Annotated in this window: 48 protein-coding genes, 1 pseudogene and 2 CRISPR repeat arrays (1 of these 51 only partly in view); of the genes and pseudogenes, 24 read left to right on the top strand and 25 right to left on the bottom strand. The window is 72.7% G+C overall.

The genetic code is table 11. The features are described 5' to 3' along the window. The 4 genes from DVR05_RS19175 to DVR05_RS19190 all read left to right on the top strand — a co-directional run. Window positions 1–675, top strand: the 3' portion of a protein-coding gene (locus tag DVR05_RS19175; RefSeq protein WP_232832219.1) for a ribonuclease HII. The gene continues 78 nt to the left of window position 1, outside the view; the window shows 675 of its 753 coding nt (coding positions 79–753); the start codon falls outside the window, past its left edge; it ends in the stop codon at window positions 673–675. Between the two features lie 243 nt (window positions 676–918). Then, window positions 919–3,372: an AAA family ATPase gene (locus tag DVR05_RS19180; RefSeq protein WP_116247290.1), complete on the top strand. Its 2,454-nt coding sequence runs from the start codon at window positions 919–921 to the stop codon at window positions 3,370–3,372. A gap of 59 nt (window positions 3,373–3,431) precedes the next feature. Next, window positions 3,432–4,172 carry a nucleotidyltransferase family protein gene (locus DVR05_RS19185; protein WP_116247336.1) on the top strand — a complete coding sequence of 247 codons (741 nt, stop codon included), beginning with the start codon at window positions 3,432–3,434 and terminating at the stop codon, window positions 4,170–4,172. A gap of 50 nt (window positions 4,173–4,222) precedes the next feature. Then, window positions 4,223–5,020 (top strand): tyrosine-protein phosphatase, encoded by a 798-nt coding sequence (locus DVR05_RS19190; RefSeq protein ID WP_116247337.1) that lies wholly within the window; start codon window positions 4,223–4,225, stop codon window positions 5,018–5,020. Window positions 5,021–5,189: 169 nt separating this feature from the next. Here DVR05_RS19190 and DVR05_RS19195 read toward each other — a convergent pair whose 3' ends face one another. Both DVR05_RS19195 and DVR05_RS19200 read right to left on the bottom strand, forming a co-directional pair. Then, complete coding sequence (locus DVR05_RS19195) at window positions 5,190–6,791, bottom strand: hypothetical protein (protein WP_116247338.1); 1,602 nt, start codon at window positions 6,789–6,791, stop codon at window positions 5,190–5,192. Between the two features lie 134 nt (window positions 6,792–6,925). Further along, on the bottom strand, window positions 6,926–7,198 hold the full coding sequence (locus tag DVR05_RS19200) for a hypothetical protein (protein WP_116247291.1): 273 nt from the start codon (window positions 7,196–7,198) through the stop codon (window positions 6,926–6,928). Between the two features lie 454 nt (window positions 7,199–7,652). Between DVR05_RS19200 and DVR05_RS19205 the strand changes: the two genes are divergently transcribed. Then, window positions 7,653–9,710, top strand: a complete 2,058-nt coding sequence (locus tag DVR05_RS19205) for a SpoIIE family protein phosphatase (protein ID WP_198659245.1) — start codon at window positions 7,653–7,655, stop codon at window positions 9,708–9,710. A 237-nt stretch (window positions 9,711–9,947) separates the two neighbouring features. Beyond that, on the top strand, window positions 9,948–11,624 hold the full coding sequence (locus tag DVR05_RS19210; protein ID WP_116247293.1) for an RNA polymerase sigma factor: 1,677 nt from the start codon (window positions 9,948–9,950) through the stop codon (window positions 11,622–11,624). A 285-nt stretch (window positions 11,625–11,909) separates the two neighbouring features. Here the strand turns inward: DVR05_RS19210 and yaaA are convergent, their stop codons facing one another. Continuing rightward, window positions 11,910–12,707, bottom strand: coding sequence for a peroxide stress protein YaaA (gene yaaA, locus DVR05_RS19215; protein WP_116247294.1), 798 nt, complete (start codon window positions 12,705–12,707; stop codon window positions 11,910–11,912). Window positions 12,708–12,811: 104 nt separating this feature from the next. Here yaaA and DVR05_RS19220 point away from each other — a divergent pair, with 104 nt between their 5' ends. Then, window positions 12,812–13,510, top strand: a complete 699-nt coding sequence (locus DVR05_RS19220) for a GNAT family N-acetyltransferase (protein ID WP_116247295.1) — start codon at window positions 12,812–12,814, stop codon at window positions 13,508–13,510. Between the two features lie 73 nt (window positions 13,511–13,583). Here the strand turns inward: DVR05_RS19220 and DVR05_RS19225 are convergent, their stop codons facing one another. Then, window positions 13,584–13,808, bottom strand: coding sequence for a hypothetical protein (locus DVR05_RS19225; RefSeq protein WP_017597872.1), 225 nt, complete (start codon window positions 13,806–13,808; stop codon window positions 13,584–13,586). A 462-nt stretch (window positions 13,809–14,270) separates the two neighbouring features. Between DVR05_RS19225 and DVR05_RS19230 the strand changes: the two genes are divergently transcribed. Beyond that, window positions 14,271–16,376, top strand: a complete 2,106-nt coding sequence (locus tag DVR05_RS19230; RefSeq protein WP_116247296.1) for a type IIA DNA topoisomerase subunit B — start codon at window positions 14,271–14,273, stop codon at window positions 16,374–16,376. Window positions 16,377–16,512: 136 nt separating this feature from the next. Here the strand turns inward: DVR05_RS19230 and DVR05_RS19235 are convergent, their stop codons facing one another. From DVR05_RS19235 to DVR05_RS27780, 5 genes are all read right to left on the bottom strand, one after another. Continuing rightward, the gene (locus DVR05_RS19235) at window positions 16,513–17,658 is read right to left on the bottom strand and encodes a PLP-dependent cysteine synthase family protein (RefSeq protein ID WP_116247297.1); all 1,146 of its coding nucleotides are present in this window, start codon (window positions 17,656–17,658) and stop codon (window positions 16,513–16,515) included. A gap of 107 nt (window positions 17,659–17,765) precedes the next feature. Further along, the gene (locus DVR05_RS19240; RefSeq protein ID WP_116247339.1) at window positions 17,766–18,092 is read right to left on the bottom strand and encodes a tetratricopeptide repeat protein; all 327 of its coding nucleotides are present in this window, start codon (window positions 18,090–18,092) and stop codon (window positions 17,766–17,768) included. A 221-nt stretch (window positions 18,093–18,313) separates the two neighbouring features. After that, on the bottom strand, window positions 18,314–18,844 hold the full coding sequence (locus DVR05_RS19245; protein WP_232832220.1) for a carbonic anhydrase: 531 nt from the start codon (window positions 18,842–18,844) through the stop codon (window positions 18,314–18,316). A 77-nt stretch (window positions 18,845–18,921) separates the two neighbouring features. Beyond that, window positions 18,922–21,408 (bottom strand): DNA topoisomerase (ATP-hydrolyzing) subunit A, encoded by a 2,487-nt coding sequence (locus DVR05_RS19250; protein WP_116247298.1) that lies wholly within the window; start codon window positions 21,406–21,408, stop codon window positions 18,922–18,924. 180 nt (window positions 21,409–21,588) lie between these two features. Further along, window positions 21,589–21,933, bottom strand: a complete 345-nt coding sequence (locus DVR05_RS27780; RefSeq protein ID WP_255423096.1) for a hypothetical protein — start codon at window positions 21,931–21,933, stop codon at window positions 21,589–21,591. A gap of 609 nt (window positions 21,934–22,542) precedes the next feature. Here DVR05_RS27780 and DVR05_RS19260 point away from each other — a divergent pair. Continuing rightward, window positions 22,543–24,765, top strand: a complete 2,223-nt coding sequence (locus DVR05_RS19260; protein WP_198659246.1) for an ATP-dependent DNA helicase RecQ — start codon at window positions 22,543–22,545, stop codon at window positions 24,763–24,765. Window positions 24,766–24,912: 147 nt separating this feature from the next. Here the strand turns inward: DVR05_RS19260 and DVR05_RS19265 are convergent, their stop codons facing one another. Beyond that, complete coding sequence (locus DVR05_RS19265) at window positions 24,913–25,848, bottom strand: carbohydrate kinase family protein (protein ID WP_116247299.1); 936 nt, start codon at window positions 25,846–25,848, stop codon at window positions 24,913–24,915. 249 nt (window positions 25,849–26,097) lie between these two features. On the opposite strand from DVR05_RS19265, the gene DVR05_RS19270 reads away from it, so the two are divergent. The 4 genes from DVR05_RS19270 (at window position 26,098) to DVR05_RS19285 (ending at window position 31,370) form a co-directional block, all read left to right on the top strand. Next, on the top strand, window positions 26,098–28,815 hold the full coding sequence (locus DVR05_RS19270; protein ID WP_116247300.1) for a GNAT family N-acetyltransferase: 2,718 nt from the start codon (window positions 26,098–26,100) through the stop codon (window positions 28,813–28,815). Between the two features lie 68 nt (window positions 28,816–28,883). Continuing rightward, entirely contained in the window at window positions 28,884–29,477 is a 594-nt protein-coding gene (locus DVR05_RS19275) for a DUF5998 family protein (protein WP_369974556.1), read from the top strand. A gap of 288 nt (window positions 29,478–29,765) precedes the next feature. Next, window positions 29,766–30,587, top strand: a complete 822-nt coding sequence (locus DVR05_RS19280) for an enoyl-CoA hydratase-related protein (RefSeq protein WP_116247302.1) — start codon at window positions 29,766–29,768, stop codon at window positions 30,585–30,587. A gap of 129 nt (window positions 30,588–30,716) precedes the next feature. Further along, on the top strand, window positions 30,717–31,370 hold the full coding sequence (locus DVR05_RS19285; protein WP_116247303.1) for an MBL fold metallo-hydrolase: 654 nt from the start codon (window positions 30,717–30,719) through the stop codon (window positions 31,368–31,370). Between the two features lie 16 nt (window positions 31,371–31,386). On the opposite strand, the gene DVR05_RS19290 is transcribed toward DVR05_RS19285, so the two are convergent. The 3 genes from DVR05_RS19290 to DVR05_RS19300 form a co-directional block, all read right to left on the bottom strand. After that, on the bottom strand, window positions 31,387–33,477 hold the full coding sequence (locus DVR05_RS19290) for a CHAT domain-containing protein (protein WP_232832221.1): 2,091 nt from the start codon (window positions 33,475–33,477) through the stop codon (window positions 31,387–31,389). Between the two features lie 263 nt (window positions 33,478–33,740). Then, window positions 33,741–34,163, bottom strand: a complete 423-nt coding sequence (locus DVR05_RS19295; RefSeq protein WP_116247305.1) for a hypothetical protein — start codon at window positions 34,161–34,163, stop codon at window positions 33,741–33,743. Next, complete coding sequence (locus DVR05_RS19300) at window positions 34,160–34,756, bottom strand: RNA polymerase sigma factor (RefSeq protein WP_116247306.1); 597 nt, start codon at window positions 34,754–34,756, stop codon at window positions 34,160–34,162. Before DVR05_RS19300 ends, DVR05_RS19295 begins: the two co-directional genes overlap by 4 nt. Before the next feature lie 312 nt (window positions 34,757–35,068). Between DVR05_RS19300 and DVR05_RS19305 the strand changes: the two genes are divergently transcribed. Beyond that, the gene (locus DVR05_RS19305; protein ID WP_116247307.1) at window positions 35,069–35,563 is read left to right on the top strand and encodes a DUF3145 domain-containing protein; all 495 of its coding nucleotides are present in this window, start codon (window positions 35,069–35,071) and stop codon (window positions 35,561–35,563) included. An 85-nt stretch (window positions 35,564–35,648) separates the two neighbouring features. Here DVR05_RS19305 and DVR05_RS19310 read toward each other — a convergent pair whose 3' ends face one another. The 4 genes from DVR05_RS19310 to DVR05_RS19325 form a co-directional block, all read right to left on the bottom strand. After that, window positions 35,649–36,110: a DUF1707 domain-containing protein gene (locus DVR05_RS19310; protein WP_116247308.1), complete on the bottom strand. Its 462-nt coding sequence runs from the start codon at window positions 36,108–36,110 to the stop codon at window positions 35,649–35,651. A gap of 115 nt (window positions 36,111–36,225) precedes the next feature. After that, on the bottom strand, window positions 36,226–37,011 hold the full coding sequence (locus DVR05_RS19315; RefSeq protein WP_116247309.1) for a 3'(2'),5'-bisphosphate nucleotidase CysQ: 786 nt from the start codon (window positions 37,009–37,011) through the stop codon (window positions 36,226–36,228). Beyond that, complete coding sequence (locus DVR05_RS19320) at window positions 37,008–38,003, bottom strand: ATP-grasp domain-containing protein (RefSeq protein WP_116247310.1); 996 nt, start codon at window positions 38,001–38,003, stop codon at window positions 37,008–37,010. The genes DVR05_RS19315 and DVR05_RS19320 overlap by 4 nt, the downstream gene beginning before the upstream one ends. 243 nt (window positions 38,004–38,246) lie before the next feature. Then, complete coding sequence (locus tag DVR05_RS19325) at window positions 38,247–38,777, bottom strand: YbhB/YbcL family Raf kinase inhibitor-like protein (RefSeq protein ID WP_116247311.1); 531 nt, start codon at window positions 38,775–38,777, stop codon at window positions 38,247–38,249. Window positions 38,778–38,975: 198 nt separating this feature from the next. On the opposite strand from DVR05_RS19325, the gene DVR05_RS19330 reads away from it, so the two are divergent. After that, a complete protein-coding gene (locus DVR05_RS19330; RefSeq protein ID WP_116247312.1) occupies window positions 38,976–39,944 on the top strand; it encodes an LLM class F420-dependent oxidoreductase in 969 nt (322 codons plus the stop codon). Window positions 39,945–39,955: 11 nt separating this feature from the next. On the opposite strand, the gene DVR05_RS19335 is transcribed toward DVR05_RS19330, so the two are convergent. Both DVR05_RS19335 and DVR05_RS19340 read right to left on the bottom strand, forming a co-directional pair. Continuing rightward, window positions 39,956–41,161: a CdaR family transcriptional regulator gene (locus DVR05_RS19335; protein ID WP_116247313.1), complete on the bottom strand. Its 1,206-nt coding sequence runs from the start codon at window positions 41,159–41,161 to the stop codon at window positions 39,956–39,958. A gap of 206 nt (window positions 41,162–41,367) precedes the next feature. Then, window positions 41,368–42,264, bottom strand: a complete 897-nt coding sequence (locus DVR05_RS19340) for a LysR family transcriptional regulator ArgP (protein ID WP_116247314.1) — start codon at window positions 42,262–42,264, stop codon at window positions 41,368–41,370. 72 nt (window positions 42,265–42,336) lie between these two features. On the opposite strand from DVR05_RS19340, the gene DVR05_RS19345 reads away from it, so the two are divergent. Beyond that, the gene (locus tag DVR05_RS19345; protein WP_198659247.1) at window positions 42,337–42,960 is read left to right on the top strand and encodes a LysE/ArgO family amino acid transporter; all 624 of its coding nucleotides are present in this window, start codon (window positions 42,337–42,339) and stop codon (window positions 42,958–42,960) included. Window positions 42,961–43,087: 127 nt separating this feature from the next. Then, entirely contained in the window at window positions 43,088–43,540 is a 453-nt protein-coding gene (locus tag DVR05_RS19350) for a hypothetical protein (RefSeq protein ID WP_116247315.1), read from the top strand. Between the two features lie 30 nt (window positions 43,541–43,570). Here the strand turns inward: DVR05_RS19350 and rpsN are convergent, their stop codons facing one another. From rpsN to DVR05_RS19375, 5 genes are all read right to left on the bottom strand, one after another. Continuing rightward, entirely contained in the window at window positions 43,571–43,876 is a 306-nt protein-coding gene (gene rpsN, locus DVR05_RS19355) for a 30S ribosomal protein S14 (RefSeq protein WP_116247316.1), read from the bottom strand. Window position 43,877: 1 nt separating this feature from the next. Next, the gene (rpmB, locus tag DVR05_RS19360; RefSeq protein ID WP_116247317.1) at window positions 43,878–44,114 is read right to left on the bottom strand and encodes a 50S ribosomal protein L28; all 237 of its coding nucleotides are present in this window, start codon (window positions 44,112–44,114) and stop codon (window positions 43,878–43,880) included. A gap of 42 nt (window positions 44,115–44,156) precedes the next feature. Next, window positions 44,157–44,417 (bottom strand): 30S ribosomal protein S18, encoded by a 261-nt coding sequence (gene rpsR / locus DVR05_RS19365; protein ID WP_116247318.1) that lies wholly within the window; start codon window positions 44,415–44,417, stop codon window positions 44,157–44,159. A gap of 24 nt (window positions 44,418–44,441) precedes the next feature. Further along, window positions 44,442–45,536 carry a GTP-binding protein gene (locus DVR05_RS19370; protein WP_116247319.1) on the bottom strand — a complete coding sequence of 365 codons (1,095 nt, stop codon included), beginning with the start codon at window positions 45,534–45,536 and terminating at the stop codon, window positions 44,442–44,444. Between the two features lie 272 nt (window positions 45,537–45,808). Beyond that, entirely contained in the window at window positions 45,809–46,231 is a 423-nt protein-coding gene (locus DVR05_RS19375; RefSeq protein ID WP_116247320.1) for a CBS domain-containing protein, read from the bottom strand. A 256-nt stretch (window positions 46,232–46,487) separates the two neighbouring features. Between DVR05_RS19375 and DVR05_RS19380 the strand changes: the two genes are divergently transcribed. The 7 genes from DVR05_RS19380 (at window position 46,488) to DVR05_RS27105 (ending at window position 55,757) form a co-directional block, all read left to right on the top strand. Next, window positions 46,488–47,480, top strand: coding sequence for a LacI family DNA-binding transcriptional regulator (locus DVR05_RS19380; protein ID WP_116247343.1), 993 nt, complete (start codon window positions 46,488–46,490; stop codon window positions 47,478–47,480). A gap of 238 nt (window positions 47,481–47,718) precedes the next feature. Next, window positions 47,719–48,924 carry an MFS transporter gene (locus DVR05_RS19385; protein WP_116247321.1) on the top strand — a complete coding sequence of 402 codons (1,206 nt, stop codon included), beginning with the start codon at window positions 47,719–47,721 and terminating at the stop codon, window positions 48,922–48,924. 80 nt (window positions 48,925–49,004) lie between these two features. Further along, window positions 49,005–49,376 (top strand): cyclophilin-like fold protein, encoded by a 372-nt coding sequence (locus DVR05_RS19390; RefSeq protein ID WP_116247322.1) that lies wholly within the window; start codon window positions 49,005–49,007, stop codon window positions 49,374–49,376. A gap of 285 nt (window positions 49,377–49,661) precedes the next feature. Next, a complete protein-coding gene (locus DVR05_RS19395; protein ID WP_116247323.1) occupies window positions 49,662–50,243 on the top strand; it encodes a (2Fe-2S)-binding protein in 582 nt (193 codons plus the stop codon). Then, entirely contained in the window at window positions 50,243–51,247 is a 1,005-nt protein-coding gene (locus tag DVR05_RS19400) for a xanthine dehydrogenase family protein subunit M (protein WP_116247324.1), read from the top strand. Before DVR05_RS19395 ends, DVR05_RS19400 begins: the two co-directional genes overlap by 1 nt. After that, window positions 51,244–53,493: a xanthine dehydrogenase family protein molybdopterin-binding subunit gene (locus DVR05_RS19405; protein WP_116247325.1), complete on the top strand. Its 2,250-nt coding sequence runs from the start codon at window positions 51,244–51,246 to the stop codon at window positions 53,491–53,493. Before DVR05_RS19400 ends, DVR05_RS19405 begins: the two co-directional genes overlap by 4 nt. Window positions 53,494–54,050: 557 nt before the next feature. Continuing rightward, window positions 54,051–54,874: a CRISPR direct-repeat array (repeat unit 29 nt; unit sequence GTGAGCCCCGCAGACGCGGGGATGGACCG). Window positions 54,875–55,175: 301 nt separating this feature from the next. Then, the gene (locus tag DVR05_RS27105; RefSeq protein WP_198659250.1) at window positions 55,176–55,757 is read left to right on the top strand and encodes a hypothetical protein; all 582 of its coding nucleotides are present in this window, start codon (window positions 55,176–55,178) and stop codon (window positions 55,755–55,757) included. A gap of 326 nt (window positions 55,758–56,083) precedes the next feature. Continuing rightward, window positions 56,084–56,784: direct repeats of the CRISPR family, unit length 29 nt; unit sequence GTGAGCCCCGCGAACGCGGGGATGGACCG. Window positions 56,785–56,861: 77 nt separating this feature from the next. Here DVR05_RS27105 and DVR05_RS19415 read toward each other — a convergent pair. Next, window positions 56,862–57,104, bottom strand: a pseudogene (locus DVR05_RS19415) (hypothetical protein); the annotation flags it as partial.

A 57,104-nucleotide genomic window follows, 5' to 3' on the forward strand; every position in this document is an offset into this window, starting at 1 on the left:
GCCCGGATCGTCGCGGGGATGGACGAGGTCGGCCGCGGTGCGTGGGCCGGTCCGCTGCTGGTCTGCGCGGCCGTGCCCGGTGAGGGCGCCCCGCCCGCCGGGCTGACCGACTCCAAACGGCTCACCCCCAAGCGCCGCGGGGAGCTCGCCGAACAGTTGACGCCCTGGGTCGCCGACCACGCCTTCGGCTGGTCCGAACCCGCCGAGATCGACGAGGTGGGGATGACCGAGGCGCTGCACCGCGCGGCCCGACGCGCCCTGGCCGGTCTGTCGGTGCGTCCGGACGCGGTGATCCTCGACGGCCGCCACGACTTCATCGGCCGCCCCTGGCGGGTGCGCACCCAGGTCAAGGGTGACCTGACGTGTGTGAGCGTCGCCGCCGCCGCGATCCTGGCCAAGGTACGCAGGGACGCGTTCATGGCCGAGCTGGACGCCGATCACCCCGGGTACGGCTTCAACCGCGCCGCCGGGTACCCCTCGCCCGTGCACCGCGCGACCCTGGCCGAGTCCGGCCCCACCCCCCACCACCGGTTGAGCTGGTCCTACCTCGACGCCCTTCCCCGCTGGCGCCACCTGCGCAGGTACCGCGAGGGCGCCGCGCCCGCCGCCGGTGCGGCACCGGACACGCGCGGCGGCGGCCCCGAGGACCAGGGCGAGCAGTTGTCCCTGCTGTGACGCCCGCGCGAACGGCCGTCCTCCGACCTCCGACGCGGCCGCGCGCCGGACGGACCCCGGCCCGCTTCGGATCCGGGTCCCACCGGGGGCGACACGCCGCCCCGCACTGGACATCCACACCACTTCGGGCAAGGCTGGGGCCGTAGCCATGGCTGTGGAGCCGGTCCCCCCGGCACCACCCGGTCCGGCCCCCACGGTCAGAAGCGCCGACCTCCCACGGACCCCCAGGCAGGAAGGGTATGGATGACGCGCGACACGCACTCCACCGCCGCCGCGGAACCGGAACGCGCGTTTGGCCTCGCACGGGTGCGCGCCCTGTACCGCCGCGTCCCCCTCGGCCGACGGCTGGTGGCCGCGCTGGTCCTGGTCACCGTGGTCGCCGTCGTCGCCCTGGTGGCGAGCCTGCCGATCCTGGGCTCGGTCGCCGTCACGGTCGCCCTCCTCCTGCTCCTCGCCGCCCTCATGCGTTCCCTCGACGCGTTCGTCACGGTGCTGGTGTGCGTCGTGTGGCTGACGGTGGCTGTCCCCCTCTTCCAGATCCCGCTCACCGGGGAGCCGGTGACGCTCCTGCTCCTCCCGGTGCCCCCGCTCGTCGTCCTCGCCGCGAGCCGTGTGCGCGAGTTCCCCGTGTGGCACACCACGGCACTGTCCCTCACGGCCGGGCTCGTCGCCGGGTTCTCGCTGTCCCTGGCCGGGATGGTGGTCCCCCCGCTGGCCCCCTCCTGGGGGGTCGCGCTGCTCTACGTCGCCGTCGGGGCCTGCCTGGTGTGGCGGTTGGCCGCCTCCCGGCAGATCGTCGGGGAGGGCGGCGCCGCGCGCGCCAGGCCGACCGAGACCCCGGACACCCGGCCGGGCGGCGGCCGCGGGCCCCGGGCCGACTCCGAACCGGTGCGCGGCCGCACGGGGGACGGGACCCGTCCGGCGCGCGGCGGGGGCGGCACCGCCGCCGACACGGAGCCGGTGCCGGTCGACCAGGCCCTGGCCGAGCTGGAGGCCATGATCGGTCTCGACCCCGTCAAACAGCAGGTCCGGGGGCTCGCCGCCTCCATCGAGGCCGCCCGACTGCGCGCCGACGCGGGGTTTCCCGTCGAGCGGCCCCTACGCCACCTGGTCTTCTCCGGGCCGCCCGGCACCGGTAAGACCAGCGTCGCCCGCACCCTGGCCACGATCTTCCACTCCTTCGGGCTGCTGCCCACCGCCCGTGTCGTGGAGGCCCAGCGCGCCGACCTGGTCGGCGAGTACCTGGGGGCCACCGCGATCCGCACCAACGAGCTCATCGACCGGGCCCTGGGCGGGGTGCTCTTCATCGACGAGGCGTACTCCCTGGTCAACGAGGGCGACGGCCAGCCCGACCGGTTCGGCAACGAGGCCGTGCAGACCCTGCTCAAGCGGGCGGAGGACGACCGGGACCGGCTCGTGATCGTCCTCGCCGGGTACGAGCAGGAGATGGACGCCTTCCTGGCCTCCAACCCCGGTCTGGCCTCGCGCTTCGCCACCCGCATCACCTTCCCCAGCTACTCCGCGGACGAGCTGTTCCGTATCGCCGAGTCCCTCGTGGCCCAGCGGGGCGACAGCCTCGACGACGGCGCGGCCCGGGCGCTCCGGCGCGGTTTCGACCAGGCGGTGCGGATCGAGGCGGTCGACGAGCTCGGCAACGGGCGCTTCGCCCGTTCGGTGGTGGAGAAGGCCGCCCAGGCCCGCGACGTGCGCGTGGTCACGGCCGGTGCGCGGGGAGCGGAACCCGCGCGGCGCCCCGAGGCCGAGGACCTCATCACCGTCCGCGCCGCCGACGTGGCCACGGCCTACGGTGAGCTCACCTCCCACCTGCCCGGTTTCGGCGAGGCGCCCGGCATCGAGGAGGCGATGGCCGAGCTGGACGCCATGATCGGGTTGGAGCCGGTCAAGGAACAGGTCCGCTCGATCGTCGCCCAGCTCCGGGTCGCCAGGCTCCGGGAGGAGCAGGGCCTGCTCAACCAGGCGCCGATGCGGCACTTCGTCTTCTCGGGCCCGCCGGGTACCGGCAAGACCACGGTCGCGCGCGTCCTCGGCCGGGTCTTCTCCGCCCTGGGTCTGCTCGGCCGGGCCGAGGTGGTCGAGGCCCAGCGCGCCGACCTGGTCGGCGAACACCTGGGGGCCACCGCGATCCGCACCAACCGGCTGGTCGACCGGGCCCTGGGCGGGGTGCTGTTCGTCGACGAGGCCTACTCGCTGGTCAACCCCGGCTACAGCGGCGGCGACGCGTTCGGGGCCGAGGCCGTGCAGACCCTGCTCAAGCGGGCGGAGGACGACCGGGACCGGCTCGTCGTGGTCCTGGCCGGGTACCCCGAGGAGATGGACCGCTTCCTGGCCTCCAACTCCGGGCTGTCCTCGCGGTTCAACGTGCGTGTGCGCTTCCCCTCCTACACCGCCGAGGAGCTGACCGCGATCGCCGAGGCGGTCGCGGCGCGTACCGGCGACGCCTTCGACGAGGGCGCGCGCGAGGACCTGCTCAGCATCTTCACGCACGTGTGCGCGGAGGGGTGGATCGACGAACTCGGCAACGGGCGCTTCGCCCGCTCCCTGTTCGAGCGGGCCTGCTCCCACCGCGACCTGCGGGTCTCCCGGGAGGTCGGCGAGGCCGCGACCGCCGCCCAGCTCACCGTGGTCACCAGCGCCGACGTCCGCCTGGCCTACGCCGACGCCACCCAGCAGACCTGAGCGGCCCATCCCCTGACACGGCCTCGGAACCCGTGCGCCCGACTGCTATGGTCCGGTCCATGACCGCGACACCCTCACCTTCCGCGCCTCCCGTCACCCAGGCGCTCATCCTCGCCGGTGGCCAGGCCACGCGGCTGCGGCCCTACACCGACACCCGCCCCAAGGCGATGGTCGAGGTAGCCGGGCGCCCGATCATCGACTACCAGCTGGAGTGGCTGGCCTCCCACGGCGTCGAGCAGGTCGTCGTCTCCTGCGGCTACAAGGCCGAGGTGCTGCGTGACCACCTGTCCGCCCGGACGGAGGGGCCGCGGATCACCCTGCTGGTCGAGGACGAGCCGCTCGGCCGGGGCGGCGCGCTCCGCTACGCCGCCACCGGGCTGCGCGACCGGGAGGCGCCCTACTTCGCGCTCAACGGGGACGTGCTCACCTGGTTCCCGCTCGACGCGATGACCGCCCACCACCGTGAGCGCGGCGGTCTGGCCACCCTGGCCCTGTCGCGGTTCCGTACCACCTGGGGGATCGTCGACGTCGACGACCAGGACCGGATCGAGGGGTTCACCCAGAGCCCGCTGCTGCCGGTGTGGATCAACGCCGGGGTCTACCTGTTCGAGCCGGGGATCACGCCCCTGCTGCCGACCAAGGGAGACCACGAGTCCTCCACCTTCCCCGAGCTGGCCAAGGAGGGTCGACTGACCGCCTACCGCATCGACGGTTTCTGGCGCGGGGTGGACACCGCCAAGGACGTCAAGGAGGCGGGCGAGGCGATCACCGCCATGCGCGAGGCCGAGCCGCCCCGTTAAGACCCGCTTCCCCGGAATGTCGGACGTGGTCCGACCCGGTGCTGGGGTGGATGGGTATCGTCACGGACGTGACAAAAGACGGATTCATCCTCCCCAGCGCCCCCAACTTCCGCGACCTCGGCGGCCATCGCACCACCTCGGGGCACACGGTCCGCACCGGGGTCCTCTTCCGCTCCGACGCCCTGCACTCGATCGCCGACGAGGACCTGCCCGTCTACCACGGCCTGGGCATCCGCCAGCTGGTCGACCTGCGCACGCCCCGCGCGCGGGCGAGTCTGCCCGACATCACGCCCGAAGGCGCGGAGTACGCCGCCGTGGCCGTGCAGGACCCCGACACGGTCGGAGCCAACCTCGAGGACGTACTCGCCGACCCCCAGGCCGCCCGCGCCACGTTCGGCGACGGCGCGGCCGAGCGGTTCATGCACGCCGTCTACCGTGCACTGGTCACGGACACCACGGCCCTGGAGGGCTACCGCGACCTGGTCGAGCGCGCCGCCGGGGGCCCCACCGCCCTTGTCTTCCACTGCAGCGCGGGCAAGGACCGCACCGGTTGGGGGGCGGCCCTGATCCTGCGCCTGCTGGGGGTCGACCACGCGACGATCGTCGCCGACTACCTGGTCAGCAACGGGCGCCAGGAGAGCACCGAACGGTGGATGCGCAAGCTGTCGGCGAACAGCGGGCTCGACTGGGAGGACCTGGCGCCGATGACGCGGGTCCGCCCCGAGTACCTGGACACCGCGCTGTCCCGCATCGACGAGGTGTACGGGTCCTTCGACTCCTACGTCACCGGGGGGCTCCAGATCTCCGACGGCACCGTGGAGCGGCTGCGGGAACGCATGCTGCGCTGAGCCGTGCTCACACGGCCTCGCGGGCTCGGCCGGGGCTCGGGGCGTGGAGAACGGGGATCCTTCCTCCTCGGCTTCGCCGGTCGCTCGTTCCTCGCTTGCGGCCTGCCTCGTCTTGCAGGACCCCGTACGCCCCTCGCGGCTCACACGGCCTTGCGGGCTCGGCCGGGGCTCAGAGCGAGTCCAGGCGGCGGCGCAGGTCCGTCTCGTCGGAGGCCGCCTCCAGTTCCGTGCTCAGGGCGGCCAGTACGGTGGGTCGGTCCATACCCCGGTCGAGCAGGCGCCGTGCGGCCCGCCACAGGTGCGCGGGACGCCCGTGCCAGAGCCGCTCGGCGAGCCGTTCGTGCCGGTCCAGCTCCCGCTCGCGTTCGGGGTCGGTCCCGGTCACCGGACGGTACCAGTGGTCCTGTCCGCTGGAGTGGCGGCCGTTGTGCGGGGTGGCCGCCTCGTACTCGCCGTAGTGGTCCAGGCGGAGCAGCGCCCGGCGACCGCGCTGGGTGGCGGGGTCGAACTCCTCCGGGGCGCCCGTGACGATCTCACTGGCCAGCAGCGGGAACGCGAACATCCGTCGCGCGAGCGCGGCGAAGTCCCCGTCGGGCAGCAGACGGCGCACCGCCTCCTGACGCAGCCCCAGCGGGCGGGCCGGGTCCCGGTAGGTGCGCACGAAGGGGCCGGTGGAGTCCCACACGGCGTCGAGCGTGGCGCCCAGGGCGGCTTCGGGCAGCCGCGTGAGCGCGCCCGCCCAGCGCACCCACGCCGCCAGGACGTGCGGCATCGCCTCCTGCTCCTCCGGCAGCAGCACCACGCGACCGGGCAGCCAGTGCAGCAGGAACGTCTCCACCTTGCGGGGGCTGACCCGCAGCGGCCGTCCGGAGTCCACGTCGCAGCCGTAGGCGATGATGTGGTCGACGCAGCGGCTGGCGGCGTAGGAGTCCGAGAGCCCGGCGGCCTCGTCCGAGGCCAGGAAGCGCGCCGCGAGCACGGCGCGGCTGTCGCGCCGCCACACCGGGACCGGTGGGGCGGCGGTGTTCGGGGTCGGGAGCGCCCGGATCCGGGAGCGGGCGAGGGCGTAGTGGGCGGCCAGGGAACCGCCGGTGAGGTCGGCCGCGCCCAGACCGACGGCGGGCACCGTGGGGCCCGCGCCGGGGTCGGCGGACGCGCCCGCCACGACCAGGTCGGTCCGTTCCAGGGCGCGGGTGAGCAGGGCGCGCGCCGTGCCGAGGTCCATCTGGGAGAACCGGGTGAAGTCGTCCTTCTCCGCCCGGGCGCGGCACTGGTCGAGCAGTTGGTCGACCTTGGCGGTGACCCACGCGTCGCGCAGGAGCCCGCCGCCGTTGTGGTCCACCACCAGGATGAGGGCGTGCTCCGGCGGTGGGGCCGCGCCCCGGTTCCGTCCCCGGCCGAACACGCACACGATGTCGTCGGTGTCGCCGAACCCGTCGCCGTGGACGTAGGCGGCCAGCGGGGTGACGGCGCCGAGCTGGGAGGCCCACTCGGGCACCTGGAGGCCGCGCTCCCGGAGCGCGATCATCCCCTGCTCGGCCAGGTGCCGCTGGGCGGGGGAGGTGCCCAGGGCGCTGACCGCGGCCAACACGCCCAACCCCGCCGGGTTTCCGGAGGCGGTGGCGTGGGCGACCAGTCCCTCGCCGAGCAGCCGTTCGACGTCCACACCGGGGACGCGCTCCCCCCACCAGGTGCCGAGCATCTCGCTGAAGGCCAGCTCCGCGTCCAGGGGATCGCGCATGGCCAACAGGGCTCTGGCGGCGCGCAGCATCTCGTCGAAGACGGAGCCGGGGACGGGTTCGGGTCCGGTGGGAGGCTCAGGGGTGGGCACCACCCGAGGGTATGCCAGTACCGACGGAACGTGGCCCCGCCCGGAGTCCGGCGGCACCGCCCCGGCCGGGCCGGTCAGCGCGGCCGGGGAACCGCCCCGTGGCCGGGGAGGCGGCGCCGCGCGGCACCGCCGGGATGGGAGGGCGGCACGGAGTTGACCATCGCCTCCAGGTGCTCGCGGGCGACCCTCTCGACCAGGTGCGGGGTGACCGCGATGCCCAGGTGCTCGACACAGTTCCACGTGTCGCTGACACAGCGCTCGACACAACGATGGGACAGGTCGCTGAACTCGTTGTGGAGCCTCGCCGAGATCCGCCTGAGATCCTGGATCGGGAAGGTCTGGAGCATTCTCGCTCACACCCCTTGCTGGAAGATGGCCTGGACGGTGACCTCCACCCATTCCACTTGTTCTGAACGGACTGTCAACCCCCGTCGCGGTGCGCTGTTGACAAAACCTCGGGGAGACAGCGTTTACTCTGGTCTCCCCATCAACGCAGCTCAACGGGGCGAATTGGACTTTTCAGGCATATAACAACCTGGTTTCGGAGTTCGCGCCGGAAACCGGTCACACGTCACAGGGCGTGGAGACGGCGGCGAAACGCCGGGGGAAAACGGCCGGTTGACCGTTTCGCGGGCGGGGTGTGGGGCGGACCTGACCTTCCGGGCCCGGGTCGGGCCGTCCACAGGGGCCGTTGCGCGAGGGCGGGTGTGTCTTATGCTTGAGCGGTGACAGCGGCCGAGAGGAGTCGCGTCCCCAACGAAAACGGGTGGGGAGTCCGACGGTTCCGGAGGTGTCGAGCAGGTGAGCGCCGAGACGTCCATTCCGCCACCCCGGATCGAGGGGGCGGAACTGCCAGACGCGGTGAAATCGCTTCTCACCGAGGCCCCCGTCGGATTCGCCCTGATCGGTTCGGACGATCGGCTGGGGACCGTCAACCAGCAGCTGGCCACCATGTTCGGCGTCGCTCCGGCCCAGTGCCTCGGCCGGACCCCCGCCGAACTGCTGGAGGACTCGGGTGACCCGGCCGGAGCCGCGGCCCAGCGCGCCTCCCTGTCCGCCGTGCGCGAGGGCGGGGGCACGGTCCGGGACCGGTTCCTGACCTCCCGGGGGGAGGCATGGGACCTGACCTGGTTCCCGGTCACCGATCCCGACACCGGGGAGGAACAGGTCGGACTCATCGCCGCGCGGGACCACGAGTCCGCGGCCGCCCGGCGTGACGAGCGGCGGCTGCGCGCCCTGCTCCAGGCGGGCCACCAGATCGTCTGGGCGGCCGGACCCGGCGGAGACATGCACGAGGACTGCCCCCAGTGGCGGTCCGTCACCGGCCAGGACGTCGAATCCTACCTCGGCCGGGGCTGGCTCGGGGCGATCCACCCCGACGACCGCACCCGGGTCGAGCGGGCCTGGAACGATGCCGTGCTCGACATGACCCCCTTCGACGCCATGTTCCGCGTGCGGACCCGCTCAGGCGGATACCACCATTACCGGGCGCGCGCCAACCCCATCAAGGACGGGACCGAAACCGTCGAGTGGATCGGCACGTTCGTGGACGTCACCACCGAACGCGAGGCCGACGAACTCCGCCAACGGCTCAACCAGCAGCTCAGCGAGGCGGCCATGCGCACCGCCCGCCTCCAGAAGGCCACCTCCGACCTCGCCGAGGCGCTCACCGTCGACGACGTGGTGGGGGTCGTGTCCGAGATCGGCCGCTCCGGTGTGGGCGCCGACCACACCCGCGTCGTCCTGTACGACCGCGACCGCCTCCGCCTGCGCACCATGGCCGCCGAGAACGCCCACGCGCCGCCCCGGGCCTCGTTCCCGCTCGAGCACCCCGACCCCGCCGCCCGCGCCGTCGCCGACCAGGCTCCGTGCCTGGCCGCGAACCCGGCCGAGCTGCGCGCGCTGTTCGAGGACGCGCCGGAGATCGACGAGTTGGTCGAGGCCACCCCGGAACGCGCCTGGGTCGCCCTGCCGATGGCCATCGCCGGCCGGACCATCGGCGCGCTGCGGTTGTCCTTCACGGCACCGCGCGAGGTCACCGACGAGGAACGCGTCTTCCTGGAGGCGCTCGCCGGACAGTGCGCCCTGGCCGTCGGACGCGCCCAGCTCTACGAGCGCGAGCACGACACCGCGCAGGCGCTCCAGCACAGCCTCCTGCCCGAGGAACTCCCCGAGGTCCAGGGGGTGCGCCTGGCCGCCTACTACCGCTCGGGCTCCCAGCACGTACAGGTGGGCGGCGACTGGTACGACGCCTTCCCGCTGCCCTGCGGTCGCGTCGCCGGCGTGCTCGGCGACGTCATGGGCAAGGGCATCCCGGCCGCCGCGGGGATGAGCCGTATCCGCAACGCGCTGCGCGCCCTGGCCTTCAACATGCCCGAACCCGCCGACGTCCTCACCGGGCTGGACCGGATGTTCGACGCCACCGAGGGGATGGACCAGGTCACCACCCTGGTCTACTTCGTCCTCGACCCGGTCACCGGCCAGTTGGACCTCAGCAACGCGGGCCACCTGCCCCCGCTCGTGCTCGCGGGAAACGCGGGCCCCTCACTGCTCGAGGGGGAACCCGACACGCCGCTCGGCGTCAGCGCTCCCCGAGGTCACCACAAATTCTTCGTGCAACCCGGTAACACCGTGGCCCTGTACTCCGATGGTCTGGTTGAGAACCGCAGAAGGTCCGTCGCCTCCGGTCTCGACGAGTTGGTCCGTGTGGCCGCCTCGGCGCCGTCGGAGGCTGTGGGCGACCCACATCAGATGCTGGAGTACCTTGTTGAGAGCATGCTCGAAGGGTACGAGCAGGACGACGACGTCACACTGCTCGCCGTTCAGCTTCCGGTGATCGACTCCGCGTCGGAGCGGTAGACCGTACGAACAAGTCCATTGCCTTGCCTACAGTGAAGAAGCCGTTCCGCCCCGCGACGCGGGGGTGATCCTCCAGGGGGATGACCTCCAAGAGCGCATACGCTTGATAGACAAACGGCTTCCCCGCCCCAGTGGGGACGATCCCAGGCCGCAGGTGGGAGAGGGCTCGCGCCCGGTCCCGGCCAGGCGGACCACCGGGTCCGACAATCTCGCCACACGTCCGTTCGAGAGGTGTTTGTGTCATCTGCCAGTTCGACTCGCTCGAAGCAGTCCGAGTCACTGCAAGAGCCCGTCATTCAGCAGCTGATCGAGCGTGGGCGGTCCCAGGGCTATCTTGAGCCCGAGGACGTGCGCCGTGCCTTCGAAGAGGCCGAAATCCCGATGTCGCAGGCGCAGTCCGTGCTTCGCATCCTCGCCAAGGAGGACGTGACCGTACGAGTGCCCGAGTCGGCCTCCTCGCGGCGCAAGGCTCCCCGGCGCAAGACGGCGACCACGCGGTCCACCTCGACCAGGTCCACCAAGACCACCAAGACCACGGCCACGCGGTCGGCCAAGCCCGCGCGCGCCGCGGCCGCCCAGCAACAGCCGGAGACGGTCACCGCCGTCGTCGGCTCGGACGATGCCGAGGACGCCCCCACCGGCACCACGGCCGCCAAGAAGACCGCGGCCAAGAAGACGACGACCGCCAAGAAGGCGGCGCCGAAGAAGACCGCGGCCAAGAAGGCGACCACCACCAAGAAGACCGCCACCAAGAAGTCGGCCAAGAAGGACCTCGAACTCGCGCCCACGGGGGAGTTCGCGGACGAGGGGCTGGACGACCTCGAACACACCGGCGCCGAGCTTGAGCTGGTCGAGGACCCGGCCGAGGCCGCGGACAAGGACGCCAAGCCGGCCAAGCCCGAGGCCGTCGGCGCGCCCACCGCGCCCAAGTCCGAGGACGAGTCCTTCGTCCTGTACGACGATGACGACGACGCCCCCGCCGCCCAGGTGGTCGCGGCCGGTGCCACCGCGGACCCGGTCAAGGACTACCTGAAGCAGATCGGTAAGGTGCCGCTGCTCAACGCCGAGCAGGAGGTCGAGCTCGCCAAGCGGATCGAGGCCGGCCTGTTCGCCGAGGAGAAGCTCTCCGAGGAGGGCGACAGCCTCAGCTTCGAGCTGCGCGACGAGCTGGAGTGGATCGCCGAGGACGGCGGCCGGGCCAAGAAGCACCTGCTGGAGGCCAACCTCCGACTGGTCGTGTCGCTGGCCAAGCGCTACACCGGGCGCGGGATGCTGTTCCTGGACCTGATCCAGGAGGGCAACCTGGGTCTGATCCGCGCGGTGGAGAAGTTCGACTACACCAAGGGCTTCAAGTTCTCCACCTACGCCACGTGGTGGATCCGCCAGGCGATCACCCGCGCGATGGCCGACCAGGCGCGCACCATCCGCATCCCGGTGCACATGGTCGAGGTCATCAACAAGCTGGCCCGCGTCCAGCGCCAGATGCTCCAGGACCTGGGCCGCGAGCCCACCCCGGAGGAGCTGGCCAAGGAACTGGACATGACCCCGGAGAAGGTGGTCGAGGTCCAGAAGTACGGCCGCGAGCCCATCTCCCTGCACACCCCGCTGGGCGAGGACGGCGACAGCGAGTTCGGTGACCTCATCGAGGACTCCGAGGCCATCCAGCCGGGCGAGGCGGTCAGCTTCACGCTCCTCCAGGAACAGCTCCACTCGGTCCTGGACACCCTGTCCGAGCGCGAGGCCGGCGTGGTCTCCATGCGCTTCGGTCTCACCGACGGCCAGCCGAAGACTTTAGACGAGATCGGCAAGGTCTACGGGGTCACCCGCGAGCGCATCCGGCAGATCGAGAGCAAGACGATGTCGAAGCTCCGTCACCCGTCGCGTTCGCAGGTGCTCCGTGACTACCTGGACTAGGCCGGTCCGGGCAGTGACGACCTGAGAGGCCGTTCCCGGTGTGCCGTCCCGATCCCTCGGGACGGCACACCGGTCCGCTGTCGCCCCGCCGCCCGCGGGTGTGGCGATCCCCGCGTGTCCTCGGGCGCGCCGGGCTCTTCCCCATGTGTTCCAGGGTGTGTCGACGTCCATCCGACGGCAGCCATGCTGTCACCCGGGGTGTAGGTGCGGGATAAAGGCGTGCGGGGGGACGACCGCGACGGTCGTCCCCCCGCACGTGTGTCCGCGCCCGGCCTCGCCGGGGACTCAGTCGCGGACGACGACGTCCAACGTGCGTGCGGTCCCCGGCCTGGTCGCGGGCTGGAGCTCCACCGTGTGCCCGAGGTCGCGCAGGGCGGTCACCAACGCGTCCGGGGTGGCGGCGTCCACGCCCTCGGCCAGCAGTGCGCGCGCGATCTCGCCCCGCGTGGCCTTGGCCATGTGGCTGACCACCGAACGGCGGGTCCGTCCGTCGACGACCCGCTCACGCAGGACCCGGACCGCGACCGTGCGCTCGGCCGCGCCCCCCTTCGGCCGGAACGCGGCGGCGTAGGCGGACGAGCGGCAGTCCACCAACAACCGGTCCTCGGCCAGTGTGCCCAGCGGGCCGCTCATCGCACGCCGCCAGTACGCCCCCAGGCCGCCCAACGGGGGCAGTTTGACACCCATGGACAGCCGGTAGGGCGGCAGCCGGTCCTCGGGGCCCACCACGCCCCACAGGCCGGAGAACACCAGGACGCGCTGGCGCGTGCGCTCGGCGGCGGGCGAGTCGAGCAGTGAGGGCAGACCCAGACGGTCGTAGAGCACGCCCGTGTACAGCTCGGCGGCGCGCAGGGTCGGCGCGGTGGCCAGGTCCAGGTTGCGCTTGAGCGCGTCCACCTGACCGGGGGACAGGCCCAGGACCTCCAGGGCCGTGTCCTCGGGGCCCGAGCACACCTCGGTCAGCGCCGCCCTGACCTCCTCGCGGGCGTCGGAGAGCTCGGGGAGGGTCAGTGCGGACGGGGCCAGAAGCGGCCCCTCACCGGAGGTGGCCTTGCCCTCGGACGGCGGCAGCAAGATGAGCATGGTGGAACTTCCCTGGTACTGCGGGTGACGGCCGGATCGGCCCTGTCATGGTACGGGGTCCGGGCTAGGCTCGTCGGATCATCGGAACGGTGGAGGGGTTCGGGATGCACGCGTGGGCACGGAGGATCGCCCGGGACTGGCCGTCGGAGGAGGTGCGCCTCACCGACGGGTGGCGCCTGGGCTACGCGGCGGGGGTGACCTTCCGCGCCAACTCGGCGGTGCCGCTGGACGGGTCCGCCGCGCGGCCGGAGACCGTCGAGCGGTTCTACCGTGAGCGCGGGGCTCCCCCGGCCGTACACGTCTGGGGCGGGGCGGGCGAGCTCGACCGGGAGTTGGCCGGGCGGGGCTACCGGTTGACGCACCCGGCCCTGGTCATGGCGCGCGACATCGGCGACGCCGAGGATCCGGGGGACCGGTTCGAGGTCTCGGCGCGTCCGGACGCCCGCTGGCGGGCGCTGTGGTCGGCGGAGGGCGTCGACCCCCGGGTCGCGGAGGGCCAGCACCGGATCATGGACCGCGTCCCGGTCATGGGGTACGCCCTGGAGTCCTCGGGAGCCGCCCGGGGGTGCGCGTCGGTCGACGAGGGGTGGGTGGGGCTGCTGGCCATGCTCACGGATCCGCGGGCGCGGGGACGCGGGCTCGCCGGAGGGATCGTCGACGCGCTGCTCGCGTGGGGGAGGGGCAGGGGCGCCGAGCGCGCCTACCTGTGCGTGGCGGAACACAACACGGCGGCGCTGCGGGCCTACGAACGGGCGGGGTTCACCGCGGTGGACCGCTACCACTTCCGGGTGGCCGCGGCCTAGAACGACGGAGAGCGGCGACCCCTTCCGGGGCCGCCGCACCTCCGTGCTTCCATGTGGAGTTGTCCGTTCGTGGCTAACGCTCGTCGGCGGTGGCCTTGCTCTCGTGGAGCCTGTCCGTCTCGTCCTGGATGTCCGAGGCGATCTTGCGAAGGGATTCGTCGTGCTTGCGCATGTGGTGCGCGCAGAAGAGAAGCTCGCCGCCGGAGTTCAAGAGCACTCGGACGTACGCCTGTGCACCGCAGCGGTCGCAACGGTCGGCAGCCGTCAGCTGCTGGGTGGGGGCAAGGGTTCCAGTCACTTCGCCATCCTCAATACTCGGCGTTAGTCACCTCTGAGAACATCTAACCGGCCCCAGACGTTCCCAACCGGTTCGGGTGTACGCCGACAGCGGAATCCGTCCGGTTGGTTCCACGGATGAACGAGATGGGGTCTTTGTGGCTCTCTGTCAGTTCCCTGCCTTGGTGATACCCCCTGTGCGGCTCCGGCATCCCCAGAAAGCGGGAGTATCCAGGTCGCATCCACAGGAGGTGGTAGTCTCGCGCGGGGCAGCACCCGTCGCCGCGTTCACGCGGCCCGACACGGGCGGCCCCCGGCGACGACGCCGGACGCGCCACTCAGGCGGCCCACGACCCCGTCCATCCACCATGTGGAAAACCGACCGGCACGCCGTGGCCTGCCCCCTTTCGTCGGTGCGGCGCGGTACAAAGGGCACGCACCGCATCAGAGCTCCGAAGGCCCTCAAGACGCAGGAGATGTCCGAGTGACCGCCTTGACCGCAGCCGTCCACGACCCCGAGGATTACTCCGCTCGGCACCTGTCGGTCCTGGAGGGCCTGGAGGCGGTGCGCAAGCGGCCGGGCATGTACATCGGCTCCACCGACAGCCGTGGCCTGACCCACTGCATGTGGGAGATCATCGACAACTCCGTCGACGAGGCGTTGGGCGGCTTCTGCGGCCGGATCGACGTCACGCTCCACGCCGACGGCTCCGTCTCCGTCAGCGACGACGGTCGGGGCATCCCGGTGGACGTCGAACCCAAGTCCGGCCTGTCCGGTGTCGAGCTGGTCATGACCAAGCTTCACGCGGGGGGCAAGTTCGGTTCGGGCTCCTACACCGCCTCCGGCGGTCTGCACGGTGTCGGCGCCTCCGTCGTCAACGCCCTGTCCGCGCGGGTCGACGTCGAGGTCGACCGCCAGGGGCACACCCACGCGATCAGCTTCCGCCGGGGTATCCCGGGCCGCTTCGCGGGGGCCGGACCCGACGCCGAGTTCACCCCGGTCTCCGGCCTGGAACAGATCCGCAAGGTCGCCAGGAAGATCACCGGTACCCGGATCCGCTTCTGGCCGGACACGCAGATCTTCCTCAAGGGCGCCGAGATCGCCCGCGAGTCCCTCCTCGACCGCGCCCGCCAGACGGCCTTCCTCGTCCCCGGCCTGACCATCGCGGTGCGCGACGAGCGCACCGACGGTGAGCCCGCCTACACCGAGGAGTTCCGCTTCGACGGCGGCATCAGCGAGTTCTGCACCTTCCTCGCCCCGGACGAGCCGGTCAGCGACGTCCTGCGCATCCAGGGCTCGGGCACCTTCACCGAGACCGTCCCCGTCCTGGACGACGCCGGGCACATGGTCCCGGCCGACGTCGAACGCCGCCTGGACGTGGACGTGGCCCTGCGCTGGGGCACCGGCTACGACACCACCGTCCGCTCCTTCGTCAACGTCATCGCCACCCCCAAGGGCGGCACCCACCTCAACGGCTTCGAGCGCGCCCTGGTCCGGGTGATCAACGACCAGCTGCGCGCCACCAAGCTGCTCAGGACCAACGACGACCCCGTCACCAAGGACGACACCCAGGAGGGCCTGACCGCGGTCGTCACCGTCCGCCTGCCCGAACCGCAGTTCGAGGGCCAGACCAAGGAGATCCTGGGCACCTCCGCGGCCTCCCGGATCGTCTCCCAGGTGGTCGGCAAGGAGCTGCGCGAGTTCCTCACCTCCACCAGGAAGGCCGAGAAGGCCAAGGCGCGCACGGTCCTGGAGAAGGTCGTCGGCGCGGCCAAGGCCCGGCTCGCGGCGCGCCAGCAGCGCGAGACCCAGCGGCGCAAGAACGCGCTGGAGAACTCCGCGCTGCCCGCCAAGCTCGTGGACTGCCGCAGCGAGGGCCTGGAGCACAGCGAACTGTTCATCGTCGAGGGCGACTCGGCGCTGGGAACCGCCAAGCTGGCCCGTGACTCCGAGTTCCAGGCACTCCTGCCGATCCGGGGCAAGATCCTCAACGTGCAGAAGTCGTCGGTCGCCGACATGCTCAAGAACGCCGAGTGCGCCGCGATCCTCCAGGTGGTCGGCGCGGGGTCGGGCCGCACGTTCGACATCGACGCCGCCCGCTACGGCCGGATCATCCTCATGGCCGACGCCGACGTGGACGGCGCGCACATCCGGTGCTTGCTGCTCACACTCATCTACCGCTACATGCGGCCCATGCTGGAGGCGGGCCGGGTGTACGCCGCGGTGCCGCCGCTGCACCGCATCGAGCTGACCAACACCCGGCGCAAGCGCGGTGCCCGCCCCGAGGACCGCTATATCTACACCTACTCCGACGCCGAGCTGTCGCGCACGCTGCTGGACCTGGAGAAGCGGAAGATCTCCTGGAAGGAGCCGGTCCAGCGGTACAAGGGCCTGGGCGAGATGGACGCGGACCAGCTGGCCGAGACGACCATGGACCCGCGTCGGCGCACCCTCCGCCGCATCCGGGTGGAGCAGGCCGAGGAGGCCGCCTCGGTGTTCAACCTGCTCATGGGCAACGAGGTCGCGCCCCGGCGGCGGTTCATCCAGGAGGGCGCCCAGGAGTTGGACGTCGCCCGCATCGACACCTGACCTCCCCTGGTGTCAGGCACGGCCCGGCACGGTCACCCCGACCGCGCCGTGCCGTGCCTCTTCGGGCCTACGCCCCGGCCCGTGTCCGGGCTCCCGAACGGGCAACCCGTGCGGGCCTCCGCTCCGGCCCGAACCCCTAGGGCCGCGGCGGGTCCCAGACCCCGCTGTCGAGCAGTCGGTCGACGGCCGCCCGGTAGGGGGTGGGGTCCAGGCCCCGCTCGGCCACCCAGGCGTCGTCGTAGTAGCTGTGCTGGTAGCGTTCGCCGCCGTCGCAGATCAGGGTGACCACGCTGCCCCTGCGGCCCTCACGGAGCATCCTGGCCACCAGGTGCCACACGCCCCACAGGTTGGTGCCGGTGGAACCGCCCGCGCACAGGCCGGTGACCTCGTGCAGGTGCCGCATCGCGGCGATGCTCGCGGCGTCGGGCACCGGCATCATCAGGTCGATCACCGACGGTACGAAGCTCGGCTCCATCCGCGGACGGCCGATGCCCTCGATCCGCGACGGCATCCCCGTGGCGTAGTCGGTCGCGCCGGTCACCCAACCGGGGAAGAACGCCGAGTTCTCCGGGTCCACCACCGCCAGCCGGGTGCCCAGCCGCCGGTAGCGCAGGTAGCGGCCGATGGTGGCGGACGTCCCGCCCGTACCCGCGCCCACCACGATCCACTCCGGGCACGGGTAGCGCTCCATCGAGAGCTGCTCGAAGATCGACTCCGCGATGTTGTTGTTGCCCCGCCAGTCGGTGGCGCGCTCGGCGTAGGTGAACTGGTCCATGTAGTGGCCGCCGGTCTCCCGGGCGAGCCGTTCGGCCTCGGTGTACATGTCCGGCGGGGAGTCGACGAAATGGCACCGGCCCCCGTAGCGCTCGATCAGCGCGATCTTCTCCGGACTGGTCCTGCGCGGCAGGACCGTGACGAACTCCAGCCCGATCAACCGCGCGAAGTAGGCCTCCGACACGGCGGTGGAGCCCGAACTGGCCTCCACGATCGTGGTGCCCTCGGTGATCCAGCCGTTGGCCAGCCCGTAGAGGAACAGCGAACGCGCCAGCCGGTGCTTGAGGCTGCCGGTGGGGTGCACCGACTCGTCCTTCAGGTACAGGTCGATGCCCCACTCGGGCGGCAGCGGGAACACGTGCAGGTGGGTGTCGGCCGAGCGGTTGGCGTCGGCGACGACCCTGCGGACCGCCTCGTCGGCCCAGGCCCGGGCCCGGTCGCTGGAACGGTCCACACACACGGGTTCGTCGGAGGGGTCGGGGCTGCCGGAGGCTGTGGGACGTGCCATGCTCAGCAGCGTAGCCGCTGCCGACCGGCGTTCCGTCCCGGTGCGCGGGCGTCGGGGAAACCGCGCGGGCGGCTCCGCCGGTCCGGCGGAGCGGCGCCCGGGTCGGGTCAGTCGAGCGATCCGCCGGACATCGCGGCGTGCATGCGCCGGTAGGTCGACGCCTCCTCGTGGCGGCTCTGGCGTTCCAGGGTGCGCGCGAGCGCGATGTGGGCCCAGTTGTCGACCGGGTCCAGTTCGATGATCCTGCGGAAGGTCTGCTCGGCCTTCCTGAGCTGCGCGGAGTGGAAGTAGGCGAGGCCGAGCAGCTCCAGGAGGGAGCGGCTGTTCGGCTCGTGTTCGACGATCGGCTCCAGGGTGCGGGCGGCGTAGATCGGGTCGCCCAGCTCCATGAACATGCGTGCGCGGTTGAAGATCTCGTAGGTGTTCTCTTCCACGGTGCTCCTCTCGACGGCGGGGCCGTCCCGGATCACAACGGCCACCGCGGTGACCGCATTCCCGGACGAGACACGGGGAGGAAACGGCCTGACGCGCGCTCGTGGAGCACCCCCGCCGCACCCGTCCCCACTGGAGAGATCCCCGGACCGCGCCGTGTGCACACACGGGCGCGTCCGCCGGGTCCCTCCGCGGGGCGGTGCGGCGGGGCGGGAGCCGCGGGTCAGACGTCGGCGGGGGTGATCCGGCCGGAGTCCACGTCGTAGATCGCACCCGCCACCGGCAGGTCCGCGGGCAGCAGCGGGTGGTGCCGGATCCGCTCCAGGTCGTGCTTGAGCGCGCCGATCTGGTCGTTGTTGGTGTGGAACTCCAGGCTCCGGGTGTCCACCCCGTACTCCTCCTGGATGAGGTCGTGCACGGCGTCGTCGTTCGGCACCGACGCCATCCGGCAGCGCGTGTGGGGCAGGACGAGGACCCGCTCCACGCCCAGCAGGTACACGGCCAGGACGAGCGTACGCAGGGTGTCGTCGGTCACCCGGGCGCCCGCGTTCCGGAGGATCTTGGCGTCCCCGGGCTTGAGTCCCAGCATGTCCAGGGGCTCGATCCTGGAGTCCATGCAGGTCACCAGAGCCAGTCCCCGGGCGGCCACGGGCTCGAGGCCGTGCAGGGAGAACCGGGCCACGTAGTCGTCGTTGGCGGCGAACACGTCGTCGAAGGCGCCCTGTGCACGGGTGGGGTCGTGGGACTCACTCACGTCGGTCACTCCTGTCTCCATGGTCATGGGTCGTGTACATGGAACCAGTCCCGTGTACACGGCACGTTGCAACACACTCAAACGCTGTGCTCGGGGGCGGTGATCCCGACGCTGGTGCGCCCGGTCCCCACCGTGGCGATGGCGCGCGGGAGCGGCTCACCGGATCCGTCGCGGCGTTCACTGGTGTCGGGCAGACGCACCGGCCTGCCGTCCGCGCGCGAGGCCCGGGCCGGTGCCCTGCCGATCCAGGCGAACAGCAGCGTGTCCTCACCCTTGAGGTACCGGTGGCAGCGTACCCCGCCGGTCGCGCGGCCCTTGGCCGGGTAGGCCTCGAACGGGGTGACCTTGGCCGATCCGGCCTGGGTGCCCTCCAACGCGTGGGAGGAACCGGAGACGGTCACCACGACCGAGTCCTCGGGGGAGTGGACCGCGCCGAACCACAGGGCGCGCGCCCCCTCCGGCAGGCGGATCCCCGCCACGCCGCCCGCCTGACGGCCCTGCGGGCGCACGGTGGTCGCGGAGAAGCGCAGCAGCTGCGCCTCGGAGGTGACGAACGCCAGGTCCTCCTCGCCGGTGGACAGCTGGGTGGCGCCGACCAGGCGGTCGTCGTCCTTGAGCGTGATGATCTCGAAGTCGTCCTTGTTGGGCGGGAAGTCGGGGGAGACCCGCTTGACCACACCGCCCCGGGTGCCCACGGCGAAGCCGGGGCCGGAGGCGTCCATCGCGACGACCGAGACCACCCGTTCGTCCCCGTCGAGCTCGACGAACTCGCCGACGTCCAGTCCGGCGGCCAGGGGCGGGCGCTCGTCCCCCTCGTCGGGGAGCTCGGGGATCTCCAGGACGGGGACGCGGATCATCCGGCCCAGGTCGGTGACGAGGCCGACGTCCGAACGCGAGGTCGTGGGCACGGACGTGGCGATCGCGTCGTGTCTGGTGCGCAGGCCCTCGTACATCCGCGGCGGGGTGGCGCCCTTGCTGCGGCCGATGGTGCCGTCCACACCGAGCAGGACGTGGCAGGGCTGGTCGGCCATCTCCAGGGGGACCACCGCGCCGCGTGCGGCGCCGTCGCTCTCCCGCAGCTGCGTGCGGCGCGGGGTGGCGAACTTCTTGGCGACCTCGGCGAGCTCCTTGGACACCACGCGGCGCAGCTTCTTGTCCGACTCCAGGATGGACGTGAGCTCGGCGATCTCCTTGTTGAGCTGCTCGCGCTCGGTCTCCAGCTCCAAGCGGTCGAAGCGGGTCAGGCGCCGCAGCGGGGTGTCCAGGATGTAACGGGCCTGGGTCTCCGACAGCTCGTAGGCGCCCATGAGGGACTCGCGGGCGGCGGCGGTGTCGTCGGCCTCCCGGATCAGGGCGATCACGCGGTCGATGTCGAGCAGCGCGACGAGCAGGCCGTCGACCAGGTGCAGCCGCTCCCGGCGCTTGCTCCTGCGGAACTCGCTGCGGCGGCGGACCACGTCGAGGCGGTGGTCGACGTAGACCTGGAGCAGCTCGCGCAGGCCCAGGGTCTGCGGCTGGCCGTCGACGAGGGCGACGTTGTTGATGCCGAAGGACTCCTCCATCGGCGTGAGCCGGTAGAGCTCCTCCAGGACCGCCTCGGGGTTGAACCCGTTCTTGAGCTCGATGACCAGGCGCAGCCCCTGGTTGCGGTCGGTGAGGTCCTTGAGGTCGGAGATGCCCTGGAGCTTCTTGGACTGCACCAGCTCCTTGATGCGGCTGATGACCTTCTCAGGTCCCACGTTGTAGGGGAGCTCGGTGACGATCAGGCCGGTGCGGCGGGCGGAGACCTTCTCGATCGAGACGGTGGCGCGTGTCTTGAACGTGCCCCGGCCCTTCCGGTAGGCGTCGCGGACGCCGTCCAGGCCGACGATGGTGCCGCCGGTGGGCAGGTCCGGTCCCGGGACGAACTCGGTGAGCTCCTCCAGGGTGGCGTCGGGGTGGGCGATCAGGTGGCGGGCGGCGGCGACGACCTCGCCCAGGTTGTGCGGGGCCATGTTGGTGGCCATGCCGACCGCGATGCCCGAGGCCCCGTTGACCAGGAGGTTGGGGAAGGCGGCGGGCAGCACCTCCGGCTCGGTCTCCTGGCCGTCGTAGTTCGGCTTGAAGTCGACCACGTTCTCGTCGATGGACGAGACCAGGAGTTCGGCGCTGCGCTCCAGGCGAGCCTCGGTGTAGCGCATGGCGGCCGGGGCGTCGTCGCCGCCGAGTGAACCGAAGTTGCCGTGGCCGTCGACCAGCGGCACGCGCATGGCGAAGGGCTGGCTGAGGCGGACCAGGGCGTCGTAGATGGCGCTGTCGCCGTGGGGGTGCAGGCGGCCCATGACCTCGCCGACGACGCGGGCGCACTTGACGTGTCCGCGGTCGGGGCGGAGCCCCATCTCGTTCATCTGGTAGAGGATCCGCCGTTGGACGGGCTTCATGCCGTCGCGGGCGTCGGGTAGCGCGCGCTGGTAGATGACCGAGTACGCGTACTCCAGGAAGCTGCCGCGCATCTCCTCGGAGACGTCGATGTCGATGATCTTCTCGGCGAGATCCTCGGGGGGACGGGAAGTTGTACGGGCCATGACCGTAATTCTGTCCTGTTCCAGAGACTGAAACGTACGTCGGCCCGTGGTTGGGGGCGTGTGACCCGTGCGACTGTGGGGGTTTTGGGCATGCGTGGGGTGGTTTCCGCCCCGCGAATCCGCAGGACGGAAACCACCTTTCCCGCCGGGATCCGGGTTGCCGAGGCCCTGCTCCCGGTGTCAGCCGGAGAAGGGGATCGTGACGGTGGCGCCGTCCTCGGTCCCGGTCAGGACCGTGGAGGGGGCGTCGCCCAGAACGCTCCACAGCTCGACGCGGACGGATCCGCCGTCCAGGTCGCCGAGGGACCCCTCCGCGCTCGCCAGCCCCCGGTCGTGGGCGTAGTCCTCCCATCCCTCCGGATCGTCGGTGGCGAGGTAGCGGTAGGTCTCGACGCGGTCGCCCACGCCGTCGCCCCCCAGGTCGTAGACCAGCCGGGCCTGGACCGCGTTGGCGACCGCGTCGCCGGAGTCCACGGGAAGGGAGAAAGCGGTCGGACCGCCGGTGTGGGAGCCGGTCAAGACCATCGGCGGTGAGGACCACCCGCTCCCGGGGCGGCCGTCCGTCCCGGTCGGCGCCTCCGGCGGAGGCCACGGTGATCTCGGCGGCGGAGCCGTGCGGGGCGGGGGAGAGCCCCGCCGGGGTCAGGTGGAGGGTCCCGTCGCCCACGCCGCCGTCCCCGGGGCCGCCTCCACCGCCCGTACCGTTGGTGGACGCCAGGGAGCGCGGCCCCACGTCGAGCCGTGTGCCGTCCGAGAAGGTGACGGTCAGCGGTGCGTCGGACGGGTTGAAGACGGTGTGGGTGCGCTCTCCGCCGTCGTCGAAGACCACGCAGTGCGCTGTGTCCGCCGTGACGGCGGTGTCCACGGTCCCCACCTCGGCGAGGGTGGACACCCACTGGTAGGTGTGCGGCTTGGACTCGCCCGCCTCGGGTCCGTAGGAGGTCCACTGCTCCTCGAAGAGGCTCAGGGCACGGGGGCCGTCGGCAATGAGGGCGGACGCAGGCGTTACCGAGTCGTTGCCGGGGGTGGAACCCGGCGGAGGGCTCCGGAGAGAGGGGCCGGGCCCGCCCCGACCGGAAACCGGGGCTGTGGACAACCGCTCCCACGTCCCTCCGCTCTGGTACCAAGGAACGCATGGCGACACCTGCTGGCGACGCGCACACCACCGAGACCGATCCGGACGAGGCCCCCGGCCGCGACGCCTCCCGTGACCGCGGGGGACCGGCCCGCGACGGCACGCTGCGCGCGGCGGCCGAACGGCACCTGCGCGCGCTGGCGGGGGAGTCGGCGCGACTGCGCGAGGACCAGTGGACTGCCATCCACGCCCTGGTCGCCGAGCACCGCAGAGCCCTGGTCGTCCAGCGCACCGGCTGGGGCAAGTCCGCCGTGTACTTCGTGGCCACGGCCCTGCGACGGGCCGAGGGGGCGGGGCCGACCGTCATCGTCTCCCCGCTGCTGGCCCTGATGCGGAACCAGATCGCCGCCGCCGAGCGCGCCGGGATCCGGGCGCGCACCATCAACAGCGCCAACACCACCGCGTGGGAGGCCGTCTACGCCGACGTGTCCGCCGGCGAGGTGGACGTGCTGCTGGTCAGTCCGGAGCGGCTGAACAACCCCGAGTTCCGCGACCGCGTCCTGCCCGAACTGGCCGCGGGGGCGGGCCTGGTCGTCATCGACGAGGCGCACTGCGTCTCGGACTGGGGGCACGACTTCCGCCCCGACTACCGCAGGATCCGCTCCCTGCTGCACGACCTGCCCGACGGCGTCCCGGTCCTCGCGACCACCGCCACGGCCAACGAGCGCGTCACCCGCGACGTCGCCGAACAGCTCCGCGCGGGGGACACGCGGCAGGACACCCTCGTCCTCCGCGGCTCCCTGGAACGGGAGAGCCTGCGGCTGGCCGTCGCCCACCTGCCCGACCCCACCGCCCGGCTCAGCTGGTTGGCCGAGCACCTGCCCAAGATCCAGGGCTCGGGCATCGTGTACACGCTCACCGTCAGCGCGGCGTTGGAGACCGCGCGGTTCCTCACCGAACAGGGGCTGGACGTGCGCGCCTACACCGGCCAGACCGACCCGGACGAGCGGCGCCGCGCCGAGGACGACCTGCTGGCCAACCGGGTCAAGGCGCTGGTGGCCACGAGCGCCCTGGGGATGGGCTTCGACAAGCCCGACCTCGGGTTCGTCGTCCACCTGGGCGCCCCGCAGTCGCCGATCTCCTACTACCAGCAGGTCGGACGCGCGGGCCGCGGCGTGGAGCGGGCCGAGGTGGTCCTGCTGCCCGGCCGGGAGGACCGACAGATCTGGGAGTACTTCGCCGGACTGTCCTTCCCCCCGGAGGCCACCGTGCGCGAGACCCTCGCCGTCTTGGCCGCGGAGGAGGCGCCGATGTCCATCGCGCGCCTGGAGACCCGGGTGGACCTGCGGCGCACCCGGCTGGAGCAGATGCTCAAGGTCCTGGACGTGGACGGCGCGGTCCGCCGGGTGCGCGGCGGCTGGGTGGCCACCGGACGGCCCTGGGAGTACGACGCCGAGCGCTACGCCGCCGTCGCCGAGGCACGTGAGCGGGAGCAGCGCGCCATGCTCGACTACCTGTCCACCGACACCTGCCGGATGGAGTTCCTGCGGCGTCAACTGGACGACGCGGGCGCCGAACCGTGTGGACGCTGTGACGTGTGCACCGGAGAGTACTGGCCCACCGACGTCGATCCCGGGCGGCGTGCGGCGGCCGCCGACCACCTGGATCGGCCCGGAACCCCGATCACACCCCGGCGCCAGTGGCCCACGGGCATGGACGCCCTGGGCGTGGACCTGTCCGGGAAGATCAAGGAGGAGTTGCGGGCGGGCGAGGGGCGGGCCCTGGCCCGCCTCACCGATGTCGGCTGGGGCACCGAGCTGCGCCGGATCCTCGCCGAGGACGCCCCCGACGAGCCGGTCGGCGACCGCGTACTCCAGGGCGTCGTCCGGGTCCTGGCCACGTGGGGCTGGGAGCGCCGTCCGGTGGGGGTGGTGACCATGCCCTCGCGCACCCGGCCGACGATGATCACCGACCTGGCGAGGAGACTCTGCGACCTGGGCCGTCTGGTCCCCGTCGGGTCCCTGGGATACCGGTCCGAGAGCGGTCCGGGGCCCCGGCGGCACAACAGCGCCCTGCGTCTGCACCAGGTGTACTCGGAACTGGTCCTGGGCGAGGGGACGGCCGAGCGGCTGGCCGACCTCCAGGCGGGAACGCCGGGTCCCGTGCTGCTGGTCGACGACCATACGGACACGGGGTGGAGTCTGACCGTGGGCGCCGCCCTCCTGCGCCGGGCCGGGGCTCCCGAGGTCCTTCCGCTCACCCTGGCCACGAGCGGAGGCTGAGCCGCGCCGGGGGAGGCCCGAGGCGGACGCCGTCGGGGTCGCGTGGGGGTGCCGCGCCGGGGGCGTCGGTTGAGGGTGCCTGCCCTGTCGCGGGGCGATCCCCCAGACGGGGAGGGCGACGGGCGGGCGAGAGCCCCGGTGCACCACCTAGCGCAGGCGCTGTCCCCGCGGGGCCCCGCGCCGGACCGGCTGTTCCTCCCCCAGGTCGGGGCGGGCACCCGGCTGGTGCAGGGCGCGCGCCGCGAGCCGGTGCCCCCGGCCCAGGGCCTCCTTCGGGTGGCGGCCCGCCAGCCACTCGGGCAGGAACCCGGCGATGAACGCGTCACCTGCGCCGACCGATCCCGGCTTCGGCTCGACCGGCTCGGCCGGGGCGGACACCACGCCCTCGCGGGTCTTGGACGCCCACAGGCCGCCCTCCTCGCCGAGTTTGAGCACGACGTTGGGGTAGTGCGCGGTCAGCACCTTGGCGGCGGCCTCCGGCTCGTCCTTGCCGGACAGCACCCTGGCCTGGGGCAGGTTGGCGAACAACAGCCGTACGCCCTGGGTCCACTCCAGGAAGTCCTCCGCCCCCGCGCGCTCCAGCGGGGCGTGGGAGCCGCCGTCCACCGAGATGGACATGCCGCTCTCGCGGGCCATGCGCAGTGCCACCCGGGCGGCGCGCCGGGAGTCGGGGTTGATCAGGGTGTACCCGGACACGTGCAGGTGAGCGTCGGGGGTGAACACGTCGCGGGGCAGGTCCTCGGGCTGGAGCCGGGCGTTGGCGCCGGGGTCGCTCAGCATCGTCCGGTCACCGCGGTGGGTGATCATGACCACGCACGTTCCGGTCGGCCGCTCCGGGTCCATCACCATGCGCGAGTCCAGGCCGTACCCCATGAGCTCCATCTCGCGGGTCCGGCCGGTGATGTCGGAGCCGCGGCGGCCCACGAAGGTCGTGTCGATTCCCTCGACGGCCAGCCACGAGGCGATGTTGGCCCCGGAACCGCCGCCGTACATGATCACGGACGCAGGCGTGTCGCTGCCGCGGGCCAACGGGTGGAACGCCTGCGCGACGGCATCGGTCATGAGGTCACCGATTACGACCACTCGTGTCATTTCGCCAGCCACCACCGAGTTGTGAGAATCCGTGCCCGCACGACGTTAACAGGTTAACGATCAGTGGCGGGTAACGAAGTGACGGCGCAACGGGGACGTGATCGGACACGTCAGGTGGCATGTCGCGACCGGGCCACCCGTACCGGAGACCCCCGGCTCGGTGGACCGGCACCCGGTCATTTCGGGCCTCCCGCATGGACTTTCCCCAGATTCGACCGAATGTCGTCTAGTCTCGCTGTCGTGCAGTCCTACCCGAACCACTGGGAAGCCGACGTCGTCCTCACCGACGGAGGCACCGCGCACCTGCGCCCCATCACCCCCGACGACGCCGACCTCCTCCGGGAGTTCCACTCGCGCCTCTCCCCGGAGACGATCTACTACCGCTTCTTCGCGCCCTACCCGCGGCTCTCCGACCGAGACGTGCGCCGGTTCACCACCGTCGACTACGAGGACCGGGTGGCACTGGTGGCCACCATCTCCGACTCCCTCGTCGCCGTGGTGCGCTACGACAAGGTCTCTCCGGAGGAGGCCGAGGTCGCCTTCGTGGTGGAGGACGCCCACCAGGGGCGCGGACTGGCCTCGGTCCTGTTGGAGCACATCGGCGCCGCCGCCCGGGAGCGCGGGGTGCGCCGGTTCATCGCGGACGTCCTGCCCGAGAACCGGCGGATGATCAACGTCTTCCGCGAGGCCGGGTACACGGCCCAGCAGACGTTCGACGAGGGCGTCATCCGGCTCACCCTGGACCTCCAGCCCACGGACGACGCCAAGGAGGTCATGCAGGCCCGCGAGCAGCGCGCCGAGTCGCGTTCGATCGCCCGCCTGCTCTTCCCCGAGTCCGTGGCCGTCATCGGTGCCAGCCGCACCGCGCACACCATCGGCCAGACCGCGCTGCGCAACCTCCTCAGCGGTGAGTTCCAGGGGCCGGTCTACCCGGTCCACCCCGAGGCCAAGGCGGTCGTGGGCGTGCGCGCCTACCCGTCCGTGCTCGACATCCCCGACCAGGTCGACCTGGCCGTCGTCGCGGTGCGGGCCGAGGCCGTCACCGAGGTCGTCGAGCAGTGCGCGGAGAAGGGCGTGCACGGTCTGGTCGTGGTCAGCTCCGGCTTCGGCGAGGCCGGCCCCGAGGGCCGCGCCCGGCAGGACGAACTCGTACGCACCGCCCGCGCCGCCGGGATGCGCGTCGTCGGCCCCAACTGCCTGGGGATCGCCAACAGCGACCCGGCGGTCTCGCTCAACGCCACCCTCTCCCCGGACCTGCCCCCGCGCGGCCCCATCGGTTTCTTCTCCCAGTCGGGCGCGCTCGGCCGTGCCATCCTCCAGCGCGTCGCCGAACGCGGTATGGGGCTGTCGACCTTCGTCTCGGCGGGCAACCGCGCCGACGTGTCCGGCAACGACCTGGTCCAGTACTGGCAGGAGGACCCCGCCACCGAGGTCGTCCTCCAGTACCTGGAGTCGCTCGGCAATCCGCGCAAGTTCACCCGCCTGGCCCGCCGCCTGGCCAAGCAGAAGCCGGTCGTGGCGGTGCGCAGCGGCGGATCGGCTCAGGCCACCCCGACCGGACACGCCGCGGGCGGGCTCGCACTGCCCGACTACGCGGTCACGTCGCTGTTCCAGCAGGCGGGAGTGGTGCGGGTCGACGACATCACGCAGATGTTCGACGCCGCCCAGGTGTTCGCCTACCAGCCCCTCCCGGAGGGGCCGAGGGTCGGCATCATCGGCAACTCCGACTCCCTGGAGTTGCTGGTCAAGGACGCCGCCGTGCGTCAGGGGCTCAAGCCGCACGAGCCGGTCAACCTCGGCCCGCAGGCCACGGCGGAGGACTTCGACCTGGCTCTGGAGACCGCGCTGGCCGCGGAGGACGTGCACTCGGTCGTGGTCGTCTTCGTTCCCGCCCTCCAGCCGATCGGCGACGACGTCGCCCGGGTGCTGCGGGCCCGCTCCCTGGGTTCGGACAAACCGGTGGTCACCACCTATCTGGCCCGCCAGGGCATCCCGGAGGAGTTGCGCCACGTCGGTGAGCGCGGGGAGACGCTGCGCGGTTCGGTCCCCTCCTACCCCTCGCCGGAGGACGCGGTGCGCGCGCTCGCCCACGCCACGCGCTACGCCCAGTGGCGCGACCGCAAGCCGGGACGCCACCCGGAGCTGCCCGACATCGACCGGGCCCGCGCCCGCGCCACCATCACCCGCGCGCTCAAGGGCGCGCCCGCGGAGAACTCCGTGGCGTGGTTCGGGGGCGAACGCCGCTACGACGAGGAGACGGCGATCTCCAGTCAGGACGCGCGCGACCTCCTGGCCTGCTACGGCATCGCCGCCTACCCCGACATCCCGGTCACCTCCGCCGACGAGGCCGTGGTGGCCGCCGGGGAACTCGGCTATCCCGTCGTGGTCAAGGCCGACGCTCCCGACCTGCGGGTCCGGGCGGGCGGCACGTTCGTGCGCGCCGACCTGCGCACCCCGGACGACGTGCGCAGCGCGTACCTGTCGCTGCACGACCGCTTCGGCGCGGAGGCCGATCTCGTGGTGCAGCGCATGGCCGCTCCGGGCGTGCCCACGGTGATCCGCGCGGGCGACAACAAGTCCTTCGGCTCGGTGGTCTCCTTCGGCCTGGCCGACGTGACCGCCGAGCTGCTCGACGACCGCGCCTTCCGCCTGGCGCCCCTCACGGACATGGACGCGGCCGACCTCATCCACGCCGTCCGGGCCGCGCCCCTGCTCTTCGGGCTGCCCGCCGGTGCGACCTCGCTCGCCGAACAGCCCAACGTGGAGGCCCTGGAGGAACTGCTCATCCGGGTGTCGCGCCTGGTCGAGGCCTTCCCCGAGATCGGCTACGTGGATCTGGACCCGGTCCTGGTCAACGCCACGGGGGCGCATGTGCTGGGAGCGCGCATGTGGTTGCGTGAGGCCCCCGAGGTCCGACCCGACGCCGGTCCCCGCCGGCTGCGAGGGGTGACCTTCTGATCATGGGCTGGCCCGGGCGTTGGCCGTCCCGGTCGCGAAGTGTCGCCCGGAGAGGGCAGGATAGGGGTATGAGGAAATCACGTGCCGTGTCCACCGACTGGCGGCTGGAGATCGAGCGGAGCGGATACTACCCCGCGCTGGTGATCGACGCCGTCGCCACGGCCCTGGGGGATGAGGACGCCGAGGCCTTCATCGTCCACCACGAGGCGACCTTCGACCCGGCCATGGAGATGCGTCGGCACATCACGGTGATGCTGCTGACCGCGACCCGACTCGTGGTGTGTCACACCGACGAGCACCCGCCCACCGAGCCGGGCGGCCCCTCGCACGCGTCGACCACCACCGACAGCATCCAGATCGGCAACGTCCAGTCGGTGGCGCTCACCCGGGTGGTCCCCAACCCCGCCCAGTACACGCCCGGCAGCCTGCCGAGCGAGCTGGTGTTGAGCGTCAACCTGTCCGTGAACTGGGGAACCACCGCGCACATCGACCTCGAACCGGCCTCCTGCGCGGACGAGACCTGCGAACTCGACCACGGGTACACCGGGGCGATCACGGCCGAGCCGCTCACCCTGCGCGTGAGCGAGGCCGCCGACGGGGCCGCCGCGGTCGCGGCGATGATGAACTTCGCCGACGCCCTCTCCGCGGTGACGGCGCGGTAACCGGGCCCGGGGGAAGAGTGCGCCGCGGGGCGTCCGTGGCGGGCGCCGGGCGGAGGGGCCCGCTTCTCCGCGTCCCGAGCCCCGGCCGGTCCCGGATGAACACGACCGTGACAGGGACTTAACGAACACGGTGCCGTGAGGCGTGGTGCCTTAACAATCCGGCCGTCTAAGGTTGAACCGGATTCGTGCATACCGCCACAAGCGAGACGTGCCAAGGCCATGAGCCGCGCACGTGCGCGCCGTGTTCTCCCGGACCCGCGCGCCCACACGGAGAAAGGTCAGTCTGCGATGACGCAGCACCCGTCCTCGGCGTCCCCGGCCGACGCCCCCCTGGTACGCCTGACCGTCGACCGCGCCATCGCCACGGTCACCCTCGACTCCCCCCGCAATCGCAACGCGCTGTCCGCCCGGTTGCGCTCGGAACTGTCCAAGGCCCTGTCCGACGCGATGGCCGACGACGAGGTGCGCGGCATCGTGCTCACGGGGACCGGCCCGGTCTTCTGCGCCGGGGCTGACCTGAAGGAGGCCGGAGCGGCGCTGCGGGGAGAACCGGTCGAGCCCGCACCGGAGCTCCCGGCCATCTTCGAGCAGATCATGGGCGCCCCCAAGCCCGTCATCGCGGTGCTCAACGGCGCCGCCCGCGCGGGTGGGATCGGGCTGGTGGCCTCCGCCGACATCGCCCTGGCGCCCAAGAGCGCGACGTTCGCCTTCACGGAGGTGCGCATCGGTGTGGTACCGGCGATCATCTCCGTTCCGGTGTCCGCGCGGATGCACTCACGTCAGCTCAGCCGCTACTTCCTCACCGGTGAGCTGTTCGACGCCTCGGCCGCGGCCAAGGCCGGACTGATCACCCAGGCGGTCCCGGACCGGGAGATGACGCACGCCGTGGACGCGGTCCTCCAGGGGCTGCGCGGGTCGGCCCCGCGCGCGCTGTCGCGCACCAAGCAGCTCCTCGACGAACTCGGCTCCGGCGCCCTGGCAGCCGCCGATCGGCGCACCGAGGCGTTCGCCCGGATGGGGGAGCTGTCCGCCGAGTTCTTCGCCGGGGAGGACGCCGCGGAGGGTCGCGCGGCCTTCTTCGAGAAGCGTCCTCCCCGCTGGACCCAGTAGCCGACCGGACGGTTCCGCGGCCCGCCGTCCCCGCACCCGACCGTGGTCGGAGGTCGGATGCTTCGGTGACCGAGGTGTCCGACCTCGGCCTGGGTGCGCCGCCGTCGGCGGACAGTCCACAATGGAGGGGTGAGCTACTCCGGAGATACCAGGGTCGGCGGCCCCGCCGACCTGCGCCAACTACCGCACCTGACGATCGCCAAACTCGCCGTCGGCCCCATGGACAACAACGTCTACCTGCTGCGTTGTCGGGCCACGGGGGAGGGCGTCCTGATCGACGCCGCCGACGAGGCGGACCGCATCCTCGACCTCATCGGTGAGCGGGGTCTGGCCCGCGTGATCACCACCCACCGCCACCAGGACCACTGGAGGGCCCTCGCCGAGGTCGTCGGCCAGACCGGCGCCCGCACCGTCGCCCACCCCGCCGACGGGGACGAGCTTCCGGTGTCCGTGGACGAGCCCGTCGAACACGGCGCACGGGTACCCGTCGGCGAGTGCTTCCTGACCGTGATCCACCTGCGCGGGCACACACCCGGGTCGATCGCGCTGCGCTACGACGACCCGGAGGGGCACACCCACCTGTTCACCGGTGACTCCCTGTTCCCGGGCGGGGTCGGCCGCACACTGCGCGACGAGGACTTCCGTTCCCTGTTCGCCGACGTGAACGAGCGCCTGTTCGACGAACTGGACGACGACACCTGGGTCTACCCGGGGCACGGGCGTGACACCACGCTGGGGGCCGAACGGCCGAAGCTCCCGGAGTGGCGCGAGCGCGGCTGGTAGCCCGCCGGGCGTCCGATCAGGCGCCGAAGCAGCAGAACCCGGCCGGTCCGAGGTGGACAGCCACCGCCTCGGACGCCGGGACCCCCACCGCCAGCGCGCGGTGGAAGCGCACCATGGCCTCCTCGGTCTCGGCGTCCCGGACGGGGACCGGACTGGCCACCACCGTGCGTACGCCACGGGCGTGCAGGGCGCCGACGAAACCCGACGGGGTCCCCGTCACACCGCCGAAACCGCGTCCGTTCCAGCAGGTCGAGAGGGTCACCAGGGCGGGTGCGGCGGTGAGCCCGGTCAGGTCGCGGGCGAGCAGGGGGCCGTCCGCCAGGTCGACCGAGGCGAGCAGGGGCACGCGGTCGGGGACGTGGCCGTGCCCGGCCAGGTGGACGACGTCGGCGTTCGCGAACCCTGTGAGGACCTCGGCCAACCGGGCTCCCCTCCCGGCGAGGACGCGCGCCCCCGGATACACGCGGGCCAGCGCGGTCACCTCCCGCCGGGCGCCGTCGGGCGCGGGAGCCGCCACCAGCAGGACACGTTCCGCCGTCGGGCGTGTCCGGCCGGTGCGCTCCACCCAGAACCGGGCGGTGGGCACGAGGTCGACCGGTCGCCCGCACAGGGCGGGCAGCATCCCCCACGGCGGATCGCCCAGGCGGGGATCGACGGCCATGACCAACGGACGGTCCCCGACCAGGGGGAGGACCGGGGCCAGGAGCAGCCGTGAGACCTCCGCCGCGGCGTCGCGGGCCGCCGCCGCGCGGACACGGCACGGGGGCGTCGGAAGCGCGTGCGTGAACCGCGCCAGGGCACGGACGGCGGGGGAGAGCGGACCCAGGGGGCGCGCGTGGACCCGCCCGGCCACGGCGACCAGGGCGACGGCGTCGTGCCCGGCCCAGGTGAGATGGACGAACGCCCGCTCGTCCCCCAACCGGTCCAACAGTTCGGCGGTGACCGGCGCGGGCACGGGGGGCGCGGTGCGCGCCCCGGCGGACGTGCGGCACACGCGCCACCGGGCCGCCTCCCACGACCGCGCGCGCTGGTCGGCCCGCGGGCCCCGGCCCCGTGCCAGGGCGGCACGGTACCGCCCGGCCAGACCGGCCAGGGCGGGGACGGCGGGCTCGTGCGGTCCCGGGACGTGTACCGCCGCCCAGGCGCGGGTCAGCTCCGCCCACTCCAGGGCGGTCGCGGCCGTTCCGGTGAGGAGCGCGGCCTCCAGACCGGCGCGGACGACGTGGGGGTCGTGGGCGGCGGCTCCCAGCCACGGGCCGGGGGCGGGTGCGGCGCCCCGGGCCAGGACGTCCAGGGCCCGCTGGGGGGCGGACCGCACGCGGTGCGTCGCGGCCGGGGCGGCGAGGGGGATCCGGACCCGCAGGGCGTTCCTGGCCCGGCCGACCGGGTTCGATCCCGGTGAGGCGCCCGTGGGCGCGTGCGGGCCCGTCCGCGTGGGCGGGGCGGGGGCGAGGGCGATGCGTTCGAGGCGGGACGCCAGCCGGTACCACAGGGACCCCGGACCGAACGTGCCCCGCACCCTCCGGGTGAGTTCGCCCGCGCGCTGGCGGTCCCCCTCCAGGAACCGCAGCTTGGCCTCCACGAGCAGGGCGGTGGCGGAGGCCGAGCCGTCCTCGACGCACGGCCCCTCGTCGAGTGTGGCCGCGGCCTCCGCCACCAGCCCCTCCGACAGCAGGGCCTCGGCCAGATCCACGTGCAGTGCCTCGCGTCGCGCGGTCGGCAGCCGGGGGAGGAGGGCCAGGAAGGTGTCGATGGCCGTGACCGTGTCGCCCCGGTACAGGGCGAGGCACCCCTGGTTGTGTCGCACGACCATGCCCAGGAGCGGGAGGCCGCGTTCGCGGGTGAGGGTGTGCGCCTCGGCGAGGTGGTCCTCGGCCTGGTCGAAACGGCCGCACATGGTCTGGGCCAGCCCCAGGTTGACCAGGACCCCCGGCAGCACCGGCGCGTCCTCGGCGAGGGGGTGGCCGCGCAGCCGGCGGTGGGTGTCGGCGAGGAGGTCGGCGGTGGTCTCGAACCGGCCGCTGCGCGCCAGCCGTACCCCGCGCCTGACCCGGGCCAGGAGATGCCGCCCGGAGGGTGGGTCGGGCCGGTGGGTGGTGGAGGTCACGTGCGCGCCGCCTTTCGCGAGGGGGTGTCTCGGGCCCGGGAACCGCTCGGATCCACTGATAGCAGCGGGCGGAGGCGCGGGGGAGCCCCCGCGGGCAACCTGTGGACGAGGGTCGAGGACGAACACGGACGAAAGCGGTGAAGGCGGGTGCGCCGCGCCGGGTTCGTGTGTGTTCCGAACCCGCATTCGGAGTGTCCCGTTCTGTGGCGTCCGGTGCGTGGCCGGTTCCGCCGGGCCCCGGTGCACGCACCGCCCGGTCGCGCTCAGACGGTGAACCAGCCCGTGACGAGCGGCGGGCGGCCGGTCCGGTGCAGGGCGAGACTGAGCGGTCCGCGCCGGAGCCCGGACACGGAGAAGCGCCCGTCGGCGCCGACGCGGAGGCGGTCGGCGGAGGCCGGATACCGGACCTCCACGGTGGCGGACGCGAAGTCCCCGGTGACCAGGCCGGACAGGGAGCGGTGCGGGCCGTGGACGCGGATCCGCAGGTCCAGGGCGAGGCCGTCGTGGTCGAACCGCAGTGTGCTCAGCAGGACGCCGTCGGTGCCGCGCGCGTCCTCGGGGGCCGGAGGGGTCTGGAGGGTGAGCTCGGCGAGGTCGGCGGTGTCGTCGCGGCGGTCGAAGGCGGCCAGGGCCGCCTCCCGGCCGGCCGTGGCCCACGCGGGGAGGCCGTCGGTGCGTTTCCTCAATGCGGGTCCTCCAGGATGCGGCGGAGTCGGCGCCTGACGCGGCGGCGCTGGTTCGCGTCGACGCGGGAGCCGCCGGGGGTGTTCGGATCGTGCGGGGTGTCGTCGAGGAGGCTCAGGGCCACGATCCGGTCCCGCGGGGGCAGGTGGCGGATCGCCCTGTGCAGTTCGTCGTGCCGCTCCCGCTCCAGGTACTGGGATTCGAGGTCGGGGCAGTCGGGGAACGGCAGGCGGGTGAGGACGTCCGGGGCGACCGGGCTCTGCCGTGCGCCGTGGCGGCGCTGGCGGGCGCACGCGTCGTTGGTGACGCGGCGCAGCCAGGCACGGAGCCGGTCGGGGGAGCGGAGCCGGGGCAGGTGCTGGTTGAGGGTGAGCCACACGGTCTGGACCGCGTCCTCGCGGTCGGGGGCGGACAGGCGGTAGGAGCGCGCGATCGCGTTCACGAGGGGGAGGTGGCGGTCGACGATGCCCTCCCACGCCCGGGGGTCGCCGTCCCGCGCGCCTCGGACGAGGTCGGCGTCGGTGGGTTCGGGATCGGCGGGTTCGGAGGACGCGGGGTCGGTGGGCTCCGGGGCGGAAGTGGCCGGAACCGGCAAGGCGGAAGGGGTTTCGTTCCCGGTGCCGGTCCACAGTACCGTTCCCCGAGAGGCGGAAGGGCTGCTCATGCCCTCGTACGGCTGGTCTGGCACACCTGCCCCCACTATGATCAGACTCCCTGTCCGCTCCGGGTGTCACGCTAGTCTCCGGGCGCACCGGGCGCGGTGGGAACGCCGCAAATGCCGGTGTTACCGCTGGTACCAAGAGAGCCCTTAGGGCACAATGGGGCGGAAGGTACTCAGGCGGGTCTGCAACCTTCTCGTGAATACGAGGGCGTCGGGGAAGCGCACTCGTTCGTATCAGGAGGTTCGGTGTCCGCACGTGGCGTCTTGTACGTCCACTCAGCGCCCGCGGCGCTGTGCCCACACGTCGAGTGGGCGGTCGCGGGCGTCGTCGGCGTGCCCGTGAAACTCGACTGGGTCGCGCAGCCGGCCGCCCCCGGCCACCACCGCGCCGAGCTGAACTGGCAGGGCCGGCCGGGGACCGCGGGTGAGGTGGCCTCGGCGCTGAACTCGTGGCAGCGCCTGCGGTTCGAGGTGACCGAGGAGGGGTCGCCGGGGTGCGACGGCGTCCGCTACAGCTACACGCCGTCCTTGGGGATGTTCACCGCGATCACCAGCGCCGCGGGTGAGGTCCTCGTGCCGGAGGGCCGTCTGCGCGCCGCGATGACACGGTCCGCCGCGCGCGGCGCCGACCTGGCCACGGAGATCGAACACCTCATGGGGCGGGCCTGGGACGAGGAGCTGGAGCCGTTCCGGTACGCGGGGGACGGGGCCCCGGTACGCTGGCTCCACGCGGTGGGCTGAGGCCGCGCGGGGGACGGGCCCCGCCGGTGTCCGGGGCCGCGGCGCGGCTCGGCGGTGCGGACGGGACCGCTTGGCGGGTGTCCGCTCAGCGCGGTCCGCCCTCGTCGGGCCAGACGGTGGCCGCGATCAGCACGGCCCCCCAGACGCCCAGCGGCACCAGCGGCCAGTACGGGACGAGTTCGCCCGCCATCAGGCTCACCACCGCCCACACGGCGGTGAGGACGCCCGCGACGCCCGCCCACCACCGCCACTCCTCACCCCACTCACGTACCGGCACGGTCGCGGGCGGGTCCCCGCTGTCGGAGCGGCCCTCCCGACGCGGGCCCGACCCGGGGCGCGGTGGGGGGTCCTCGGGGCGCGGCAGGTCCGCGGTCAGCGACCACAGCTCCCCGACCAGCACCGAGGACAGGGCCAGACCCACCCGGCGGTCGTACTCCTCCAGGTCCAGGCGGCCCTCCACGAACGCCACGGTGAGGTGGTCGACCGTACGGTCGCGTTCGGCGTCCGAGGCGCGCATCTGGTGCAGCGGCAGCCGTCGGTCCTCCACTTCCCACCCCCAGCAGGCGCAGTTGGTGACCTCACCATACGTGTCGTGTCGGGCACAGGGAAGGGAACTTCGGGGCCGGTTCACGGGCTCTCCCGGAAACCGATGTCCTCGCAGCTCAGGACGTTAACCAGCGGGCCACGGCGAGGCCCGTCACGGGGTCGGCGGCGCCCACCAGGCCCGTGTGCTCGTAGCTCCCCCGGTAGGCGAACCCGGATCCGTCCAGAAGGGTGACCCGGCCCCCCGTCTCCTCCAGTACGAGCGCGGGCGCGGCCACGTCCCAGTCGCGCACGGGCACGTCCTTGACGAACAGGTGGGCCGACCTCTCGGCGATCCTGCACAGCTTCAGCGCGATGCTGCCGCTCTCCAGGTAGCCGCGGTACCCGAAGCGGTCGTAGACCCGCCGCGCGATCCCCCGGGGCTCGGGCGTGTTGTCGGTGAGCACACCCGTTCCGGGCGGCGCCTGACCGCCCGAGGCCAGGCGCCGCCCGTCCCGGTGGGCGCCCCGGCCCCGGACGGCCGTGTACAGCGTCGCGGTCTCCGGGGCGAACACGGCCGCCGCCTCGGGGCGGCCGTCGACCACCAGGGCGGCCTGGGTGACGTATCCCGGGAATCCGTGCGCGTAGCTGGCGGTCCCGTCGATGGGGTCGATCAACCAGTAGCGCGGCGGCCGTTCCCGGACCAGCGACGCCGGGTCCTCCTCGCTGACCACGGGGACGTCCCGGTCGACCGCCGACAACCGCTCGGACAGCGCGCGGTGCGCCATGACGTCCGCCCGTGCCTTGAACTGGCTCCCCTCCCAGGCGCCGCCGAGCGCGTCGGGGTCGGCGCGCCACGTCCTGAGCAGCGCGCCGACCTCCGTCACCGCCGCCGCGGCCGCCTCCGCCAGCGGGTGGCCGCTCACCGGGACACCGTCCCGACCGTCTCCGACGCCGGAGACAGGCCGTGCGAGGTGAACTCCTCCTCGCTGATGAACTCGTCCGTCCACCGCCGTACCATCGCCACCCCCTGGCGCCACTCGTCGGTCAGCCGCGGACCGCCCGCGACCGCCTGCCGCAGCAGACCGGCGATCTCGTCGACCCCGGCCGCCACCGTCAGCGCGGCCGTCGAGGAGAACCGCGGGTTGATCTCGAAGATCCGGGGCCGCCCGCCGGCGTCCAGGCGCAACTGCACGTTGAACGGGCCGTCGGCGCGCAGGGCCGACTGCACCGCCCGGCAGGTCTCCGCCACCGCCGGGGCGCGGCGCGTCACCGCGTACCGGGTGACCCCCTGTTTGAGGACCACCTCCTTGGGCACCACGGCCTGCACCCGGCCGTCGCGCCACACCACCACCGACACCGTGAACTCGGGGCCGGTGACGCGCTCCTGGACGATGAGCTCCTCGGCCGCGTACCCGCCCTCGGAGACGACCCGGGCCAGGTCGTCGCGGGAACCGATGACCGCCACACCGCGGCTGCCCCGTCCGCTGCGGGGTTTGACGACGAACCCGTCAGGGGCGTCGGCGGCGTCGGCGGGCCAGTCAGCCGCAGACCAGGTGCGGGGAACACCGATCCCGGCGGCGTCCAGCCGTCGCATGAGCGCCCCCTTGTCGAGGCAGGTGGCGACGAACTCCGCCCGGGGGAGCAGCACGCACACCCCGTCGTCGGCCAGCGCCGCGACCCCGACCAGCTCCTCGTCCACGAGGGGCACCACCGCGACCGCCCGCTCGCGTGCGCACAGCTCCCGCATCCGGGGCAGGAAGGCGTCGCTGTCGCCCGGGGGAACCAGGTACCCGCGGTCGGCGAGGTACAGACCGGGCGCGGTCGGGTCGATGTCGGTGGCGACCACCCGGAAACCCGCCTCGCGCAGGTGGAGGATGGTGCCGGGGGTCGGGGCCGAACCCGCCGTCGTCACCACGACCGTCGGCCTCGTCGCTGGTTGCTGGGGCACCGCTGATCCCTCCCGGGGTGTGGGGGCGGTCGGGGCGACCGTGCGACGAGCCTAGAGGCGCCGGGCGGGGTTCGCCCCGCTCTTGGCCGAATCCGGCTGCGGCGTCAACCGAAGGGGCCCCTCGCGCGTGTATCCCGCGCCCCGTGAGGGGAGGGGCGGGGGCGGGCGCCCCGGCGTCGCCGCGCACCCGCCCCCGGTGTCGGTCCGTCCTCAGCTGCGCTCGTACACGGGCGTGATGACCGCCCGCGCGATGGCGTGCGCGAACAGGTTGAAGCCGACGAAGGCGGGGCTGGCCGAGGCGTCCACGTCGAGGCGGGGCACGTCCACGGCGTGGACCGCGAACATGTAGCGGTGCGGTCCGTGCCCGGGGGGCGGCGCGGCGCCGACGTAGCGGTGGCCCCCGGCGTCGTTGCGCACGGTGACGGCCGATTCCGGCAGACCGGAACCGTTCCCGGCGCCTGCCGGCAACTCGGTCACCTCGACCGGGATGTTGCACACCGACCAGTGCCAGAATCCGCTTCCGGTCGGTGCGTCGGGGTCGAAGCAGGTGACGGCGAAGCTCCGCGTCCCCTCGGGGAAGCCGCTCCAGGACAGATGCGGCGAGACGTCCTCGCCGCCCGCTCCCATGATCCCGCTGACCTGGGGCTTGGGCAGGGTCTTGCCGTCGGCCACGTCGTTACTGGTCAGAGTGAACGTCGGCAGCTCGGGCAGGAAGTCGTAGGGGGAGGGTGGCATGGCCACGTTCGGGGGCCTCCTTCAATCGTGCGGGAAACATCGAACGATTCCCAACATACCCATGTGCGGCGGTGTTCGGTGGCGTGCTCCGGCGTGTCGCGCGAGGCGGCCCGGTCCACAGCACATACCGACCACGCGGTATGGTCAGGGTCGACAGCGGACACGAACCGGATTCGGTATCCGGCCCACCGACAGGGAGTCGCCATGACCGCTCGCTGGGGCATCACCATCCCCCTGGAGGGGGTTCCCCTCCTGGAACAGAGGTCCGTCATCGAACAGCTGCCCGACCTCGGCTACACCGACGTCTGGTCGGCCGAGGCCAACGGCGCCGACGCCTTCACACCGCTCGCCCTCGCCAGCACGTGGGCGCCGAGCCTCCGGCTGGGCACGGCCATCGTGCCCGTGTACACGCGCGGCCCCGCGACACTGGCGATGAGCGCCGCCGCGCTGGCCGCCGCCGCGCCCGGCCGCTTCGCGCTGGGGATCGGCACCTCGTCCAACGTCATCGTGGAGAAGTGGAACTCCATCCCCTTCGAGGAGCCCTACAAGCGGATCCGCGACACCCTGCGCTTCCTCCGCGAGGCGCTGTCCGGTGCGAAGGTCAGGGCCGAGTACGACACCTTCTCCGTCCAGGGGTTCACCCTCGGGACGGCGCCCGAACCGGTCCCTCCGCTGCTCGTCGCGGCCCTGCGGCCGGGCATGCTGCGGCTGGCGGGGCGCGAGGGGGACGGGGCGATCATCAACTGGCTGTCCGCCGAGGACGTGCGCACGGTCGTCCCCCACGTGCGCGGGGCCGCGGAGGACGGGCGGGACCGGGAGGTGGTCGCGCGGATCTTCGCGATCCCCGACACCGACCCGGACACGGCCCGGGGGATCGGCCGCTGGGCCATCTCCGCCTACCTCAACGTGCCCGTCTACCGGGCCTTCCACGAATGGCTCGGTCGCGAGGAGCTCACCCCCATGTGGAAGGCGTGGGACGAGGGCGACCGCAAGGGCGCGCTGGCGGCCATCCCCGACTCGGTCGTGGACGACCTGATCGTGCACGGCCCCGCGGAGCACTGCCGGGAGCGGATCCGCGCCTACGCCGACGCCGGGGTCACCACCCCCGTCATCGCGCCGATCGGGCCCGGGGACCCGGTGGCCGCCGTACGCGCGCTCGCCCCCGCGACCTGACGCGATCGGGGTCAGCGCGACTCCAGCGGCCCCAGCAGGCGGCGGGCGCGCAGCACCAGCTCCAACTCGAACCGGGCCCCGGGCTCACGCAGGCGCGGACCGAACAGCTCGTCCAACCTGCGGATCCGGTACCGCACGGTCTGCGGGTGCACGCGCAGCCGGACCGCCGCCTCGTTGGCGTTGAACCCCGTCTCCAACCACGCCAGCAGGGTGTCGGCCATCCGGTCGCGCTGGGGCGACCGGAGCCGCGTGATCGGGGCCAGCCGTCTGCTCGCCAGCTCCGCCAACAGGTCGGGGTCCCGTGACAGCAGCAGCGTCGACAGGTGGTCGACCCACCGCACGACACCACCGCCGGGCACCACCCCGGCGCGGACCAGGTCCGCCAGGTCCCGGGCACGGGAGAGCGAGACGGGCGCCTCCCGCGGCGCCACGCTCGGCCCCAGGACCGCCGAGCCGCCGCGCAGCGACCGTTCCAGGGTCCGCGACCGACCGGGCCCGTCCGGATCGGGTACCAGCGCGCAGGGTTCGCTCCGCTCCAGGTCCACCAGGACGTCGGACGGCAGCGCGGGGGGCGCGGACCCCTCCCCCGGCAGCAGCACCGCCACCGCCACCCGGTCGGGGACCCGCCACCGCGCCGTTCGGGCCAGCGCCCGCACCGCCCCGGTGTCCGTACCGGCGCCCGCCAGCAGCTCCTCCAGCAGCCGGGCCCGGCCGCGCTCACGTCGGTCGGCGTCGGCCCTGCGCACCCCGGCGTGGCCCTCGGCCGCGGCCGAGGTGAGCTCCTCCTGGAAGGCGAACAGCGCCTCACCCAGGACCACCACGTCGTGGCGGGTGAACGCGTCCGTGACCGCCAACCGCCGCCACGCGATCGCCACCGCGGTGCGCATCCCGGTGTGCAGGCGTTCCAGCGTCCGCCCGCGGCGGGCCTCGTCGGCCCCGAACGCGCGGAACTCCTCGGCGACACCGCTCGGGTCACCGAAGCGCCGGCCACCCTCCACCCGGTCGAGGAACGCGTGCGCCGCCGACGCGATCAGCTCACGCCACGACTCGGTGTCACCGGGCTCCAGGGGCGGGTCGTGCGCCTCCGCGCGGCGGCGGACCGCCTCGACCGCGCTCCGCGCCAGCCCCGGCACCAGGGGGCGCAACCGGGCGCCCACGCCCGGGGGGAACCCGGAGAACGGGTCCTGGGGGCGTTCCTCCCACTGCGGATACGACATGCCACCTCCGGCGCGGACGCACGGCCGAGGCCGGTCGTGGCACGCCCGCGCGTGCTCCGTGCGCCAGAAAGTCCCATCGTTGCCGCGGTCCACCGGGTGCGGCGTACCGCGGTCCCATCCCACCAGAGGGCCGCCGCGCCGACAACCCCGATCCGGGCGCGCCGTGTCCACCGCCCGGCCGGGCTCCGTGGCCGGGGCCGTCGCGACTACAGCGGGTGCAGGTGGGCGGCGGCGGAGGCCCGCACCCCCTCCGACACCCGGTCCAACAGCGGCGACCGCAGGTTCCAGCGCTGCCAGTACAGCCGCACGTCCACCGGGTGGTCGGGGGCGAGCGCGACCAGCCGTCCCGCCTCGATCTCCGCCAGGCACTGCTGCTCGGGCACCACACCCCACCCGAGTCCGAGCAGGATGGTCTTGGCGAAGTCCGTCGAGGCCGGGATGAAGTGGCACGGCGCACTCGGCTCGCGTCCGGTCAGGTCCCGCAGGAACTGGTCCTGGAGTTCGTCCTTGCGGTCGAAGTTGACCACCGGCGCGTCCACGAGCCGCTCCACGTCGACCGGGTCGCCCAGGTGCTCGGCGGCGAAGCCCGGGGTACACACGGCGTGGTAGCGCATGGTCCCCAGACCCTCGACCGCGCACCCCTGGACCGCCTCCGGCGTCGAGGTGACGGCGGCCATCACCGCCCCGGAGCGCAGCAGCGACGTGGTGTGCTCCTGGTCCTCCCGGTGGACGTCGAACACCGCGCCCAGGTCGGAGGGGAGTTCGGCGAGCGCCTCCAGGAACCACGTGGACAGGCTGTCGGCGTTGACCGCCAGCGGGACGGGGACCCGGTCGGCGCTGCCCTCCCCGGCCTGGAGTTCGGCCAGCACGTCCCCGTCCAGCAGGACCACCTGCCGGGCGTAGCGCAGGACCACGTCGCCCGCCGCCGTGGGCGCCACCGGGTTGGTGCGCTGCACCAGGACCTTGCCCGCGGCCTGCTCCATCGTCCGGATCCGCTGTGAGACGGCCGAGGCGGTCACGTGCAGGCGTCGGGCGGCCGCCTCGAAGGTCCCCTCGTCCACCAGTGTGGTGAGGGTGCGCAGGTGGTCGAACTGGAAGGGCATCCTCAGCCTTTCTTAAGGGTTCTAAGAAAGTTTAGCTTTACTGCACGCTCTGGGGCTCCTACCGTTCCGGACGTGAACGAATCCCTGCTCGCGGCGGTGCTCGGTCTGGGGACCGGGCTCGCCCTCATCGTGGCCATCGGCGCCCAGAACGCCTACGTCCTCCGGCTCGGCATCGACGGCCGCCCCCGTACGGTCCTGGCCGTGGTCCTGGTCTGCGCCCTCTCGGACGCCGCCCTCATCACCGCCGGGGTCCTCGGCGTCGGGGCGGTCATCGAGGCGGCGCCGACGGCGCTCGTCGCGGTGCGGGTCCTCGGCGCCGGGTTCCTGGTGGTGTACGGCCTGCTGGCGGCCGTGCGGGTGGTGCGCCCGGGTGCGCTCACCTCCGACGGGGCCCCGCGCTCCCTGCGGCTCGGTCCGGCCGTCGTCACCGCCCTGGCCATGACCTGGCTCAACCCCCACGTGTACCTCGACACGGTGGTCTTCCTCGGCTCCGTGGCCAACCAGCAGGAGGGGCAGGCGCGCTGGTGGTGGGCGCGGGGCGCCGTGACCGCCAGCTTCCTGTGGTTCTTCGCCCTGGGCTTCGGAGCCCGGTTCCTGCGCCCGGTGTTCGCCAGGCCGGGCGCGTGGCGGGTCCTGGACGGGGCGATCGCCGTGGTCATGCTCTCGCTCGGCGCCCGCCTGGCCCTCGGGGGCTGAGGCCGACCGCCACGCGGGGTCGGGGCGCGTCCTACGCCGAGAGGCGATCCGGGGTCCGCGCACCGACGTAGTCGAACGCGCTCGGGAGACGACGCGCCGGTCGCGGCCGCGCTCCTAGGTTGGGCCCATGACCGACCAGAAGAGGGCCGCCCTCGGCCTGCCGTTTCCCCTGATCGTCCTCCTGGCCCTGCTCTCGGTGCCCCGCGTGGTCCTGCACGACCTGTCCGTCGTGGAGGAGGGCACGTTCGTCAACGGGCTGTTCGTCTTCGTGCCCCCGCTGGTGTGGACCGCCGTGGTCCTGGTCCGGCGGGCGCCCCACCCGTTCGCGACCCTGCTGGTGGTCGGGGTGCTCTCGGGCGTCTTCCTCGCCCTGGTGCACCAGCTGCTGTGGGACGTCTCGTGGGGCGCCGACCGGCCCGCGCTCGGCGGGAACCTCGCGGACCTCACCCCGGCGGTCCAGGCCGTCCTCATCCGGGGGGCGGCGGTGGTCAGCGGTCTGGTGACCGGGACGGTCGTGGGCGCGCTGTGCGGGCTCGTGGCCCTGGCGATCCGGCGGGTCATGGGCGTGCGGGCGGTCTGACCACCGTCCGCACGCCCCCATGACCCACGCCTACCAGCTGGACTTGGTCACGCCGGGCAGCTCACCGCGGTGGGCCGCCTCGCGGAACCGGATCCGTGACAGCCCGAACCGGCGCAGGTACCCGCGCGGACGCCCGTCCACCGAGTCCCGGTTGCGGACACGCGTCGCGCTGGCGTCGCGGGGCTGGCGCTGGAGCTCGCGCACGGCGGCCTCGCGCTCGGCCGGACCCGACTCCGGGCTCCGGATGATCCGCTTGAGCTCGGCGCGCCGCTCGGCGTGGCGGGCCACCACCCGTTTGCGGTGCTCGTTCCGGGCGATCTTGCTCTTCTTGGCCATCTCAGACCCTCTCCCCGCGCGCCCGGATCCGGGCGACCACCCGTTCGATGCCCTGGGCGTCGATGACCCGCATGCCCTTGGCGCTCACCCGCAGTCGGACGTAGCGGTTCTCGCTGGGCAGCCAGTACCGCTTGTTCTGGATGTTCGGGTCGAACCGGCGGCGGGTGCGGCGGTGCGAGTGCGAGACGGCGTTCCCGAAGCTCGGGGCGCGGCCCGTCACCTGGCAGACACGTGACACGGTGTTCCTCCTCGGTCGTTCGGTCGGGACTTCCCGGGCGGCTCAGGGTCTCCTGGACGCGGGGGTGTTGGACGGGTAGGGGAGCAGGGCCATCTCGCGGGCGTTCTTCACCGCGGCGGTGATGAGCCGCTGCTGCTTGGCGGTCACCCGGGTGACCCGGCGACTGCGGATCTTGCCCTTCTCGGAGATGAACCTGCGCAGCAGGTCGACGTCCTTGTAGTCGACGTGACCGGCGTCGCCGAGCGGGTTGGCGAACCTGCGGGACGGGCCGCCCCCTCTGGTCCCTCGGGGTCTGGCGCTCATGGGGATTCCTTTCTCATTCCTCGCTCACAGGGCGTCGGCGAAGGGGTCGTCACTGAGTGGCCGACCGGCCTCCTCCTCGGTGATCAGGCAGGAGTCGAGCAGCGCGACCAGGCCCTCGGCGTCCAGGTCGATTCCGGTGAAGGCCAGGTGCTGTCCGCGGTCCCCGACGACCGGGTCCCAGTCCAAGCGGGCGGCGAAGCGCCGCGCCTCGGAGACCATCTCCACGGCGGCTCCGGGCAGGGCGTCCAGCCACGGGCCGCCGCTCTCCAGGACCAGGGCGTCGCTGTGGGCGTCCCAGACCAGGAGGGTGTCGGGTCGGCTGGCCAGCCAGATCCGCCCCCGGCTGCGCAGACCGGCCGAGACCAGTCGCTCGAGGGCCTCGTGGGTGCGCTCGGGGTGCAGCGGTCTGCGCCGGGACCAGGTCACGGTGCGCACCCGGCCGTCCGTGCGCGGGCAGTACCGGGCCCAGGCCGGGTTGGTCCTGTTGAAGGCGGCCTCGGGGTCGAACCGGCCGCGGGTGAGGTCGGCCAGGTTCGGTCCGGGCGTGACGACGGCGGCGGCCGGGTTGAGCTGTTCCAGCAGGGAGCGCGCCTCGTCGCGGTGCCGGGTCCCGTACAGGGCGATCGCGGTGGGGTACTCGATCTGGCGTGCCAGGACCTCGGCGACGGTCCGGTCGTCCTCCACCGCGATGTCCAGGTCGCGGTCGCGCAGGTCGTCATGGGTGGCCAGGTCGGGAAGCAGGCGTTCGGCGTCCACCGCGGTCAGGACGGCGGCCAACTCCAGTCCGCGCTGGGCGGCGACGACCTCGGCGATCGTCCGGGGTTCGACGACGTCCCAGGCGTCCACGACGCACAGGGAGTGCCCGCCCTCGGCGGCCAGTCGCAGCAGGAGGGGTACGAGGTCCTCGCGCAGGGTGCACGACGCGCACAGGTGGTCCAGTTCGACCGGGGCGCGGTCGAGGGGGCCCCAACGGTCACGGGTGACGCGGTCGACACGCCCCTCGCTGATCCCCTCGAGGTCGTGGTGGACCGCCACCGACCTCGGCACCGCCGCGAGCAGCGCGTCCACCGCCCGTCCGCGGGGGGTGCGGTGCAGCCCGGTGACCACGACCACGCGCATGGGGCTTGTCGGCTCCATCGGGGGCGACCTCCGTTCTTTGAGTGGAAACGATAATCATTATCGTAGTCTACACACGACGGTCCCCGGAGCGGGTCGGGGTCGGAGCGGGTCGGCAGGGTGGGGGAGAGAGCGGAAGGGGGAGGGATGCCCGCGCGGGACCGCCACGCCCCGGGCCGTCCCCCGTGGGCGGTCCGGTGGGACGTGGCGGCCGTCTCACCGTCCGGGTCGTGGCGGTTCCCGGCCGAGCCGGGGCGCGGCCCGGTGGCGGGAGGTCAGCGGTTGGCCTGGGCGGAGCTGATGTCGGCCAGCGCGGAGTGCTCGTCGACCGCCTGGGCCAGGTCGCCGATCGAGACGATCCCCACCAGCTCGTCCTCGTCCACCACGGGCAGGCGGCGCACCGCCTTGGCCCGCATCATGTCCACGGCCTCCGACACACGGCACTGCGGCGGTACCGTCGCCACGTGCGCGGAGCAGGCGGCGCCCGCGGTCATGGAGTCGGGGTCGCCCCCGGCCGCCAGACAGCGCACCACGATGTCGCGGTCGGTGAGGATGCCCATGAGCGAGCCGTCCTCCTCGGTCACGACCACGTCGCCGACGTTCTCGTCCCGCATGATCCGGGACGTGGCCCGCAGGGAGGTGTCCGGACCGACCGTGCGCGCGGGGCTCGTCATCAGTTCGGAGATGGTCCTCGCCATGATCCCCCTCCTTTCCTCCGGAGTGTGTCCCGCACTGGACCCCTAGCCGATCCCGGGTGGGTCAAACCTGGCGCGGTCACACGTCGGCGCAGGTCGGAGCCTGTTCCTGTGCTGATTCCCCGCGCCGGTCGGGGATGCGCTCCGCTGCCACTACCATCGGCAGCACCCAGGCGCCGGGTGGTGAGGGGGCGGGATGCCGGAGACCGGGAGCACGGGCGGCGCGCGGCCGGGAGGGGGTTCCGCGCGGCGGCCGACGATGGCCGACGTCGCGGCGCGCGTGGGTGTGTCCCGACAGTTGGTCTCCCTGGTGATGAGCGACCGCCCCGGGCCGAGCGCGGCGACGCGGCAGAAGGTCCTGCGGGCCGCCGAGGAGGTCGGGTACCGCGCGGACAGGGCGGCGCGACTGCTGCGCCGGGCCCGCAGCCGCCAGGTCGGGGTGCTGTTCACCATGGAACACCCGCTCGACGTCCACCTCGTCGAGGCCGTCTACCCGGCCGCCGCCGCACTGGACTACGGCGTCGTGCTCAGCGCGCTGCTGTCCACCCGGGGCGAGCGCGAGTCCATCGACGACCTGCTGGGCCTGCGCTGCGAGGCCCTCGTCCTCATCGGGCTCTCAGCCGCCGCCCCCGCGTACCTGGCCACGATCGCCGCGCAGGTCCCCGTGGTGGAGATCGGGCAGCGCACGGGGGTGGAGGGCACCGACAGCGTCCGGACCGCCGACGCCGACGGGGTGCGCCAGGCGGTGGACCACCTGGTCGGGCTGGGACACCGCGCCATCGCGCACGTCGACGGCGCGGACCTGCCGGGCGCGCCCGAACGCAGACAGGGCTACACCGAGGCGATGCGCTCCCACGGCCTCGACGCGTTCGTCGACGTCATCCCGGGCGACTACTCCGAGGAGTCCGGCGCACGGGCGGCCCGTGCGCTCCTGGCGCGCGACCGCCTGCCCACCGCCGTGGTCGCGAGCAACGACCGCTGCGCCCTCGGCCTGCTGGAGACGCTCGTCCGCGCGGGCGTCCACGCGCCGGGGGACGTGTCCGTGGTCGGCTACGACGACAGCCGGACCGCCCGCCTGTCCTTCGTCGACCTCACCTCCGTCCGACAGGACGCCTCGCTGATGGCGCGGATCGCGGTGGGGTGCGCCGCCGAGCGGTTGGATGAGGGGCGCGCGGTCAGCAGGCACGTCGTCCTGGAGCCCACCCTCAGCGTCCGGGGGAGCACCGGGCCGCCGAGGCCGGGCGCGCCCTGACCCGGTTCCCGCCGTCGGGCGGGCTCCGTCCGGGCGGTTCCGCCCCGCTTCCCCGAGAGCCGCGAGGCAGATCACACGTCCGGGCGGTCGGGTCGGTCCCGAGGAGCTGCGACCCTGGATTTAGCACGTGCTAAATCCAGGGTCGGGCCCCTGACCCCCGACCGTCTCCGCCCGCGTCCCGGGGCTTTCCCGTCCGTACGCCCGCTCCGCGCCCACCGCCGTGAAAGGGGGCACACCCATGCCTCTGGCCCTGCTCGCTCTCGCCGTCGGAGCGTTCGCCATCGGTACCACCGAGTTCGTGATCATGGGCCTGCTGCCCGAGGTCGCCGCGGACCTGGACGTCCCGGTCGCGTCCGCCGGATACCTCATCTCCGCCTACGCCGGGGGAGTGGTGGTCGGCGCGCCCCTGCTCACCGCGCTGAGCACGCGCGTGCCGCGCAAGGCCGTCCTGCTGATCTTCATGGGTCTGTTCCTGCTCGGCAACGTCGCGACCGTCGTGGCCCCCGACTTCGGGACGGTGTTCGCCGCCCGGGTCCTGGCGGGCCTTCCGCACGGTGCCTTCTTCGGCGTGGGCGCGCTGGTCGCCGCGCACACCGCCCGCCCCGACCGCAGGGCGACCGCGGTGGCGCGCATGTTCCTCGGCCTGACCGTCGCGAACATCGTGGGCGTCCCCGCGGGCACCTTCCTGGGTCAGCTCCTCGGCTGGCGGGCGGCCTTCCTGGCCGTGACCGCCGTCGCCGCGCTCGCCCTGGTCGGGATCGCGCTCTTCGTGCCCCGCGTTCCGGCGTCCGCGTTCGGCGGGGGAGGGCTCCGCCGCGAGCTGTCCGCCCTGGGCGGACAGCAGGTCCTCCTCGGGCTGACCACCGCCGCCTTCGGGTTCGCCGGGGTGTTCGCGGTCTACAGCTACGTCTCGCCGATGATGACCGAGCTGGCCGGGATGGCGTCCGGCGGCGTGCCGTTCGTCCTGGCCCTGTTCGGCATCGGGATGACGCTCGGCTCGCTGGTCATCGGCCCTCTGGCCGACCGGGCGCTGCGTCCGACGATCCACGGCGCCCTCGTCTGCCTGGCGGTCATGCTGGTCCTCTTCGTCTTCGCCGCGCACCACCCCTGGACCGCCGCGATCGCCGTCCTGGCCCTCGGAGCGGCCGGGTCCGCCGTGGTGACGCCGCTCCAGGTGCTCGTGATGAACAAGGCCGCGGCGGCTCCCTCGCTGGCCTCGGCCTCCAACCACTCGGCCTTCAACCTCGCCAACGCGGGGGGCGCCTGGTTGGGCGGGATGGGGATCGGCATGGGCCTGGGGTACACGTCGCCCGCCGTGATCGGCGCGGTCCTGGCCCTCGTCGGGCTCGGCGTCGCCCTGCTCTCCGCCGCGCTGGACCGCCCCGGCCCCCGGGCGGACGAGCGCGCGAAGAAGCCGGAGCCGAGTCTCCAGACCACGCATTAATTCCGTATCTCGGAATTAAATATCTGCATTATGGATACCCCGGTGTGGGATCCGGCATCGCCACCCGATACACAGGTCGCATGAGGATCAGCATCTCCTGGGCGGGCGGCTCGGTGACCGCCACGCTCGACAGCACCCCGACCTCCGAGGCCCTCTGGGACGCCCTGCCGATCGAGGCGGCGGCCAACACCTGGGGCGAGGAGGTGTACTTCGCCGTTCCCGTGGCGGCCGAGCGCGAGGACGACGCGACCGACACCGTCGATCCCGGCACCGTCTGCTACTGGCTGGCCGGGTCGGCGCTCGCCCTGCCCTTCGGCCCCACGCCGATCTCCGTCGGACCGGAGAGCAGACTGGCCAGCGCGGCCAACGTGCTCGGCCGGATCGACGGGGACCACCGCGCGCTCGCCGAGGTCGGCGACGGCGACACCGTCAGGGTCGAACGCGCCGGGTGAGGGACCGCGCGCCGGTCCGGGAGCGACGTCTCACACGCCCCGGGCCGACGCGCGCCCCCGCCGCAGGGCCGCCCCGCGACGCGGGGGACCGGGGTCGGGGCCGTTCCCGCCGAGGCGGCCCCAGCGGATCTTTGCGGGATATTGCCGTCCACTGGAACTCGTCCACACGCGCGGTACACATCGGGCTGAGAGCATCCTCAGGAGCCGTCCGTGACGCCACGGAACCAGCGTGACCAGGGAGATCGCAATGAGCACGCACCGCACACCGCTCCCGAGGGGGCTTTGATGAGACCGCGCGCCCACCAGACCGGAACCGTCGCACCGAGCATCCCGGAACAGGCGAGGGGCGTGCGCCCCAGGGACGCCGAGATCGGACCCGAGGCGACGGACATCGAACTGACCGTCAACGGCACCACGCACCGGGTTCGCGTCGAGCCCCGCGTCAGCCTGCTCGACGCGCTGCGTGAGCGCCTCGACATCACCGGCACCAAGAAGGGCTGCAACCAGGGCGCCTGCGGCGCCTGCACCGTCTGGGTCGACGGCCGCCGCGTGGTGTCCTGTCTGACCCTCGCCGTCGCCTGCGAGGGACGCGAGATCACCACCGTCGAGGGCCTGGCCGACGGAGACCGGCTCCACCCGATGCAGCGGGCCTTCGTCGACAACGACGCCTTCCAGTGCGGGTACTGCACACCCGGCCAGCTGATGTCGGCCGTCGCCCTCATGGCGGAGGGACACACCTGTGACGACGCGGAGATCGCCGAGTGGATGAGCGGCAACATCTGCCGCTGCGCCGCCTACCCGAACATCCGTTCCGCCATCCGGCAGGTGCGCGACACCGCCGAGGGCACGCGGAAGGGGGGCCGCTGATGCGTTCCTTCGCCTACAAACGCGTGTCCGACGTGGCCACGGCCATCGCCGAGGTCGGCGGCGACCCCGGCAGCGAGTTCCTCGCCGGCGGCACCACCGAGGTCGACATGCTCCGGATCCGGGTCGCCCGGCCCCGCCGCGTGGTCGACATCAACGATCTGCCCATCGCCGCGATCGAGGACCTGTCCGACGGCGGGCTGCGCCTCGGCGGTCTGGCCCGGATGAGCGACGTGGCCGCCCACCCCGCGGTGCGCGAACGCTACCCCGTCGTCTCCGAGGCCCTGGAGAAGGGCGCCTCCGCGCAACTGCGCAACATGGCCACCCTGGGCGGCAACCTCATGCAGAAGGTGCGCTGCTCCTACTTCCGGGACGTGGACCAGGCGTGCAACAAGCGTGAACCCGGCAGCGGGTGCGCGGCCATGAACGGGTTCAACCGCACCCACGCCGTCCTGGGAACCAGTGAGCACTGCATCGCCACGCACCCGTCCGACGTCGCGGTGGCCCTGACGGCGCTCGACGCGATCGTCCACATCCAGGGTCCCGAGGGCGCGCGGACCGTCGCCTTCGACGACTTCTTCCCACTGCCGGGGAACACGCCCGACCGCGAGCACCCGATCGCCCACGGCGAGCTGATCACCGCCATCGAGGTCCCCGCGAACCCGGCGGCCCGCACCTCCCACTACCTGAAGGTGCGGGACCGGGAGTCCTACGAGTTCGCCCTCGCCTCGGCCGCGGTGGTCCTGCGCGTCGAGCGCGGGATCATCGCCGAGGCCCGCATCGGCCTGGGCGGGGTCGCCACCAAACCGTGGCGGGCGCGGCAGGCCGAGGCCGCCCTCACCGGGGCCCCGGCACTCCGGGCCGCGTTCGAGGACGCGGCCGCGGCCGAACTGGCCGACGCCGTGCCCCAGGGCATGAACTCCTTCAAGATCACGCTCGCCCAGCGGACCCTGGTGCGGGCGCTGGAGACGGTGGCGTCGGCTCACGGAGGGGAAGGGAACGCATGAGCACCGGATCGCAGATCGGCCGGGCCGTCGACCGGGTCGACGCCCACGCCAAGGTCACCGGCACCGCCCGCTACTCCGCCGAACGGCGCCCGCCGGGCACCGTCCACGCCGTCCTGGTCGGCGCGCAGGTCGCCAACGGCCGCGTCACCGACATCGACACCTCCGAGGCGATGGCCGTCGACGGCGTCCTGGCCGTGCTCACCCACCGCGAGCTGCCGCGCATCGCGACGCGACCGGCCGTGGTCCCGTCCCTGGCGGGGACCAGCGCGCACGGTCAGAGCCTCTTCCCGATGCAGGACGACCGGGTCTACTACGCGGGTCAGCCCGTGGCGATGGTCGTCGCCGACACGCTGGAGCGGGCCGAGCACGCCGCCGAACTGGTCGGGGTCACCTACGCGGTGGAAGCGGCGATCACCACCATCGAGCAGGGGCGCGACGAGGCATTCGAACCCGAGCGGATCTTCGGCGGGATCGTCCCCGGCCGCACCGAACGCGGTGACGTGGCGGCCGGGCTGCGCGAGGCCGACGTGGTCATGGAGCGCGTCTTCCACCTCGCGGCCAACCACCACAACCCGATCGAGACCAGCGCGGCGACCGCGGTGTGGGAGGACTCCCGGCTGACCCTGTACGACACCACCCAGGGACCCACCGCGACCCGGCTCAGCGTCGCCGAACTCCTGGGTATCCCGCCGTCGGACATCCGGGTGGTCAGCGAGTTCGTCGGCGGCAGCTTCGGCTCCAAGGCGATGATCTGGTCGCACCCGACCCTGGCGGCGATGGCCGCGCAGTACGTGCGGGCCCCGGTCACGCTCTCGCTGTCCCGGGAGCAGATGTTCACCGGGTCCGGTCACCGGGAGGAACAGGAGCACACCCTGACCCTGGGGGCGCGCGAGGACGGGACGCTGACCGCGCTGCGACACCGGAAGCTGTCGCCGACCTCGTGCTTCGACGAGTGGGCCGAGCCGTCGATCAGCCCCGTCTCGCAGCTGTACGCGTGCCCGAACTTCGAGGGCGTCTACAACGTGTTCCGGGCCAACACCATGACGCCCACGTTCATGCGGGCGCCCGGTGAGGGGTCGGGCGCCTTCGTGCTGGAGACCGCCCTGGACGAGCTCGCCTACGAACTCGGCGTCGACCCGATCGAACTGCGGCTGCGCAACCACGCCGACACCGACCCGGAGACGGGCGACCCGTGGTCGAGCAAGGGGCTGCGGGAGTGCTACGAGCGCGGCGCCGAACTGTTCGGCTGGGGGCTGCGCGACCCGATCCCCCGCTCGCGCCGGGACGGGAACTGGCTGGTGGGCACGGGCATGGCCAGCGCGATCTACCCCGTCTACACGCCGATGAGCCCGCAACGCGCCCGCGCGCGCGTGTACGCCGACGGACGGGCGGTCATCGAGACCGGAGCCTCCGACTTCGGCACCGGCGTGGGCACGATCATGGCCCAGGTCGCGGCGCAGGCCCTGGGGATGGAGACCGAGGCGGTCGCCGTCCACTACGGGGACACCGAGCTGCCCAACACGGTGGCCGCCGTCGGCTCGGCCGGCGCCGGCGCGGTCAGCTCCGCCGTGCACACCGCGGCGACGGCGCTGCGGGAGCGGCTGGTCGGGCAGGCGGTCGCCGATCCGGAGTCCCCGCTGCGCGGCGCCGACCCGGCCGGGGTCGCGGTGGCCGAGGGACGCATGTTCCTGCGTGAGGCCCCGGAGACCGGGGAGACCTACTCCGACCTGCTGCGGCGCCACATGATGTTCGACGCCGACGCGCTCGGCGAGTGGGAGCCGCCCGCACAGGACACCGGCTACGGCATGGCCACCTTCGGCGCCCAGTTCGCCGAGGTGGGGGTGGACCCGGACCTCGGACTGGTCCGGGTGCGCAGGTTGACGGGGGTGTTCGCGCCCGGGCGGGTGCTCAACCGCAAGACCGCGCGCAGCCAGCTCATGGGCGGCATGCTCTGGGGGATGGGACAGGCGCTCCTGGAGGCCACCCACATGGAGCCCCAGCAGGGGCGGTGGGCCAACGCGAGCCTGGCCGAGTACCTGCTGCCGGTCAACGCGGACGCGCCGGACGTCGAGGCGGAGATGATCGAGGTCGAGGACCGGGTCGTCAACCCGCTCGGGGTCAAGGGGATCGGTGAGGTGGGCCAGGTGGGGGTCGCCGCGGCGATCGCCAACGCGGTGTTCCACGCGACCGGGCAGCGGTTCCACGACCTGCCGATCACCGTCGAGTCGGTGCTGGCGAAGCTGTGACCGGGGCCGATCGGGGCCGGGACGCGCGGTTTGGGCCCCGATCGGCTCGGGCGGGCACTGCTTCGAGCGGCGAGGTGCGCGGTGCGCGCGGCCGTCGCTGGAGCCGCGCGCGGGCCGTACCGAACCGCCGGATCTCGCCGGTCCCCGGGAACGCCGATGGCCGGAGCGTGAACTCCGTCCGGCCATCGGCGTCTGTGTGGGCGATACAGGATTCGAACCTGTGACCTCTACCGTGTCAAGGTGGTCACGGCGTTGGGGCGACCCGCGTCGACAGGCATCCGTCGATCCCTCGGCCTGCCTGGCATGGTGGCTCTCTTCTCGTGGAGATCCCTCGGGCATCATGGAAGGGTGGTGGGGAGGGAGCCCCTCCGATGGCCACGATAGGTCGGCGTTGTGGCCTTACTTGTGCTCATGGGGGGAGCGTAGCGGTGGTGTTCTGTTCGCACATGTTCGAGTTTCGCGTTGTGCAACGGCGAACCTGAGTGGTGCACGGCCCCTGTCACTGCTATCTGGTGTTGCGGGAAGATAACGCTTGGCGTTGTCGCAGGTCATTTGCTGTGAGCCCCGCAGACGCGGGGATGGACCGAGGGCACCGGGATTCCCGGCCAGGCCCCTAATGTGAGCCCCGCAGACGCGGGGATGGACCAGGTGCGCTCGGTGCCGTCGGGCAGCCGCAGTGGGTGAGCCCCGCAGACGCGGGGATGGACCGCCGAGAACCTCATCGACCAGTGGGGGCCTGCTCGTGAGCCCCGCAGACGCGGGGATGGACCGCAGGGCCGCGGTCGGATCGGACTGCTGGGCGTGTGAGCCCCGCAGACGCGGGGATGGACCGCCGACACCGAGGGCATCCCGGACGACGTCGCCGTGAGCCCCGCAGACGCGGGGATGGACCGGCCACCATGACCGACACCCCCACCCACAAATGGTGAGCCCCGCAGACGCGGGGATGGACCGCGGCCCCGGGGGGCGGTGCGGTCCTCCAATGCGTGAGCCCCGCAGACGCGGGGATGGACCGGCAGCCACAGGCCCGTAGAAGGCGGACAGCACGTGAGCCCCGCAGACGCGGGGATGGACCGAAAGCCCGCGCGTTCCTGTCCGGCACCGGAACGTGAGCCCCGCAGACGCGGGGATGGACCGAAAGTGAGCATCACCACGAAGAAGAAGGAAAAGTGAGCCCCGCAGACGCGGGGATGGACCGTCCCATCACCTCAGCCAGACGCAACCCCATGTGTGAGCCCCGCAGACGCGGGGATGGACCGCCGATGGCGGCCGTGGTGGCATTGCCGAGAACGTGAGCCCGGCAGACGCGGGGATGGACCGCCAACGGGCGGCTCGAACTCTTACTGCATCGGGTGAGTTCCGCGGACGCGGGGGTGGGCCTCAGGTGTATCGACAGGTGTGCCCCCGCCGATCGGCGATCTGGAGCCCCTGCTGGCCCCCGTCGAGGTCGTGGTCATGTTCCACGTGGCACCCATGACGGTCACGTGGTGGGCCAGGTCGGGAAAGCTGTGTTCGTTCCGCACTCTGGGGGTGGCCACCGCCGCTACTGCGAGGCCGAGGTGCGTTCCTTCCTGAACGGAACCCCACGGGTCTGGCGACTGACGGAGGTTGAAGCCTCGGGTCGTGGAACGACTGCACGGTCGGCTTCGCTGATCCCTGCCGCCGGGATCGACGCCGCGTCCATGACCTTGTTGAGCGACGCGCGCCACGGCCGACGAGACGGTCTGCTGCCGTGGAGGCTCCTGATCCTCGGATCCAGCGCCTCCCTCGCCGCCAACGTCGCGGTTGCGGACCCCACGGTGTGGTCGCGGATCATCCACGCTTGGCCGTCGTTCGCGCTGATCGGTGCCTACGAGCTGCTGATGTGTGAGTTCCGCACGGCGGTCCGGAGCGTACGCGGTGCGTCCGCAGCCGGTGAGCAGATCCACTCCGGCACGGGAGTCGAGGAGCACGTGAGTTCGGGCAGGGAGAACGAAGGCCGGTTGCAGGGACACCTCCATGTCGTTCCCGAGCCGGACGCCCGCACCGGGAGTGAGCCCTCGGACGCTGCGGATGAGCGACAGACTGCCGCTCCCTCCGGCATCCAGGTGGAGGCGTGGATGTGGGCTCTGGAGAACCGGAGGGCGGATGGTTCGTTGCTGATGGGGGAGCAGATCGCGGTGCGCTTCGGCTGCAAGGAACGCTGGGGGAGGTTGATCAAGCAGCGGGGGCAACAGGGCCGGTTCGAGCCGTCGGCTTCGGTGGTCCCTGCCGTGCCAAGGTAGTCATGGTCTGGGGGCGACCTGTGCCGACGGGTATCCGCGCAGTTCAGAGCGTTTGGTTGTGGGATCTTCGCGGCGGTTGGGAGAGGTTCGCGTCTCCCGGAGATCCCTCGGCCCGCCTGGCATGGTGGCTCTCTCTCCGTGGAGATCCTTCGGGCATCATGAAAGGGTGATGGGGATGGAGCCCTCCGATGGCCACGATAGGTCAACGTCGTCGCACATGTTCGAGTTTCGCGCTGTGCAACGGCGAACCCGAGTGGTGCGCGGTCCTTTATCGCCATCTGATGTTGCGGGAAGATAACGCTTGGCGTTGTTGCAGGTCATTTGCTGTGAGCCCCGCGAACGCGGGGATGGACCGCCTCGGTCTGGAGGAGCGCGGGCACCACCTGCGTGAGCCCCGCGAACGCGGGGATGGACCGGCGATACCGCTGAGCAGGTACTTCACCGCTCCGTGAGCCCCGCGAACGCGGGGATGGACCGCAGTTCCCCGTGGTGACCCTTGGGCTGAGGGGGTGAGCCCCGCGAACGCGGGGATGGACCGCCGCTGCCGAAACTCCGCGTGCTCCCGCTCGAGTGAGCCCCGCGAACGCGGGGATGGACCGTGCTCCCCGCCGTCGTTGTACGCCCGCTTGCAGGTGAGCCCCGCGAACGCGGGGATGGACCGTAGCCGGGGACTCCACCCCCGATACGAGGCGGGTGAGCCCCGCGAACGCGGGGATGGACCGAACATGGGCAACAACCTCCAGCAGCTCACCTTGTGAGCCCCGCGAACGCGGGGATGGACCGCGTAGGGCGGTGAAGGCATGAAGGGCTGGCACGTGAGCCCCGCGAACGCGGGGATGGACCGAGGTGGATGCCTGGTGGGTGCCGGTACTCCTCGTGAGCCCCGCGAACGCGGGGATGGACCGAGGTTGTCCCACGCCCGCCGCATGCTGTTGCGGTGAGCCCCGCGAACACGGGGATGGACCGCTGTTCCAGGCGACGCCCAACCGTCTCCCACTGTGAGCCCCGCGAACGCGGGGATGGACCGCGATGGTCGCGCCGCGCTGCATGACCTCGCCCGTGAGCGGAGTGTGTCAAGTCGAATCGGACAGGGGCGAGCGATCGTCAGGTCGCTTCGCGCAGGTCAGAGCCCTGACGCGCGGCGGGTGCGGTCTCCAGTTCGTTTGGCTCGTTGATCCACGCGGCCTCGGGAAGGCCTGGCAGGGTGGGCCGGCGGGTGAACCGCTGCGGGTTGGCCGCGCGGAACGCCTCGATCGCTTCGGCCCGCTTGTGCTGGATCGCGTACGCAGTCCCGGTGTGGACGGTGAAGGGCGTGTGCAGCCCGATCCCGGAATGGTAGTGCTCGTG

The organism is Nocardiopsis sp. FIRDI 009 (assembly GCF_003386285.1).
In the GTDB taxonomy this organism is placed as follows: domain Bacteria; phylum Actinomycetota; class Actinomycetes; order Streptosporangiales; family Streptosporangiaceae; genus Nocardiopsis.

Bases quoted from the DNA above. Each gene is read 5' to 3' on its own strand.
- DVR05_RS19180 (WP_116247290.1), top strand. From the start codon at position 919: ATGACGCGCGACACGCACTCCACCGCCGCCGCGGAACCGGAACGCGCG.
- DVR05_RS19185 (WP_116247336.1), top strand. From the start codon at position 3,432: ATGACCGCGACACCCTCACCTTCCGCGCCTCCCGTCACCCAGGCGCTC.
- DVR05_RS19190 (WP_116247337.1), top strand. From the start codon at position 4,223: ATGGGTATCGTCACGGACGTGACAAAAGACGGATTCATCCTCCCCAGC.
- DVR05_RS19195 (WP_116247338.1), bottom strand. From the start codon at position 6,791: ATGCTGCGCGCCGCCAGAGCCCTGTTGGCCATGCGCGATCCCCTGGAC.
- DVR05_RS19200 (WP_116247291.1), bottom strand. From the start codon at position 7,198: ATGCTCCAGACCTTCCCGATCCAGGATCTCAGGCGGATCTCGGCGAGG.
- yaaA (WP_116247294.1), bottom strand. From the start codon at position 12,707: ATGCTCATCTTGCTGCCGCCGTCCGAGGGCAAGGCCACCTCCGGTGAG.
- DVR05_RS19220 (WP_116247295.1), top strand. From the start codon at position 12,812: ATGCACGCGTGGGCACGGAGGATCGCCCGGGACTGGCCGTCGGAGGAG.
- DVR05_RS19235 (WP_116247297.1), bottom strand. From the start codon at position 17,658: ATGGCACGTCCCACAGCCTCCGGCAGCCCCGACCCCTCCGACGAACCC.
- DVR05_RS19250 (WP_116247298.1), bottom strand. From the start codon at position 21,408: ATGGCCCGTACAACTTCCCGTCCCCCCGAGGATCTCGCCGAGAAGATC.
- DVR05_RS27780 (WP_255423096.1), bottom strand. From the start codon at position 21,933: ATGGTCTTGACCGGCTCCCACACCGGCGGTCCGACCGCTTTCTCCCTT.
- DVR05_RS19260 (WP_198659246.1), top strand. From the start codon at position 22,543: ATGGCGACACCTGCTGGCGACGCGCACACCACCGAGACCGATCCGGAC.
- DVR05_RS19275 (WP_369974556.1), top strand. From the start codon at position 28,884: ATGAGGAAATCACGTGCCGTGTCCACCGACTGGCGGCTGGAGATCGAG.
- DVR05_RS19280 (WP_116247302.1), top strand. From the start codon at position 29,766: ATGACGCAGCACCCGTCCTCGGCGTCCCCGGCCGACGCCCCCCTGGTA.
- DVR05_RS19330 (WP_116247312.1), top strand. From the start codon at position 38,976: ATGACCGCTCGCTGGGGCATCACCATCCCCCTGGAGGGGGTTCCCCTC.
- DVR05_RS19335 (WP_116247313.1), bottom strand. From the start codon at position 41,161: ATGTCGTATCCGCAGTGGGAGGAACGCCCCCAGGACCCGTTCTCCGGG.
- DVR05_RS19340 (WP_116247314.1), bottom strand. From the start codon at position 42,264: ATGCCCTTCCAGTTCGACCACCTGCGCACCCTCACCACACTGGTGGAC.
- DVR05_RS19350 (WP_116247315.1), top strand. From the start codon at position 43,088: ATGACCGACCAGAAGAGGGCCGCCCTCGGCCTGCCGTTTCCCCTGATC.
- rpsN (WP_116247316.1), bottom strand. From the start codon at position 43,876: ATGGCCAAGAAGAGCAAGATCGCCCGGAACGAGCACCGCAAACGGGTG.
- rpsR (WP_116247318.1), bottom strand. From the start codon at position 44,417: ATGAGCGCCAGACCCCGAGGGACCAGAGGGGGCGGCCCGTCCCGCAGG.
- DVR05_RS19370 (WP_116247319.1), bottom strand. From the start codon at position 45,536: ATGCGCGTGGTCGTGGTCACCGGGCTGCACCGCACCCCCCGCGGACGG.
- DVR05_RS19375 (WP_116247320.1), bottom strand. From the start codon at position 46,231: ATGGCGAGGACCATCTCCGAACTGATGACGAGCCCCGCGCGCACGGTC.
- DVR05_RS19380 (WP_116247343.1), top strand. From the start codon at position 46,488: ATGGCCGACGTCGCGGCGCGCGTGGGTGTGTCCCGACAGTTGGTCTCC.
- DVR05_RS19385 (WP_116247321.1), top strand. From the start codon at position 47,719: ATGCCTCTGGCCCTGCTCGCTCTCGCCGTCGGAGCGTTCGCCATCGGT.
- DVR05_RS19390 (WP_116247322.1), top strand. From the start codon at position 49,005: ATGAGGATCAGCATCTCCTGGGCGGGCGGCTCGGTGACCGCCACGCTC.
- DVR05_RS19395 (WP_116247323.1), top strand. From the start codon at position 49,662: ATGAGACCGCGCGCCCACCAGACCGGAACCGTCGCACCGAGCATCCCG.
- DVR05_RS19400 (WP_116247324.1), top strand. From the start codon at position 50,243: ATGCGTTCCTTCGCCTACAAACGCGTGTCCGACGTGGCCACGGCCATC.
- DVR05_RS19405 (WP_116247325.1), top strand. From the start codon at position 51,244: ATGAGCACCGGATCGCAGATCGGCCGGGCCGTCGACCGGGTCGACGCC.
- DVR05_RS27105 (WP_198659250.1), top strand. From the start codon at position 55,176: ATGACCTTGTTGAGCGACGCGCGCCACGGCCGACGAGACGGTCTGCTG.